54 protein-coding genes and 2 pseudogenes (2 of these 56 cut by a window edge) are annotated in these 56,272 nt (G+C 70.5%); 29 read left to right on the top strand and 27 right to left on the bottom strand.

Features of this window, described 5'->3' with window-relative positions; all coding sequences use genetic code 11:
- The 6 genes from OG521_37895 to OG521_37870 all read right to left on the bottom strand — a co-directional run.
- Positions 1-1,389, bottom strand: partial view of an MFS transporter gene (locus OG521_37895; GenBank protein WUW26230.1) — the 5' portion only. Its footprint begins 21 nt before the window's first position; 1,389 of the gene's 1,410 nt are visible here — the first part of the coding sequence; its start codon is at positions 1,387-1,389; the stop codon falls past the left edge of the window.
- 338 nt (positions 1,390-1,727) lie between these two features.
- On the bottom strand, positions 1,728-2,513 hold the full coding sequence (locus tag OG521_37890; GenBank protein ID WUW26229.1) for a hypothetical protein: 786 nt from the start codon (positions 2,511-2,513) through the stop codon (positions 1,728-1,730).
- A 77-nt stretch (positions 2,514-2,590) separates the two neighbouring features.
- A complete protein-coding gene (locus OG521_37885) occupies positions 2,591-3,238 on the bottom strand; it encodes a sigma-70 family RNA polymerase sigma factor (GenBank protein WUW26228.1) in 648 nt (215 codons plus the stop codon).
- Positions 3,239-3,399: 161 nt separating this feature from the next.
- Complete coding sequence (locus OG521_37880; protein WUW26227.1) at positions 3,400-4,665, bottom strand: armadillo/beta-catenin-like repeat-containing protein; 1,266 nt, start codon at positions 4,663-4,665, stop codon at positions 3,400-3,402.
- A gap of 82 nt (positions 4,666-4,747) precedes the next feature.
- Positions 4,748-4,885: a hypothetical protein gene (locus OG521_37875; protein WUW26226.1), complete on the bottom strand. Its 138-nt coding sequence runs from the start codon at positions 4,883-4,885 to the stop codon at positions 4,748-4,750.
- 83 nt (positions 4,886-4,968) lie between these two features.
- Positions 4,969-5,673 (bottom strand): DUF4232 domain-containing protein, encoded by a 705-nt coding sequence (locus OG521_37870; GenBank protein WUW26225.1) that lies wholly within the window; start codon positions 5,671-5,673, stop codon positions 4,969-4,971.
- A 420-nt stretch (positions 5,674-6,093) separates the two neighbouring features.
- On the opposite strand from OG521_37870, the gene OG521_37865 reads away from it, so the two are divergent.
- On the top strand, positions 6,094-6,294 hold the full coding sequence (locus tag OG521_37865) for a hypothetical protein (protein ID WUW26224.1): 201 nt from the start codon (positions 6,094-6,096) through the stop codon (positions 6,292-6,294).
- A 141-nt stretch (positions 6,295-6,435) separates the two neighbouring features.
- On the opposite strand, the gene OG521_37860 is transcribed toward OG521_37865, so the two are convergent.
- Complete coding sequence (locus OG521_37860) at positions 6,436-7,944, bottom strand: DUF4246 domain-containing protein (protein ID WUW26933.1); 1,509 nt, start codon at positions 7,942-7,944, stop codon at positions 6,436-6,438.
- Positions 7,945-8,152: 208 nt separating this feature from the next.
- Between OG521_37860 and OG521_37855 the strand changes: the two are divergent.
- Positions 8,153-8,274, top strand: a pseudogene (locus OG521_37855) (helix-turn-helix domain-containing protein).
- A 63-nt stretch (positions 8,275-8,337) separates the two neighbouring features.
- On the opposite strand, the gene OG521_37850 reads toward OG521_37855, so the two are convergent.
- Both OG521_37850 and OG521_37845 read right to left on the bottom strand, forming a co-directional pair.
- A complete protein-coding gene (locus OG521_37850; protein ID WUW26223.1) occupies positions 8,338-8,715 on the bottom strand; it encodes a nuclear transport factor 2 family protein in 378 nt (125 codons plus the stop codon).
- Between the two features lie 84 nt (positions 8,716-8,799).
- Positions 8,800-9,459, bottom strand: coding sequence for a class I SAM-dependent methyltransferase (locus OG521_37845; GenBank protein ID WUW26222.1), 660 nt, complete (start codon positions 9,457-9,459; stop codon positions 8,800-8,802).
- Positions 9,460-9,694: 235 nt separating this feature from the next.
- Here OG521_37845 and OG521_37840 point away from each other — a divergent pair, with 235 nt between their 5' ends.
- Positions 9,695-10,915 (top strand): metallophosphoesterase, encoded by a 1,221-nt coding sequence (locus OG521_37840; protein ID WUW26221.1) that lies wholly within the window; start codon positions 9,695-9,697, stop codon positions 10,913-10,915.
- A 138-nt stretch (positions 10,916-11,053) separates the two neighbouring features.
- Here OG521_37840 and OG521_37835 read toward each other — a convergent pair whose 3' ends face one another.
- The gene (locus OG521_37835; protein WUW26220.1) at positions 11,054-11,791 is read right to left on the bottom strand and encodes an alpha/beta hydrolase; all 738 of its coding nucleotides are present in this window, start codon (positions 11,789-11,791) and stop codon (positions 11,054-11,056) included.
- Between the two features lie 404 nt (positions 11,792-12,195).
- Between OG521_37835 and OG521_37830 the strand changes: the two genes are divergently transcribed.
- Entirely contained in the window at positions 12,196-12,411 is a 216-nt protein-coding gene (locus tag OG521_37830; protein WUW26219.1) for a DUF6243 family protein, read from the top strand.
- A gap of 253 nt (positions 12,412-12,664) precedes the next feature.
- Here the strand turns inward: OG521_37830 and OG521_37825 are convergent, their stop codons facing one another.
- Complete coding sequence (locus OG521_37825; protein WUW26218.1) at positions 12,665-13,555, bottom strand: LysR family transcriptional regulator; 891 nt, start codon at positions 13,553-13,555, stop codon at positions 12,665-12,667.
- A gap of 136 nt (positions 13,556-13,691) precedes the next feature.
- Here OG521_37825 and OG521_37820 point away from each other — a divergent pair, with 136 nt between their 5' ends.
- From OG521_37820 to OG521_37810, 3 genes are all read left to right on the top strand, one after another.
- Positions 13,692-14,150 (top strand): nuclear transport factor 2 family protein, encoded by a 459-nt coding sequence (locus OG521_37820; protein WUW26217.1) that lies wholly within the window; start codon positions 13,692-13,694, stop codon positions 14,148-14,150.
- A 151-nt stretch (positions 14,151-14,301) separates the two neighbouring features.
- Entirely contained in the window at positions 14,302-14,685 is a 384-nt protein-coding gene (locus tag OG521_37815) for a DoxX family protein (protein WUW26216.1), read from the top strand.
- Between the two features lie 129 nt (positions 14,686-14,814).
- Positions 14,815-17,253: a SpoIIE family protein phosphatase gene (locus OG521_37810; protein WUW26215.1), complete on the top strand. Its 2,439-nt coding sequence runs from the start codon at positions 14,815-14,817 to the stop codon at positions 17,251-17,253.
- A 96-nt stretch (positions 17,254-17,349) separates the two neighbouring features.
- On the opposite strand, the gene OG521_37805 is transcribed toward OG521_37810, so the two are convergent.
- Positions 17,350-20,205 (bottom strand): glycoside hydrolase N-terminal domain-containing protein, encoded by a 2,856-nt coding sequence (locus tag OG521_37805; protein WUW26214.1) that lies wholly within the window; start codon positions 20,203-20,205, stop codon positions 17,350-17,352.
- A 353-nt stretch (positions 20,206-20,558) separates the two neighbouring features.
- On the opposite strand from OG521_37805, the gene OG521_37800 reads away from it, so the two are divergent.
- The 8 genes from OG521_37800 (at position 20,559) to OG521_37765 (ending at position 28,706) form a co-directional block, all read left to right on the top strand.
- Positions 20,559-21,650 carry a substrate-binding domain-containing protein gene (locus OG521_37800; GenBank protein WUW26213.1) on the top strand — a complete coding sequence of 364 codons (1,092 nt, stop codon included), beginning with the start codon at positions 20,559-20,561 and terminating at the stop codon, positions 21,648-21,650.
- A gap of 37 nt (positions 21,651-21,687) precedes the next feature.
- Positions 21,688-22,776: a mandelate racemase/muconate lactonizing enzyme family protein gene (locus OG521_37795; GenBank protein WUW26212.1), complete on the top strand. Its 1,089-nt coding sequence runs from the start codon at positions 21,688-21,690 to the stop codon at positions 22,774-22,776.
- A 74-nt stretch (positions 22,777-22,850) separates the two neighbouring features.
- Positions 22,851-23,855, top strand: coding sequence for an ABC transporter permease (locus OG521_37790; GenBank protein ID WUW26932.1), 1,005 nt, complete (start codon positions 22,851-22,853; stop codon positions 23,853-23,855).
- Positions 23,852-24,928 (top strand): ABC transporter permease, encoded by a 1,077-nt coding sequence (locus OG521_37785; GenBank protein ID WUW26211.1) that lies wholly within the window; start codon positions 23,852-23,854, stop codon positions 24,926-24,928. The genes OG521_37790 and OG521_37785 overlap by 4 nt, the downstream gene beginning before the upstream one ends.
- Positions 24,925-26,469, top strand: a complete 1,545-nt coding sequence (locus OG521_37780; GenBank protein WUW26210.1) for a sugar ABC transporter ATP-binding protein — start codon at positions 24,925-24,927, stop codon at positions 26,467-26,469. The genes OG521_37785 and OG521_37780 overlap by 4 nt, the downstream gene beginning before the upstream one ends.
- Positions 26,466-26,789, top strand: a complete 324-nt coding sequence (locus tag OG521_37775) for an L-rhamnose mutarotase (protein ID WUW26209.1) — start codon at positions 26,466-26,468, stop codon at positions 26,787-26,789. Before OG521_37780 ends, OG521_37775 begins: the two co-directional genes overlap by 4 nt.
- A 72-nt stretch (positions 26,790-26,861) precedes the next feature.
- Positions 26,862-27,908: an aldo/keto reductase gene (locus OG521_37770; GenBank protein ID WUW26208.1), complete on the top strand. Its 1,047-nt coding sequence runs from the start codon at positions 26,862-26,864 to the stop codon at positions 27,906-27,908.
- A 78-nt stretch (positions 27,909-27,986) separates the two neighbouring features.
- The gene (locus OG521_37765) at positions 27,987-28,706 is read left to right on the top strand and encodes a GntR family transcriptional regulator (GenBank protein WUW26207.1); all 720 of its coding nucleotides are present in this window, start codon (positions 27,987-27,989) and stop codon (positions 28,704-28,706) included.
- Positions 28,707-28,834: 128 nt separating this feature from the next.
- Here OG521_37765 and OG521_37760 read toward each other — a convergent pair whose 3' ends face one another.
- The 4 genes from OG521_37760 to OG521_37745 form a co-directional block, all read right to left on the bottom strand.
- Positions 28,835-29,674: an alpha/beta fold hydrolase gene (locus OG521_37760; protein WUW26206.1), complete on the bottom strand. Its 840-nt coding sequence runs from the start codon at positions 29,672-29,674 to the stop codon at positions 28,835-28,837.
- Positions 29,675-29,838: 164 nt separating this feature from the next.
- Positions 29,839-30,459 carry a dihydrofolate reductase family protein gene (locus OG521_37755; GenBank protein ID WUW26205.1) on the bottom strand — a complete coding sequence of 207 codons (621 nt, stop codon included), beginning with the start codon at positions 30,457-30,459 and terminating at the stop codon, positions 29,839-29,841.
- 124 nt (positions 30,460-30,583) lie between these two features.
- Positions 30,584-31,426, bottom strand: coding sequence for a helix-turn-helix domain-containing protein (locus tag OG521_37750; GenBank protein WUW26204.1), 843 nt, complete (start codon positions 31,424-31,426; stop codon positions 30,584-30,586).
- Between the two features lie 81 nt (positions 31,427-31,507).
- Entirely contained in the window at positions 31,508-32,158 is a 651-nt protein-coding gene (locus OG521_37745; GenBank protein ID WUW26203.1) for a nitroreductase family protein, read from the bottom strand.
- Between the two features lie 84 nt (positions 32,159-32,242).
- Here OG521_37745 and OG521_37740 point away from each other — a divergent pair, with 84 nt between their 5' ends.
- Positions 32,243-32,926 (top strand): helix-turn-helix domain-containing protein, encoded by a 684-nt coding sequence (locus tag OG521_37740; protein WUW26202.1) that lies wholly within the window; start codon positions 32,243-32,245, stop codon positions 32,924-32,926.
- 50 nt (positions 32,927-32,976) lie between these two features.
- Here the strand turns inward: OG521_37740 and OG521_37735 are convergent, their stop codons facing one another.
- On the bottom strand, positions 32,977-33,810 hold the full coding sequence (locus tag OG521_37735; protein ID WUW26201.1) for an NAD(P)H-binding protein: 834 nt from the start codon (positions 33,808-33,810) through the stop codon (positions 32,977-32,979).
- A gap of 234 nt (positions 33,811-34,044) precedes the next feature.
- On the opposite strand from OG521_37735, the gene OG521_37730 reads away from it, so the two are divergent.
- Positions 34,045-35,235, top strand: a complete 1,191-nt coding sequence (locus tag OG521_37730) for an FAD-dependent oxidoreductase (protein WUW26200.1) — start codon at positions 34,045-34,047, stop codon at positions 35,233-35,235.
- Between the two features lie 10 nt (positions 35,236-35,245).
- Positions 35,246-36,184: a sigma-70 family RNA polymerase sigma factor gene (locus tag OG521_37725; protein ID WUW26199.1), complete on the top strand. Its 939-nt coding sequence runs from the start codon at positions 35,246-35,248 to the stop codon at positions 36,182-36,184.
- 90 nt (positions 36,185-36,274) lie between these two features.
- Here OG521_37725 and OG521_37720 read toward each other — a convergent pair whose 3' ends face one another.
- The 3 genes from OG521_37720 to OG521_37710 all read right to left on the bottom strand — a co-directional run bounded on the left by OG521_37720 (position 36,275) and on the right by OG521_37710 (position 39,967).
- Positions 36,275-37,645 carry a DEAD/DEAH box helicase gene (locus tag OG521_37720; protein WUW26198.1) on the bottom strand — a complete coding sequence of 457 codons (1,371 nt, stop codon included), beginning with the start codon at positions 37,643-37,645 and terminating at the stop codon, positions 36,275-36,277.
- A 206-nt stretch (positions 37,646-37,851) separates the two neighbouring features.
- Entirely contained in the window at positions 37,852-38,526 is a 675-nt protein-coding gene (locus OG521_37715; GenBank protein ID WUW26197.1) for an ABC transporter ATP-binding protein, read from the bottom strand.
- 1 nt (position 38,527) lies between these two features.
- Entirely contained in the window at positions 38,528-39,967 is a 1,440-nt protein-coding gene (locus OG521_37710) for an FtsX-like permease family protein (GenBank protein ID WUW26196.1), read from the bottom strand.
- A 175-nt stretch (positions 39,968-40,142) separates the two neighbouring features.
- Here OG521_37710 and OG521_37705 point away from each other — a divergent pair, with 175 nt between their 5' ends.
- Together OG521_37705 and OG521_37700 are read left to right on the top strand one after the other, a co-directional pair.
- Complete coding sequence (locus tag OG521_37705) at positions 40,143-40,805, top strand: response regulator transcription factor (GenBank protein WUW26195.1); 663 nt, start codon at positions 40,143-40,145, stop codon at positions 40,803-40,805.
- Entirely contained in the window at positions 40,802-42,037 is a 1,236-nt protein-coding gene (locus OG521_37700) for a HAMP domain-containing histidine kinase (GenBank protein ID WUW26194.1), read from the top strand. The genes OG521_37705 and OG521_37700 overlap by 4 nt, the downstream gene beginning before the upstream one ends.
- Positions 42,038-42,069: 32 nt before the next feature.
- Here the strand turns inward: OG521_37700 and OG521_37695 are convergent, their stop codons facing one another.
- Positions 42,070-42,654, bottom strand: coding sequence for a helix-turn-helix transcriptional regulator (locus OG521_37695; GenBank protein ID WUW26193.1), 585 nt, complete (start codon positions 42,652-42,654; stop codon positions 42,070-42,072).
- Positions 42,655-42,850: 196 nt separating this feature from the next.
- Here OG521_37695 and OG521_37690 point away from each other — a divergent pair.
- Positions 42,851-44,395, top strand: a pseudogene (locus tag OG521_37690) (MFS transporter).
- Between the two features lie 145 nt (positions 44,396-44,540).
- Positions 44,541-44,744, top strand: a complete 204-nt coding sequence (locus OG521_37685; protein ID WUW26931.1) for a tyrosine-protein phosphatase — start codon at positions 44,541-44,543, stop codon at positions 44,742-44,744.
- 88 nt (positions 44,745-44,832) lie between these two features.
- Here the strand turns inward: OG521_37685 and OG521_37680 are convergent, their stop codons facing one another.
- The gene (locus OG521_37680) at positions 44,833-45,036 is read right to left on the bottom strand and encodes a cold-shock protein (GenBank protein WUW26192.1); all 204 of its coding nucleotides are present in this window, start codon (positions 45,034-45,036) and stop codon (positions 44,833-44,835) included.
- A 294-nt stretch (positions 45,037-45,330) separates the two neighbouring features.
- On the bottom strand, positions 45,331-46,446 hold the full coding sequence (locus tag OG521_37675) for a MerR family transcriptional regulator (protein WUW26191.1): 1,116 nt from the start codon (positions 46,444-46,446) through the stop codon (positions 45,331-45,333).
- Between the two features lie 294 nt (positions 46,447-46,740).
- On the opposite strand from OG521_37675, the gene OG521_37670 reads away from it, so the two are divergent.
- The 6 genes from OG521_37670 (at position 46,741) to OG521_37645 (ending at position 53,554) form a co-directional block, all read left to right on the top strand.
- Entirely contained in the window at positions 46,741-47,376 is a 636-nt protein-coding gene (locus tag OG521_37670; GenBank protein ID WUW26190.1) for a GPP34 family phosphoprotein, read from the top strand.
- Positions 47,377-47,614: 238 nt separating this feature from the next.
- Positions 47,615-49,249, top strand: coding sequence for an ATP-binding cassette domain-containing protein (locus OG521_37665; protein WUW26189.1), 1,635 nt, complete (start codon positions 47,615-47,617; stop codon positions 49,247-49,249).
- Between the two features lie 81 nt (positions 49,250-49,330).
- The gene (locus OG521_37660; protein WUW26188.1) at positions 49,331-51,052 is read left to right on the top strand and encodes an ATP-binding cassette domain-containing protein; all 1,722 of its coding nucleotides are present in this window, start codon (positions 49,331-49,333) and stop codon (positions 51,050-51,052) included.
- Positions 51,052-51,564, top strand: coding sequence for a peptide-methionine (S)-S-oxide reductase MsrA (gene msrA / locus OG521_37655; GenBank protein WUW26187.1), 513 nt, complete (start codon positions 51,052-51,054; stop codon positions 51,562-51,564). The genes OG521_37660 and msrA overlap by 1 nt, the downstream gene beginning before the upstream one ends.
- A gap of 166 nt (positions 51,565-51,730) precedes the next feature.
- Positions 51,731-52,594, top strand: a complete 864-nt coding sequence (locus tag OG521_37650; protein ID WUW26186.1) for a prephenate dehydratase — start codon at positions 51,731-51,733, stop codon at positions 52,592-52,594.
- 165 nt (positions 52,595-52,759) lie between these two features.
- The gene (locus OG521_37645) at positions 52,760-53,554 is read left to right on the top strand and encodes an SDR family NAD(P)-dependent oxidoreductase (GenBank protein WUW26185.1); all 795 of its coding nucleotides are present in this window, start codon (positions 52,760-52,762) and stop codon (positions 53,552-53,554) included.
- 90 nt (positions 53,555-53,644) lie between these two features.
- Here OG521_37645 and OG521_37640 read toward each other — a convergent pair whose 3' ends face one another.
- Together OG521_37640 and OG521_37635 are read right to left on the bottom strand one after the other, a co-directional pair.
- On the bottom strand, positions 53,645-54,253 hold the full coding sequence (locus OG521_37640) for a TetR/AcrR family transcriptional regulator (protein WUW26184.1): 609 nt from the start codon (positions 54,251-54,253) through the stop codon (positions 53,645-53,647).
- A 117-nt stretch (positions 54,254-54,370) separates the two neighbouring features.
- Positions 54,371-54,817, bottom strand: coding sequence for a DUF1772 domain-containing protein (locus OG521_37635; GenBank protein ID WUW26183.1), 447 nt, complete (start codon positions 54,815-54,817; stop codon positions 54,371-54,373).
- A gap of 92 nt (positions 54,818-54,909) precedes the next feature.
- On the opposite strand from OG521_37635, the gene OG521_37630 reads away from it, so the two are divergent.
- Positions 54,910-55,500 (top strand): TetR/AcrR family transcriptional regulator, encoded by a 591-nt coding sequence (locus OG521_37630; protein ID WUW26182.1) that lies wholly within the window; start codon positions 54,910-54,912, stop codon positions 55,498-55,500.
- Between the two features lie 142 nt (positions 55,501-55,642).
- Here OG521_37630 and OG521_37625 read toward each other — a convergent pair whose 3' ends face one another.
- Positions 55,643-56,077 carry a VOC family protein gene (locus OG521_37625; protein WUW26181.1) on the bottom strand — a complete coding sequence of 145 codons (435 nt, stop codon included), beginning with the start codon at positions 56,075-56,077 and terminating at the stop codon, positions 55,643-55,645.
- A 90-nt stretch (positions 56,078-56,167) separates the two neighbouring features.
- Positions 56,168-56,272, bottom strand: the 3' end of a protein-coding gene (locus OG521_37620) for an MFS transporter (GenBank protein ID WUW26180.1). 1,140 nt of this gene lie beyond the right edge of the window; only the last 105 of its 1,245 coding nucleotides appear in the window; the start codon falls outside the window, past its right edge — the gene reads right to left on this strand; it ends in the stop codon at positions 56,168-56,170.

The raw sequence follows: 56,272 nt of genomic DNA, 5'->3' as shown, positions 1-56,272 counted from the left end.
CATGGTGCGGGCGACGATCAGGGACAGCGCGGTGACGGCGCCCGCGATGACGAAGCCGGTGGCGAAAGCCGATTCGGCCGGGACGTCCGAGCCGGAAGGGGTGCCTGCCGTGAGGAGCGCACCTGCGACCTGCGCACCCACGGCGTAGCCGAGCACACGCGTCACCAGGACCAGTCCGGTGGCGATGCCCGTGTCACCCCGGTCGACGGATGTCGCGGTGCCGGTCACCATCGCCGTCACGCACAGGCCGTTGGCCAGCGCGATCAGCGCCTTGCCGATGACGAGGTGCCAGACCTGGGTGTGGACGGCCGCCAGGGCCACCAGGGCGGAGGCCATGACGACCGTCCCCGCGACGACCACGGCCCGCGAGCCGAAGCGCCGCGCCCCGAGCCCGCCGATCGGCCCGGCCAGTGACGCGGCCACGGCGCCCGGCAGCAGGAAGAAGCCGATCTCGGTGGCGCCGGCCCCGAATCCGTACGTGTCGGCGGACACCGCGAACAGTTGCGGAACGAGGTAGACCGCCACCGAGGTGCCGACGCAGAGCATGAACGTCAGCACACACGACTTCCACATGGCGGGCCGTGCCAGCATGCGCGGATCGACCATCGGCGATTCCGCACGCCGCTCGACGGCGGTCCATCCGGCCACAAAGGCCACGAGCAGCACGACGAGGGCACCCAGTACGAGCGGCTGCGAGCCGATGTCCGGTGCCTTCGCGAGGACGAGCATGAGCGTGACCAGCATCCCGCTCAGGAGAGCCAGGCCGGGCCAGTCGATACGGGCGTCGTCCGAGCGGCCCGGCGGGTCGTGCGGCATCAGCCTGTTCACCAGCACGGTGGATCCGATGACCGCGAACGTCGGCAGGGCGAACATCCAGTGACGGGACAGACCTTCCGCCACGGGCCCGGCCGACAGCGTTCCCGCCATCCCGCCTCCGACGAACAGTCCGCTGACCGTCCCGATCGCCACCTTCGACTCCCCCGCGGGGAGGTGACGGCGCACCAGGATGAACGACAGGGGCAGCGCGCCCACCATCGCCCCCTGCAGAATCTGGCCGAGCAGCAGCACCGGCAGGTTCGGCGCCAGAGCGGACACCAGGCCACCGGCCGAGACCACCGCCATCAGCCGGATCAGCACCCGCCTCCCCCCGTAGCGGTCGCCGAGCTTGCCCGCGATCGGGGTGACGAGCGCGCCGGTGATGAGGAGCACGATGCTGAGCAACGCCCCTTCGGCGGGGCTCATGCCGAGCTCGCGCTGCAGAAGCGGAAGCGTCGGCGTCACCACCGACTCCAGGGCACCGGTGGCGACCGCCAGCGTGCCGAGGGCCGCGACAGCGCCCTTGCCGATGGGAATCGAGGGAGCCGTCGCGGGAGCCGGTGCGGAAGTCACGGGCGTCCCTTCCGCGATGCGCGGAAGGCGGTGCCGTACGGCCGGGGTCCCGGCATCCATCGCGTGCCGCTGCGTAGCCTCATGGTCCGCCCTCTCCCGATGCTCGTCCTGACGGGTGGAGCGTGCGGGGAGGGCTGCGCGCGGGGCGTCATACCGGGGAGCCAATGTGGAGGTGCTACCGCGGTACGGGGTGGAGGAAGGATCCCGGAGAGCGAAAGGGACGTGCCTCTACGGGAGTTGCTCGAACACGTGGGCATCGGACAGCGCGAGGACGAAGCACTGCTCGGTGCTGCCCCGGCACATCGCCGGGGCAGCACCGAGGTGCGTAGAGGGCCTGTCTACGGCTGGTCGGCGAACTGCGGGTCCGTCTTCTGGTTGTAGATCTCCTTGCCGGACGCGTTGTAGGCATGGACGTAGGCGTTGGGACCTGCGGAATGCGGCTTCGGGTGGTCGGCGGAGACGGCCGCCGCGTAGACGAACGCGCCGCCTGCCATGACCGCCGGGTACTGCTTGGGGTTGTCGTCGTAGCTGACGGTGATCTTTGCGATGCCGGATGTGTAGTGTCCGGCGCCCAGCACGAGGCCCTGCTTCTGGCCCGGGGTCGGGCCGAAGGAGTCGAAGTACCCGATCGTGCGACCGGTGCCCCACAGGCGGTTGTTGATGAACGTGGGCGGGTGGTCCTGGCTGCTGCCCTTGTCGCCCTTCGACTGGCACTGCACGTACTGACCGGCCGAGTCGACGGCGACGACCACGCCGTCCCAGTCCTTCGTGGCGACGGGGGTGCGGACCGCGACCACCGAGTGGAATCGCGAGGCGTCAGAGCCCAGGCACGAGGCCAGGATCCTGGCGGCGGTCCCGGCGTCGATCGGGGTCGTCTTCCCGCTGGTGACGGTGTACGTGTCCGGGGCGGAGCTCTCGCGAGTCTGCGCTGCCTTCGGGCTCGGCGACGAGGCGGCTCTCGTCGGGTTCCCGGCGGGACCGGCGAGATGCGGAGTGGCGTCCCCCGTTCCGCTGAGGACGGTGACGGCCGTGACGCTCATCGCGACGACGCCGGTGGCGACGGCGAGCGGTACCCCCCACCTGCGTTGCACCGAACCACGTTCGTTCTCTGAGTCGATCTTCATCAGGAGCTCCTCTCGGGTCCGCCGGTGGTTCGGCAGATCACGATCGGAAGGAGCCGCAGGAATGCCCTGATTGTGATTCATCGTGCGACCTCTTCCGCGTTGACGGGATTCCTGGAACTGAATGACGCGGGAGCCGCAGCTCTGTCGACGAGGTCGGCCCCCAGCCTCCGCCGGGCCCTGTGCAGTCTGGACTTCACGGTCCCGACCGCCACCCCCAGCGTTGCCGCGGCCGCCTGTTGATCCAGGCCCGACCACATGCACAGCTCGACGACTTCGCGTTCGTGGCGCGGCAGCCGAGCCAGCGCCCGGTGGATCTCCGACATGCGAAGCTCGTCGTCGACCCGGCCGGCGACGCGGTCCGCGTGGTCGCCGACCGGCTCGTCGTGCGAGACGAGCCGGCGCAGGAGTGCCTCGGCCCGTCTCAGCCGCCGCCAGGTGTTCGACAGCAGGCGATCGGCGATGCCCAGCAGCCACGGCAAGGCCGATTCGCGGTCCAGCACCGTCTCCGACCGCCGACGCCAGGCATGCAGGAACACGGTCGATGTGAGGTCCTCGGCCTCCGCCCAGTCGGCCGTGCGCCGGAACAGGTGGTTGTAGACGGCTTTCCCGTGGCGGTCGAATATCCGGCCGAACGCCTCACGGTCGCCGTCGACGGCCCTCGCCCAGAGCTCTCGGTCAGAAACCCCTCCGACCGGGACGGCGGGACCAGCGTCATTCAGTTCCATGCTCTGTACGTGTCCGGCAACCGGCCGAAGGTTCCCACTGAGTCAGCTCCGCTTCGACGGACCGATACATACGTCGCTTCCCCCCGAGGGAATGCTCCTTCACACGGAATGTACCGGGCTGCCGGTGACAGCCGAACAGGCGGCCGAGGGAGGAGGAGGTCCTAGATGCGCAGCGCCCCGGTGAACGGCTGGTGGCCCACACCCTCCTCCGTGATCGCCAGCCACCCGTGGCCGCTCATGGAAGTGTGCTCGCCGACCCCGGTCGGGTCGAGGGAAAGCTCGCCGGCGGCACTGTCGACGCTGGATGCCTGGGTGGCGTTCGCCGCCTGGCCGTCTTCGGGGTCGAAGTCCGGGTCCGCGCTGAGAGGTTCCTCCCAGTCCAGCGGCTCTCCCCGCCACTCCGGGTCCCCGTAGCGCCAGTAGCTGCGCCGCACCTCGCCGTCGACGGCGAGGGACCAGACCATCGAATCGCTGTGGTCGTCCTGGAAGAAGAACTGCGCCTGCCCGCAGGCGGCACTGATTCTGCCGAGCAGACCGTCGACGTCCCAGTGCATCTCCCACAGCGGTGTGTCGGCGTAGACCAGCCGCCAGCCGTCCAGTTCCGGGGTGACGAACACGCGGTACACCGCCCGCTCCGCACCCTCGGAGTCCGCCACGAGGGCAACGTCGTTCTCCATCGCGGCCAGGCCCATCGCGACGGTGCACGGCCTTCTGTCGTGCAGCCCCATGGCCGCGAAGAGACCCTCGTACGTCGCGCCGGGGACAGCCAGCCAGCGGTACTCGGGGAGGCTCTCCGGGATGTCCTGGGTCGTCTTGATCCGCACCAGCCGCTCCAGGACGTGCAGGTCCCGCTCCCCGATCTCGGCCTCGCCGCCGATGAGGGCCAGTGCGTTCAGTGCGTGTCTCCGCAGACGGGCGGGACCGTCACGGCGGACGCCCCGCAGCTCCGGGCCCGCCTGCCTGCCGATGGCGCGGACTGTCTTCTCGGCCTGGTAACGCGTGTAGCTGTCGGCGTCGGCGAGGAACGGGATGACATCCATCACGGCAGTGGCGGCGGACCCGCCGAGGTTCTGCAGACCCCACAGTGCCTGCTGCCGTATCTCCTTCATGGGATGCGACAGCGCGGCCACGTACTGCGGCAGGCACCGCTCGTCGAAACCGCGCAGCACATGCCCCAGCTCCCACCAGTCGGGCACCTTCTCCGCCCTGGCGCGTGCGGCAATGGCGGCATCGAGGGCGGCGGGGCCGATGAGGTGCAGGGCGTCCCGCAGACCCCACATCGCCTGACGGCTCACCGTGCCCAGCGCGGCGACCAGCCCGGGCGCGGCAGCAGCACCGGGCTCGGCCAGGCCGCGTACGATTCGCGCCGTCAACTCCTTGTCACCAGTCGCCAGTTCCAACTCTGCGATCAGCTCACCTTGATCCATGCAGATGACGATAGAGCAGGCCGGTGACCGAATCCCCGCCGAGTGATCCGAAGGCGAACTCCTGGCCGCACTCGGCAGGGAGTCAATGGCTGCGGTAGCGGCCGGGGGTCTCGCCGACGAGAGCGGCGAAGGCCTTGACGAAGCCGGACAGGGCCAGGGAGTAGCAGCCGAGCATCAGCCCGGCGCGGTAGGTCTCCTCGGCAAACCGGTCCCGCCGCACGTCTCGACCGTCTGGGAACCTTCGCAGGCATCACCGCATTCGCGGGTCCGGATCAGAGACGGGCGGCGTTCACATGCCCGGCGTCAGAGCTGGTTGATCGGGCGCATCGCCAGGCCCTCGGTGCCGGCCCAGCCGTTCACCCGTGCCGCGTCGTCGTAGGAGACGGACGAGAGGCCGTCGGGCAGGTCGAAGACGAGCGTTCCGTTGAGTTCGGTGCCCTCTCCGGCCACCAGGGTGGCGGTGAACCGGTCGGACTGCTCGTACTCCGCCTCCCCGCCCTCGTCATTGCCGAAGACGTACAGGCCTGCGTAGGCCTTGCCGTCCCCTTCGACGACGACGGGCTCCGTGTCCGGCTCTTCGAGCGTCTGGACGATGGCGGCGTCGTTGCCCGCCCCGAGCCGCACCTGCGGGGCCTCGTTGAGGACGCACGGCTTCTTGTTTCCGTTGGTCACCGTCAGCAGGAAGTGGCGGGGGGTCTCCCCGGCCGCGTCCTGCAGCTCGACCGCGGTGCTGAGGTCGGTGACCTTGCAGTCCTGGTACTTGGTGCCGTTGCCCCCGCTGGTTTCGCCGCTGTCCCCGGTCGTCTCGCCGGTCGAGCCACCACTACCGGATTCGGCGGTGCCGGAGTCGCCCGACGACCCGGGGCTCTTCGACGTGTTCTCTCCGGCCGAAGCGGAGGCCGACGGCCCGGCGTTGTCCTCGCCCCCGGAGGGCTGGCATGCGGTAGTCCCCAGAAGGGCCGCGACCGCGGCAGCACCCAGGAGGGCGCCGCGCAGGCCCTGACGCATGGATCCGACTCTCACTGTGTTCGAGTGCATTGTGTGTTCCCACTCCCCCGAGACCAGCCCTTGGGGCCGGTCGATGCCTCAAGCTCTACACAGCCATTCTGGTTGTCTCCCCTCAGTCGGCCACCCCGGATCCCAGTCTGTTACAGCCCTCGGACGAACTGATGCCCCGGCGTGACGATGTCGCGGCGGCACGACTCTCGCCGGCCGGCTCCCGGAGAGCGGGAGGACCGGCTGCGGATCAAGTGCTCGGGCTGTCGAACGGGAGAAGCCATGCAGGTGACTTCGGCCTGATCAACCGTGTGGCGCGGCAGGCGCGCGCACGAGCCCGCGCAAGCTGACCGGGCCAAGGGCATCCCGACGTGTCCCCGCGACACGTCGGGTCCCGATCACCCTTCGTCCACCACCTCGAAAGGCACTTCCATGCGCTCTGTCTCCTCCGTACTGACCGCGGCCGCCGCTCTCGCCATCGTCCTGGGCGGTGCGTCAGCCGCCAGCGCCGATGTGAACGTGACCGTCCCGGAGGGCAGCTCCTACACGATCGTCTTCGGCGACTGGACCCAGTTCGCCGCCGACGACGTCTTCAACGCCGGGCACGACAACACGGTCGGCTCGAACGACTGATCCTCAGCCCTCGGATCATCGACCGGCTCAGCCGTTCCGACGGGCGGAAGCCCACGAGGTCCGCCCGTCAGGAACGCACCGCTTGACGGCACGTCACAGCCCATCGAACGTTCCGGAATTGATGCACGGAATCGAAGAGGTTCAGTGCTCGCAGAGGGAGAACTCGCGTTCGTAGAGCTGTTCGTTGTGTTCGTCGACGAAGAACTTGCGTTCCTGCATGAGTTGTTCGCGATACGCCTTCGCCTGCTCAAGCGTCATGGTCGAGGTGTCGGACCACGGTTGCTGCGGTGGCACATCCGAGGTCGAGACGATCCTTTCCGACGGATCGATCAGGAAGAACGCGAGAATCTTTCGGTGTCCCGGCCGAGTCGGATCCGTGAGGCGGAATGAGTCGACACGGTGCTGCAGGATGTTCGGGAACGCGAGGCAGCGGCCCGCTGGGGTCGATACCGATCCCAGCATCTGGTTCAGCGCGTCCTCGTCCTCCAGGCCGTAGACGTCACGCAGACCGTTGTCGTCGTTCTGTTCGTAGTCCGGATCGTCGAGGGCCGCACGGAAACCCAGCCGGCTCTCGGTGATGTTCTCGCTGTCCCAGTAGTAGATTCCGGTCGAGACGATCCGCTCGTTCATCATCCCCTCGACATGCCAGGAACCGCCGTCGTACCCGGGATTCTCCGGGGTGAGATGAATCGTGGCGAGCTTGACGATGACCTGGAGACGGCGGCCGCGCAGGTCGACCCGGGCCGATTCATCGGGCAGCGCGGGCGGGGCGAAGGCCGGGGCGTCCGGGACGACCGGCCGACGGTTCTCCCACCAGTCGTCCTGGGCCGCTTCCCATACGCGGACAGCCTCCGCGTAGGCCTCGTCATCGCTGAAGGCGGACTTGTCCGGATGCACCGGCTCCGAGTCGTACCAACCGAAGGGATCGGCCTCGATCCGCAGAGGCCGCGGATGGCGGAGATCGGTGAGTACGTTCTCCAGCAGCGGGCGCATGCGCGCGAACAGGTCCGGCAGGACGGAGGCCAGTTCGCGATGGGTCTCGGGATGAACGTTGTTGACGTACGAACGGAAGACGGCGTCGCCGTCGTCACTGATGTCGACGTCCGTGGGCAGCCACTGGAACTTCTCCGAGAACTCGTACTTGGAATAGCGGTTCGTCGGGTTCCGCCAAGCACGATCAGGCGCGCCGCTCACTTCGTTCACCAGACAGAACAGTGAGGGATGAACCAGATCCAGTACCTGCCCGCCGGATCCGGGATGCCAGTCCTTCTCCGCTTCGGGGACCTGTTCCAGAACCCGAACCGCCTCGCGCAACCGGGATTCGAGTGTGCCGTCGATCAGTGTGTCCGACTGCCACACCCCGTCGACAGTGGACACCTCGACACCGGTTCTTCCGTCCCGCAGCGCGGCGTAGTGCGGAAGTTCATCGAGGACGTAACCGACCTGCGCTTCGGTGAGCCCCTGGGCGATCGCCTCCCCCGTCCATTTGGCGACGATTCCGGCGTCCTTCATCTTGTCGGCCCACCCCGGCTTCGCCCGGATGTGTGCGCTGCACCGCATCATCTGGATTTCCCGCAGTGTCCGGGGAGTCGCGAACGATATGGAACGGGACGTGTGAAAGGGGAGCGGGAAAGCAGACAGGCCAGTCAATTCTCTGGTCCTCCCAGTCGAGTGCGGTGGCCGGAAGGATACTTCAGGGGACTGACACCTCAGCCGCACACCTGGGGGGCGTGCTTGTCCCGGAGGCCTGCTGGTCCCGCTGAGCGACGGGCCGTTGTCTATCGCTGTGACCGCATAGGTTCGCCGGGTTGGTCGTCGTGGCGGTTGGATGTGCGGTGACGTCCGATCCGACCGCTGGTTCAACGAGATCGGCCTGCCCTGCCTGGACCCTCGGTGGGCGGGAGGCCGTCCCGCCTGCTCAGCGATGACGACGAGGACTTCGTCGTCCAGACGGCCACCACCCGCCCCACCAGTCTCGGCTGGGCAGACCCGGAGCCCCGAACGGGGCCGGTTCAGGAAAGGACGGCGCCTGAGGAGAACGACTCAGGAGGCGGACGGCTCGATCTCCCCCGCGAAGACGATGACCTGGTCGATGAGGCTCCGCCGCAGATGGACGACGTCCGTTCCCGCCAGGCGGGGGCCTCCGTCCGGCGTCGTGAAGACCCACTGGTACCGGGCCCACTCGTCCGGCATGTCCACCGCCGAACAGCGCACCATCGTGCCGGTCCCCGCGGGGTGGCGCCGGATGTCCAGCACGAACCGCTCGACCGCCTCGATCCCCTCACTGCGGCCCAACGGTCCCCAGAAGACCACGTCCGAGGTTAGGGCCTGGGAGAGCAGCGCAGTCACATAGCTGTCGTCCGAGGCGTTGAACGCGGAGATGAACGTGTCGATCGCGGATCGCGCGGTTTCTTCCTGCATGCACCAGTAATACCAGTCACCTCGCGGACCGCGCCCGTCCCGTGAACCGTCTCCTGACCACGGTGAACCATCCCGGTCACAGCACTAGCGGCGCGCCAGCAGCACTCCGCCGAGCCTGTTCGCGGCCGACGTGAGCGTGGGGTGGGTCTCGACGGTGAAGCCGGCCTCCTCGATCCACGCGGCGACCTGGCTCGGCCGGCGACGGCGTACGTAGGACTCCGGCCAGCGGCCCCTGCTCTCCTGCGCATCGGGGGACGCGGCCTCCCCGGTATGGAAGCCCACCAGCAGCAGACCACCGGGCCGCAGCACGCGGCGGAAGCCGGCCAGGACCGCGCCGATCGCCTCGTCGGGGACGTGAATGATCGAGTACCAGGCGACCAGGGCAGCCAACGCGCCTTCCGCAAGGCCGAGTTGTGTCATCGACCCCACCTCGAAGTGCACACCCGGATGCTCACGCCGTGCCACCTCGATCATCCGGGGCGACAGATCGATTCCGAAGGCATCCACACCGAGGTCCCTCAGGTGGGCGGTGATCCTCCCGGGCCCGCACCCCACGTCCGCGACCGGTCCGCCGCCCTGTGCCCGCACCCGCTCGGCGAACAGCGCCATGGCATCCTGCTCGGCCGGCAGTTCGGCCAGGAGGTTGCGCACCTCGTCCGCGTAGCTGGTGGCGTCGGCATCGTAGGACGCCCTGGTGTCCGTCAACCACTGCGGTGCCTCTGGGTCTTCGCGTCCGGTGCTCACGCCCGCAGGTTAGCCCGGCAGCCGGTCGCCGGGACCGGCTTGCACAGCCATCGGCGCGCCCGTCACACAGCCGCCGGCATCCGGGGCCGAGGCCTGGGGTCGCGTCCAAGCCCTTGACCTGGACCTGGGCCGGCGACGAGGTCGCCGCCTCCTCCCGGTCAGCTCCGGTTCGGGCCGTCAGGACGACCGGGTACAGTGCGCGCGCAGACAGTCCGGCTAGTTGAGGAGGGGAAGCGTGACCGACACCAGTGAGGCGCGATCCTCGGACGGTGCGGCGCAGGCGGCCGAGCAGAGTCGACTGCGGCGCCTGATGCGCTACATCCCGTTGATCGCCCCCGTCCTGCTGTGGGCCGTGCCCTGCTGGGTGCTGCTGCACGCCGGCCAGCACTGGCCGCTCCCCGTGGCGCTGGGCGGCACCGCCCTGTTCGTTCTCGGTCTGATCATCATGCCGCTCGCGATGATGCGCGGTCACGGCCGACGGCAGCAGGACTGGGCAGCGATCATCGGAGACACCCTCCTCGGGACCAGCTGGGTGCTGTTCACCTGGTCCGTGCTGCTCGGCGTCGTGCTGCGACTCGCGCTGACCGTGGCCGGCGTGGGCGACGGACAGAGCCGGGCCCGGATCGTCACATGGGCGGTCCTCGGCGTGGCCGCCGTGCTGCTCGCCTGGGGGTACGCCGAAGCCCGCCGGGTGCCGCGGGTGCGCCGGCTCGACGTGGAGCTCCCGCGACTGGGGGCCGGGCTGGACGGCACCCGCGTCGCCCTCATCACCGACACCCACTACGGTCCGCTGGACCGCGCCCGCTGGTCGGAGCGGGTCTGCGAGAAGGTCAACACCCTGGAGGCCGACCTGGTCTGCCACACCGGGGACATCGCGGACGGCACGGCCGAACGCCGCCGCGCCCAGGCCACTCCGCTCGGCACCGTGCAAGCCACCCGGGCCCGCGTCTACGTCACCGGGAACCACGAGTACTACAGCGAGGCCCAGGGCTGGGTCGACCTGATGGACGAACTGGGCTGGGAGCCACTGCGCAACCGTCACCTGCTGCTCGAACGCGGCGGCGACACCCTGGTGGTCGCCGGTGTGGACGACGTCACCGCCGAGTCCTCAGGCCTGGCCGGCCACCGCGCCCACCTCGCCGGAGCCCTGGACGGAGCCGACCCCGACCTGCCCGTCCTGCTCCTGGCCCACCAGCCCAAGTTCATCGACCGGGCAGCAGCGAGCGGCATCGACCTCCAGCTCTCGGGTCACACCCACGGCGGCCAGATCTGGCCCTTCCACCACCTTGTCCGCCTCGACCAGCCGGCCCTGGCAGGGCTCAGCCGCCACGGCGCCCGCACCCTCCTCTACACCAGCCGCGGGACCGGTTTCTGGGGTCCGCCGTTCCGCGTCTTCGCCCCCAGCGAGATCACCCTGCTCGTCCTCCGTTCCCCGCAGGGGCCTCCCGCCTCCTGACGCGGAACGTACGGCGGGGCTGCCGGCGCCGTCCGCCGGCAGGTCAGGACCGGCCCGCGGACGGCGCCGGGCCGTCGAACCGCCACGCCGTGGGCGGTTCATCCCCTACGAGTCAGCCGTGGCGCCGCTCGCCTCGCCTCACTTCAGATGTCGGGTGAAGAACTGGTCTGCGGCGTCCTCTGCGAACTGCGGGACGCCGGTGTGGCCGCCCATGTTCGCGTGCAGCGTCTTCTCCTTCGAGCCGAAGGCGTCGAACAGGTCCAGGGCCGCCTGCCGGTCGTTCCCCTCGTCGTCCCACTGCAGCAGGACGTGCAGCGGAATGGTGACCTGCCGTGCCTCGTCGAACATGGCGCGGGGCACGAAACTCCCGGCGAAGAGAACGGCGGCCTCGATGCGCGGCTCGGCCACGGCCAGCCGGGTCCCGATGGAGATCACTCCGCCCGAGTAGCCGACAGGTCCGCCGATCTCGGGCAGCGACAGGAGGCCGTCCAGTGCCGCCTGCCATTCCGGGACCGCCTTGTCGACCAGCGGGAGGACGAGGGCGTCGACGATCTCGTCGCTGACCGGCTCGCCGGCCTGAACGGCGCGGCGCAGATCGGCGCGGGCCTGTTCGATGGCGGGCCAGCGGGGCCGGTCGCCGCTTCCGGGGAGTTCGATGGTGGCAGCGGCGAAGCCCTGCGCCGCGCAGTGACGGGCCCTGGCCACCAGTCGGGCGTACATCCTGCCCAGCCCGAGGGGAGGGTGTCCCAGCAGGATCAGTGGCGCCGGTGCGGATGACGATACGGGCGTCCACAGGATGCCCGGGATCTCGCCGAGGGTGAACTCGCGCTCGATGAGGCCGTCCTCGTCGAGGCGCTGTTCAGAAGTGAAGTGCATGGTCGTGCCTTTCGGGAGTGCGCTGAACCGGCGCTCCCGGACGACCTATCGCCCGACCGTGACCCCGAAGGAGAGCACCCACGTCGATGTTGCGTTCACGGGTACCACCTCCTCGGTCTCTTGCACGGCCTCCGGGAACGTAGCAGTGGCCGGCCCCGCCCGCCAAACGGGTTTCCGGGGCCGCTGTGACGGAGATGCCGCAGTCCCGGTCAGCCGCGGGAGCAGGGAGCGGGTGGGGGTTGGGATGCGGGGCCGGCGGAACCGGGTAACCTCTTTGCCATGTTCTTCAGGACGCCGATTTACGAGTGAGAGCGTGATGGGCCCCTGCTGACGTCCTTCGACGTCGCCGCCCGTCCCCCACCGATGAATCCGTAGATCACTTCACCTCACGACCGGGAGAACCCGTGACCGACAGCAAGAACATCAACAACCCCGTGGGCATGGGCGGCGGTCAGCGCAAGAAGCTGTCGCGCGCCGAGCGGCAGAACAACGGTCCGCACCGCAACCTCGACCGCCAGCAGGCGGCCGACCGGAAGGCGGAGCTCGTACGCAAGATGCGCGAGAAGGCGGACGCGGGCGAGGGCGCCGCGGAGACGGGCGACGACACCACGCAGAGCTGACGCATCGCCGCCGTGGAACGGCACCGCACGGCAGCAGGGCCCGGACCGCATCTCGTGGTCCTGGCCCTGCTGCCGTAGTGGGCGCGGCCGGCCCCGCTGTGGCGGTCCGGGAGCCTCAGTAGGCGTACGGCAGGAGCGGCGGACCCGTCTCGGCGGCCTTCGAGGACGGCCACCACGCCGTCGAGTACCGCAGGCCGTGCAGACACCCCGGCAGGAGGCGATACGGCCGCGCCGGCCGTGATCCCGGGTGTCGTCACAGCGTGATCGGACCGAGTTCAGTGGCGGTCTGGGCCAGCGCCCGGATAGTGGGGCCGTCAGCGGTGGTGCGCCAGGTGAGGGCCCATTCGAGGGTGGGGGCGTCGTCGAGCGGCAGGAAGACGATGCCGGGGGGCTTGTTGTAGCGGGCGGCGATCTCGCCCAGCGGGTGGACGCAGCGGCCGGCGGCGACCAGAGAGAGGATCTCGTGGAACGTGCGCGCGGCCGGGCCGCGGGGAATGCGGCGGCCGAGAGGGGTGCGGGTGGGGACCATGGAGGCGACCCAGTACTCGGGGGCATCGGGGCCGAGGTCGACCACGTGGTTGTCCGCGAGGTCTTCCAGGGACGCGCTGCCGCGTCGGGCGAGCGGGTGGTCCGCGGCCACGGCCAGCACGCGGCCTCCGGTGAGCACGGTCGGCCCGACGGTGATGTCCGGTTCGGCGACGGGCAGCCACAGCACGTGCGCGTCGTGCTCTCCGGTGCGCAGAGCGGTGAACGCGTCGGTGCCGTTGATCTCGCCGAACCGGATGTCGCTGCCGGGGTAACGGGTGCGGAACGCGTCGACGAGGGGCCGCAGTTCGTGTCCGGCGTGGCCGAAGACGCCCAGCCGCAGGGTCCGGCCCGCGGCCGGTCCTGCCGCCTGGGCGCGGGCGAGTCCCGCGTGGAGGAGGTCGAGCGCCTGCTGGAGGTCTTCGCGCAGGCGCCGGCCGACGGGGGTCAGGGCCACACGGCGGCTGGTGCGGTCGAACAGGGCCACGCCGAGCCGGCGTTCCTGTCTGCTGACGGCCTGGCTGACGCGGGCCTGGGACACGTGAAGCCGCTCGGCGGTGCGGCCGAAGTGCAGTTCTTCGGCCAGGGTCAGGAAGATCTCGATGTCACGGAGCTCCATACATAACTCCCAGGTTATGAATAGGTCCACGGACTCTACATTGTTCCGCCGCCGGCCCGAGTCAATGCTGAACACATCACCCACCGGTCAGGCGGCAACCGCCTGACCGACGCGTCGACAAGGCAGGGGCCCCCCGATGAGCACTGTGCAGGCCGTGGCCGATCGCTTCGAGATCGGCGCGCTGTGCGCCGAGGTCACCGACGCGGTGATGATGCGCGACTTCGACCGCGTCGCCTCGCTGTTCACACCTGACGGCGCCATGCGATGGCCGCACATCGGCAAGGAGTTCCTCAGCCGTGAGGAGATCCGCGCGGGGATCGAGTGGGGGCAGGGACTGTGGGAGTTCTTCGTTCAGAACATCCACCCCGGCGTCATCCGGCTCGACGGCGACACGGCGACCGGGCGGGTGCACGTCCAGGAGTTCGGGCGGATGCACGACGGCAGCTCGCACCTGAACTACGCCCTCTACCACGACAGTTACCGGCGCACGCTCGACGGCTGGAGATTCAGCGAACGCGTCTACGAGGTGAGATACCTCGACTCCACCCCGCTCACGGGCTCACCGCCCCGGGAGCCGGGGCACCGGCCCGTCTGACGACATCGACGGACACCGACGGTGACCGGGTGCCCGCCCTCCGGCCGCTGCCCCGGGAGGCCCCCGACCGTGCCCTCGGCCCGTCGCCCGTTGATCCGCACCCGTTACCCGAGGCACCGCACCCAATTCTGACAGGACTGGAAGACCACTCATGAACCTCGCTCTCTGGATCGCCACCGGACTGCTGACCGCGGTCGCCCTGGCCGGCGGCATCAGCAAGACCTTCGTCCCCAAGGCGAGACTGGCCGCGCAGCACGGCGGGGAATGGACGCAGGACGTCGGCACCGGCTTCGTCAAGAGCCTCGGGGTCCTCGAAATCCTGGCCGCGATCGGCCTGATCCTGCCCGCCGTGCTCGACATCGCGCCGGTCATGGTCCCGGTGACGGCTACCTGCTGGATCGCCCTCATGATCGGCGCCATGATCACCCACGGCCGTCTCGGTCAGTCCAGACTGGTGCTGCTGAACAGCGTGTACCTCGCGCTTGCGCTCTTCATCGCGTGGGGCCGCTTCGGCCCTTGGTCCTTCGGCGGCTGACGCTCAGCCCCGACGACCCGACGGCCTGGCGGCCCGATGGGCCGGACCGCCAGGTCGTCGGGTCTGATCTCACGGGCCCACGGCGCTGACCGGGCCGGCTCCGACGTGCTTCGCCCGTCAGGCTGGCGCATGCTGGCAGAAGCAGGGAATCCACAGCAGGGAATCCACCTGTCGGCAAGGGGGCGCCCCCTCGTGGGACCGAGCAACAGCCCAGAACGCCCTGACGGCGCTCATCGGAGCCGGTCCGCTCTGGAGGGCGTCGCGACTGCGATGATGGACGAGCACGGCCGCGTCACCTGGTGGTCGCGGGCGGCGCAGGACATGCTCGGATGGACCGCCGCGGACATGGCGGGAAAGCTCGCCTCCCGCCTCCTGGCCGAGCCCGGGAGGGCCGGACGTCGCAGCGACGGCGCGGCCCGGTGCCGGGCCCGGCTGCGGCAGCGCTCGGGGCAGGTGGTCGAGGTCGACCTGCTGATCGCGGAGGCGGACGGTTCCGCCGAGCGGCTGGTGCTGATGCTGATGCCCGGCGGGCCGGACGGTACGGACCAGGACCGGGACGTGGCACGCGCGCTCCTCGCGCAGGACGGCATCGGGGTCGCTCAGTTCGACATGGGGCTGGGACTCGTACGGACGAATGCCGCGATGGAGGCCCTGCGCCCGGAGGATGCCGAGGACGACTGGTTGTGCCGGCTCACCGCCCGCGACGGCGGCGGTGCCTCCCGGGCCGCCTTCGAGCTGGTCGCGGCCACCGGAAAGGCCGTCGCCTCCCTCGTCTACGAGGTGGGCCCGCTCGGCCGTGTCACGGCGCTCGCCCTGTCGTGCTTCCGCGTCGACGACCAGTTCGGCACGCCGGTGGGCATCATGGTCGAGGTCTCCAGAGTCACGGACGCGGGTTCACCGCGCCATGCCGACACGTACCGCCAGGCCTTCGAGATCGGGGAGTCGCTCGACGTGGTCCAGGTGGCCGAGGACCTCATGGCGATTCTCGTACCGGCTCTCGGGGACTACGCGACCGTGGACTATCCCGATGACGTCCTGGAGGGCCGCGATCCGGCGCCGGGCTACCCGGGCCAGGTGGCGTCCGCCCCTCGCCGCGTGGCGGTCCGGGCCGCGGACGGGGACTGGCCGTCCCGGCTGATCCAGGTCGGCGAGCCCATCCCGCGCGTCGCGGAGACGCCCGAGATCGCCGCCAAGTCGGTCGGCGGGGTGCTCGCCGCCGACGCGGAGCTGTCCCGGCGGATCCTCGGCGGCGATCCCGCCCTGATGCGCGCCTTCCTGCCCGCGGGCATGCACGATTCGCTCGGCTGCCCGCTGTATCGCGGCGGTCGCTTCTTCGGGTACGCGGCGGTCTACCGCACGAGTACCGCCACGCCCTTCGACGAGACCGACATCAAGCTGATGCACGACCTGTGCGGCCGTACGGCGACGGCCATCGACAACGCCTTCCGGTTCGCCCGCGAACACCAGACGGCCGTGGTCCTTCAGCGCAGTCTGCTGCCCCCGGCGGCAACGAGCAGCACGGCGGCCGAGACGGCCGGCGTGTACCTGCCGGCGGGCGGGGCCGTGAGTGTCGGGGGTGACTGGTTCGACGCCTTCGACCTGTCCTCACTGCGCGTCGGTCTCGTCGTCGGTGATGTCGTGGGGCACGGCCTGGAGGCGGCCGCGACCATGGCGCGCCTGCGTACCGCCGTCCAGACGCTCGCCGACCTGGATCTGCCGCCCGAGGAGCTGCTGACCCGGCTGGACGATCTGGTGCGGCGGATGCAGCGGGAGGCGTCCGAGCCCGACAGTGTGGGCGGCTCGTGTCTGTTCGCGGTGTACGACCCGGTCAGCCGGGTGTGCCAGATGGCCTCCGCCGGGCACCCGCCTCCTGCTCTGATCACACCCGAGGGCGATGTCGGCTTCGTGCCCGTCACGCCGGGTCCGCTTCTCGGGGTCGGCGACAACCCTTTCGACGTCATGAGTGTGACGCTGCGGCCGGGGAGCACTCTCGTCATGTACACGGACGGGCTGCTCGGGCGGGATGTCGGACGCGGGTCGGAGCTGCTGAAGACCGCGCTGGCGGAACTGTCCCCGGCCGAAGGCGGTCTGGACTCCCTGGGCAGTTCCCTGCTGGCGCGGATTCCTCATGCGGAGCACCCGCCGGATGACATCACGCTCCTGCTCGCCCGTACCGACGCCGTACCCGAGGGATCGATGGCGACGTGGGAGTACCCGGCGGATCCGGCCGCCGTTCAGAACGCCCGCGCCCACGTCAACGCCCAGTTGGAGGCGTGGGGACTCGACGAGCTGCTCTTCAGTACGGAGCTCATCGTGAGCGAGCTCGTGACCAACGCCATCCGGTACGCCGGCGGCGGCCCCGTCGTCCTGCGGCTGATCCTCGACCGCGTGCTCGTGTGCGAGGTGTCGGACCCGAGCAGCACCCAGCCCCGGCTGCGTCGCGCGCTCACCACGGACGAGGGCGGACGCGGTCTCTTCCTCGTCGCCCAGCTGACCACCCGTTGGGGCAGCCGCTATACCGAGCGCGGCAAGACGATCTGGACCGAACAGCCCCTGACGGCGTTCTGAGGACGGTCGTCCTGGACCGGCTCACAGGGGCCGGGGGACGGCGACCCGCTCCCGCCACCCCGGCCCTTCGCCGCGGTCACCCGCCGCTCCGGTGGTTCACCAGCCGATACGCCGCCACTGCTGGCCCGTGCCGCCGTCGGGGGCCTGCTGTTCCACCGCCGCACCATCGGCGGTGGAACCACCGGCTATGCCGAGGGCCTTGCCGCTGCGTACACAGGTGACGGTGACGTAGCCGTCGCCCGCGTCGGCGACCTTCCACTGCTGGCTGGTGCTGTGTTCGGGCGTCCACTGGGTGATCCTGGCACCGGCGTCCGTGGTGCCGCCCCAGACGGCCCAGGTCAGGGGTGTGCTGCCGTGGGTGGTGTAGATCTCGTACCGCTCTCCCCCGACGGGTACGAACCTGAACTGCTGGTTCACGGCCCGGCTCGGGGTGTACTGGATCAGCGCGGTGCCGTTGGCGGTGGAGGCACCGGGGACGTCGACGGCCTTGCCCGTCCTGCGGTTGACCAGCTGGAAGACGGTGTGCTGGGCAGGTGGTGCGACGGACACCGATCCGTTGGCGGGAATGGTGACGTGACTGCTCCACTCCCCGAAGACGACCTCGATCGATCTGCCGGCCGTTCCCCGCAGCGTCGCTCCGGTCACCTGGCCGGCCTTCCAGTGCATGTCGAGCGTGAAGCCGCCTCGTACACCGACTCCGGTGACGGACCCGGCAGCGGCCCACGCGCCCGGGATGGCCGGAAGCAGTTCCACCTGACCGGGGCGGGACTCCACCAGCATCTGGATCATCGCGACGGACGTGCCGTAGTTGGCATCGATCTGGAAGACGGAACTGCTGCCGAAGCTGTACATGTCGAACATGTTGATCGCGCTGCCGTTGCTGAAGTTCACCGAAGGCCTCAGCACGTCCAGAACGAGTTCGTACGCCTTGTCCGCGCGCTTCAGCTTCGACCAGCAGATGGACCGCCAGGCACTGGCCCAGCCGAAGCTGGCCATGCCGCGCGCCTCCAGCAGCCTGGTCGCTCCCGTGACGAGCTCGGCGGGCGAGTGTGTGAGGTCGATACGGTCACCGGGGAAGAGGCCGATGAGCGGGGACAGATGACGGTGCGTCGTCTCCCCGAGGTTGTCGTCGCTCATCCACTCCTCCAGCCATCCGCTGGAGGCACTGACCTCGGGCAGGTACAGCCGGTCCTGGAGCCCGGAGACGGTGGCGGCGTAGGCGGCGTCCTCGGCCAGTGCGGCAGCGGCGGCCCGGTAATTCCGGAACAGCTGCCAGACCAGTTCCTGCGCGTAGGTGATGCCACGTGCGTCCTGCGGCCCGTGTTCCGGCGACCAGTCGTGGTCGTCGACGAGGACCTGCTTCGTCCCACCTGTTGCGGGGTCGGGCACGCTCACGGTGACGAGCCGCGACTCCCAGAACTCGCAGGCGCCCTTGAGCAGGGGGTAGATCTTCGCCAGGTGCGCCGCGTCCTGGGTGTACTCGTAGTGCTCGTACAGGGAGTTGCACATCCACGCGTTGCCGGCGGGGTGCCACCACCAGCCGTTTCCGCCCCAGATGTTCGTGGAGATCCCCAGGGTCCAGCCGGCCACCTTCCCGGAGGTGTTCCGGAACCGGTTGCGGGAGTCCTGGAAGAGGTCCCGGGTGGTGGCCTGCCAGCCGGGCAGCTGGGCGACGCAGTGGTCGGTGAAGGCGTCGAAGCACTCGGACAGGCCCGCACGGTCGGGGAGCCAATAGTTCATCTGGACGTTGATGTCGGTGTGGTAGTCGCTCATCCATGCCGGAGCGTTGGTGTCGAGCCACAGGCCCTGGAGGTTGGTGGGCAGGCTGCTCCGGGAACCGCAGATGGTCAGATAGCGGCCGTACTGCAGGTAGGACACCTCCAGTTCCGGGTCGGGCGCGGACCCGTCCGCCGCCCTGGCGGCCAGCCGGGCGGGCGTGGCCATCGCCCGCTGGGCGGTGGTCGACCTGCCCACGTCCACCGTCATGCGCTGCTGGAGCCGCTGGTAGTCGGCCACGTGTGTGGCCAGCAGCGCCGGCCCGCCGGCCGTCGTGGCCCGCGAGGCCTTGGTGCGGGCGACGTCCAGGGGTACGAGCGAGGGGTCCTTGTACGCGACGGACGCGTCCGCCTTGTAGTTGGTGCCGCCGGAGAGGATCAGCAGCACCTCGGTGCAGCCGCTGAACGTGACCTTCGTACCGGACGCCGAGACGGTCCCGCCCGTTCCGGCGGCCTTCACCGCGGTCGCGTACTTCAGGGCGTTCGGCAGCGCGGCCGAGAACGACGCCTCCGCGGCGCCCGCGTTCGCCGACACCGTCTCGCCACGCGTCCCGGAAAGCGTCATCGATCCCGTGTAGGAGCCACCGCCGCTCTGCGACAGCCGCACCACGATCACGTCGTCGGGGTGGCTCGCGAACACTTCGCGGCGGTACGTCACACCGGCCGCCCGGTACGAGACGGTCACCAGGCCGTTGCTCATGTCCAGCGTGCGACGGTAGCCGCTGACGGCCCCGGGCGCGTGGGCCGGGATCTCGAGAACGGCCCTGGCCAGCATTCCGAACGTACCGAAGTCGCCCGTGCCGTAGGGGAACTGCCCGTCCGACTGCAGTGCGGCGTTGGCATGGCCGGTCCACAGCGTCGCGTCCGTCAGGATCAGCGCGTCGCGGGCGGGGCCGCCGGTGGCCAGCGCCCCCAGCCTGCCGTTGCCGAGGGGCAGTCCCTCCTCGACACTGCGGGCCTCGGCACCGGGCTCGGTGTACCAGAGCGTCACCGCGTCGCTCTCGGGCACCAGCGACAGCGCATGAGGACGCGTCACCGCGGCGGCGTTCGTGGTGAACTCCGGCAGCGACGACAGTGCGACCAGCGCGGTCATCGACGCTGCCGCGCGCAGTACGCCGCGGCGGGACATACCGCCCTGGTCCTGGGCGGTGGGCTGAGCGGGTGTACGACGGGACATGGGCTGCGGCTCCTTCTGGGGCAGCGGTGCTCGAATCGTGGGGGTACGGCGGCCGCAAGGCGGCCGCCTGGGCAGAAGTGCAGTGGCACGGGGGCGTCCTGTCAATGGCTGCGACAGAATTTCCTATACGATCGTCACGGATCGATATCGGCGACACATTGCCTCCCTGGATTCGGACAGCCGAGCCCCCACACCTTCACCAACTGGTGTCAAATATGCTGATAACCCATCGAGTTGAGGCCACCGAGGCGTAGGCAGCAAACGAATCACGCCATAGGTCTTGACGCGAGGCATCAGCCGGTCAACCATCACCTCATCAAATTTCCTATTTGATTCTGAAGGTGGTGGTGGAGATGCGTCTCCCGATCAGAGCTGTGATGCCCGGCGTTCTCACCCTCGCCGTTCTCCTGGCGTCCTCCGCGTGCACGGTGAAGACCTCGGGCGAACCGTCGGACGACCGGCCCAGGGCGACCGGCAAGGCCGGTCACGGCGGCGCGGAGCTCGCCGACGGGTCGGGCACCGAGGTGGCGCTCGTCCCGGGTGGGGCCCACCCGTACTTCCAGCCGTGGAAGAAGGCCGGAGCCGCCGCCGAGAAGGCGTACGGCCTCGGCGACGTGGCGTTCGACGAAACAGCCGAATGGGACCAGCAGAAGCAGAACAACCTGCTGTCCACGCTCGCCGCGCGTGGCTACAACGCCTTCGGCGTGTTCGGGGTGTCGCCGACCGACATCAACACCACGTTCGCCGACCTGAAGTCGCAGGGGCTGACCGTGGCCTCGCTCGGCTCGTGTCCCGCCGGCGGGAAGAACGAGGCCGAGTTCTGCCTGTCGACGAACGTCGAACTCGCCGCGTACAAGGCGGCGCGGGCCGCCATCGGAGCCATGGGCGGCAAGGGCACGCTGGTTCACCTCACCGGGAACAACGTCGACGCCAACACCCAGTTGAGGATGAAGGGCGTCTCCAAGGCGGTGTCCGAGACCGGCGGCAAGGTCAGACTGCTCCAGACCATCACGGACATCGACAAGGACCTCCAGACCGCGCAGAAGGCGGTCTCGGACCTTCTCGCGGCCAAGGGCAGCAAGATCCAGGGCATCGTCGCCACCGCGTACAACCCGGCGGTGGCCGCCGCCGACGCGGTCAGGAGCGCCGGTTCGCCTGCCAAGGTCGTCGCCATCGACGACGACGCCAAGATCCTCGGCTCGATCCGGAAGGGAACGGTCACCGCCACCGTCGTGCAGAACCCGGTCGCCCAGGCGGACATCGGAGCGTGGGCACTCGCCCTGCTGCAGACCGGGCAGTGCACCGTCCGCGAGCCCGGACAGATCGTGGACTCCGGCTCCTTCGTCGTCACCGAGTCCAATGTCGACACCTACGACAACGCCCGGAAGGCCAAGACCGAGCAGCTCAGGAAGCAGTTCGCGGACCAGGTCCTCACCTGCGGCTGAAGCCGCCGCCGGCCCTCAAGAAATCGGACGTCGCACGATGAGCATCATCACGACCGCCACGGCCCTGCTGGCGGATATCGCCGTGGAGACGGACCGCACCGACGCGGTGCAGTCCTTCGTCAAGCAGGAGACCATCCTCGTCGAGATCACCTCCGCGGACGGTCTCCACGCAACCGGCTACGCCTACACCATCGGGACCGGAGGCTCCTCCGTCCTGGCCCTGCTCCAGGACCATCTCCTCCCCCTCCTCGTCGGGCAGGACGCCCGCAACGTCGAGGGGCTCTGGCAACGGCTCTTCACCACCACCCGGTCGACCACCACCGGAGCGATCACCTCCCTGGCACTCGCCGCGGTGGACACCGCGCTGTGGGACCTGCGCTGCAAGCGCGCCGGGGAACCCCTGTGGCGGCTCGCGGGCGGTCATCGCCGCGAAGTACCCGTCTACGACACCGAGGGCGGCTGGCTGCACCTGAGCCCCGACGACCTGGTCAAGTCCGCGCTCCGGGCGCAGGAGGCCGGCTGGGCGGGCGTCAAGATCAAGGTGGGCAAGCCGGACGTCGCCGAGGACGCGGAGCGGCTGCGCGCCGTACGCGAGGCCGTGGGTCCGTCGTTGCACATCATGACCGACGCCAATCAGTCGCAGACCGTCTCCTCCGCGCTCCGGCTGGCATCGGCGCTCGAACCCTACGCGCCGTACTGGCTGGAGGAGCCGCTGCCGGCCGACGACCTCGGCGGCCACGCGCAGCTGGCGCGGGCCACCAGGATCCCGATAGCCGTCGGCGAGTCCATGTACTCGGTCATGCAGTTCCGCACCTACCTGGAGAACCGGGCCGCCTCCGTCGTGCAGGTGGATGCCGCCCGCATCGGCGGGATCACTCCGTGGCTGAAGGTCGCGCACCTGGCCGAGAGCCACAACGTGATGGTCTGCCCGCACTTCCTGATGGAGCTGCACGTGAGTCTGGCCGCCGCGGTGCCCAACGGGCACTTCGTCGAGTACATCCCGCAGCTGCGTGCCGTGACCCGCACCGAACTGGCCGTGCGGGACGGCATGGCCGTCGCGCCCGACGAGCCGGGCATCGGCATCGACTGGGACATGGACGCCATCGACAACCGGAGGGTGTCGTGACTCCGCCCGTCGCTCCACCGCTCCTCGATCCGGAGACCGAGGCGCCGCGGGCCGCCGCGCGCACCCCGCACAAGCTGCCGTTCTGGGTGAACCAGCGCCTCGGCCTGCTCGTGCTCACCCTCGCCCTGTGCGCGCTGTTCGGTGTGCTGCGCCCCGCCTTCCTGGACGAACGGCTCGTGCTCTTCCCCCTGCTGCGCGACATCGCGACCCTGACCGTGGTGGCGCTCGCACAGATGGTGGCCCTGTCCGTCGGACACATGAACCTGGCCGTCGGCCGCATGGCCGCCTTCGGGGCCCTGTTCGCCGGGTTCGGATACGACCGGCTCGGCCTGCCGCTGCCGCTCGGCCTCCTGTTGTGCCTGTTCGCCGGCGCGGCCATCGGCGCCCTGACCGGCTGGATCATCGCCCGCACCGGGGTGAGTTCGTTCGTGGTGACCCTGGCCATGGACTTCGCACTGCTGGGGCTGGTGTCGCTGCTGTACTCGGCTCTCACGGAGAACGCGGCGTTCACCACCAGGCCGTCGGGCCTGGCCGAGCTCCGGTCGTACTCACTGGCCGACATCTGTGCCGGCCCGGTGTGCGGATCACCCGCCGTACCCCAGATGATCCAGTTCACCGTGCTCGCGCTGGCCGCTCTCGGCTTCCTCTACGGATGCACCCGGCTCGGCCGGGAGCTCCTGCTCACCGGCGCCAACCCGGCGGCGGCGGAGCTGTCCGGCATCCCCACGGGCCGCCGCATCGTCCTGGCCCACGCCCTGTCGGGACTGCTGGCCGCCCTGGCCGGCTTCATGGCCGCCGTCGGCACCGGAACCTTCCGCGCCTCCCTCGGTGACGACTTCATGCTGCCGTCGTTCCTGGGCGCGGTGCTCGGCGGGACGCTGCTCACCGGCGGGGTCGTCTCGGTCATCGGCGCGCTGCTGGGCACCTCCCTGGTCGGCGTCATCCGCAAGGGCCTCGACCTGCTCGGAGTGGGCCTCGAAAGCCTGAACATCTACCTCGGCTGCGTACTGCTGCTGGCCCTGTCGGCCGACCGCGTGCGCACGGTCGTGTCCTATCGCAAGGTGGTGCGCTCCACATGACCACGATCTACGAACGGGGAGCCCGGGCCGGCTCGGCCCTGCGCCGCTTCTCCCGCTCGACCACGACAACGCTGCTGGGTGTGGCGGTGGTCGGCTACGTGGCTCTGGGCGTGGCCTCGTCCGGCTCCTTCTTCGAAGGGCCCTCCGTACGCACCTTCCTGCAGTACCTGGCCACTCCGATCCTCATCGGCCTCGCCCAGATGGTCGCGTTGTGTGTGGGCCAGCTCAACCTGGCGGTCGGTGCCCTCGGCGGGTTCAGCGCCTGCCTGATGGGCGTGCTGATGGCGGACAACGGTGTCCCGGCGCCTGTCGCCGCCGCGGTGGGTGTGCTGACGGCGGCCCTCGTCGGCCTGGTGACCGGCGTGTTCATCGTGGCGACGAGGATCAACGGGTTCATCGTCACGCTCGGCACGATGACGATCCTGCTGGGCGCGCAGTACCGGCTGGCCGGCACCCGCACCGTCGACGGCTACTCCGAGACCCTCAAGGACCTCGGCAGGGCGGCCCCGTTGAACCTTCCGCTGGTGTTCCTGGTCGCGCTCGCCTCGGCCGTCCTGCTCGCCGCCTTCATGTACCGCACCGTCGCGGGACGCCGTCTCCTCGCGGCCGGCGGCAACCCGCTCGCCGCCAGGCTGTCCGGCATCTCCACCGACCGGCAGATCGTGCTCGCCCACACCGTCTCCGGCCTGCTGGTCGGCGTGGCCGCGCTGACGGCGACCGCCTCCCTGCCGGGTGTCAACCGGAGCGTCGGCGGCGACTGGCTGCTGCCGAGCTTCGCCGCACCCATCATCGGCGGCGTGGCCCTGGTCGGCGGCAGTGTCGCGGTGCTCGGCACGGTGCTGGCGGCCTTCGTGATGCGGCTGATCGATGCCGCCCGGGCCCAGTTCTCCCTCGATCCGAGCTGGGTGAACTTCCTCATCGGACTGGTCGTGCTCGGCACCGTGGTCGGTGGGCGGATGCACCAGACCCATCTGGAGAAGAAGGGCAGGGAACAGCGGCGTATCCCGGCCGCGCCGGTGGAAACCGGCCGCGGGACGGACGCCGCCCTGCCGAGCGCGGGAGGCGCACGATGAACGACGTTCTGCTGGACTGCCGGGGCATCGTCAAGGTCTTCCCCGGTGTACGCGCGCTGGACGGCGTCGGACTGCGGCTGACGGCCGGCTCGGTACATGCCCTGCTGGGTGAGAACGGTGCGGGCAAGTCCACCCTGATCAAGGTCCTGACCGGTGTGCACTCCCCCGACGGCGGCCAACTCCTGTGGCAGGAGCAGGAGGTGCACCTGCGCTCGCCGCTGGAGGCCACCCGCACCGGCATCGGTGTCGTCCACCAGGAACGCAACCTCGTCCCCGGCTTCTCGGTCGCCGAGAACATCACCCTGCAGAGCCCTCCCTCGCGCCGCGGGCTCATCGACCGTGACGCCATGACGGAGCCGGCGCTCACGTGCCTGTCCGAACTCGGCCTGGACATCGATCCTCATCGGCCCGTCCGCGAACTCTCGGTGGCACAGCAGCAGTTGGTGGAGATCGCCAAGGCGCTCCACACCGAGAGCAGGGTGCTGCTTCTCGACGAGCCGACGGCCTCGCTCTCGCCGCAGGAGGCTGAGCGGCTGTTCGAGGTGGTCCGGCGGCTGGCCGCCAGGGGCACCTGTGTCGTCTTCGTCAGCCACAAGCTCGAAGAGGTCTTCGCCATCTGCGACACCGTCACGGTGCTCCGCGACGGCCGGTCCGTACTGGAGTCGTCGCCACTGGCCGGTCACACGCACGACGACGTGGTCGGCCTGATGGTGGGCCGTGCCCACTCCGCCACGGAGATGGAACCCCGCACCGTCGACGCATCCGCGCCGCCGGTGCTCTCGCTCGACCGGCTCGCGACCGCCGACGGGCACGAGGACATCTCCCTGGACGTGCGTCCCGGCGAGATCGTCGGTCTGTACGGTCTGGTGGGAGCCGGCCGCAGTGAGCTCGTGAAGGCGGTCCTGGGCCTGGAACGGTGCACGGGTGGTGAGATCCGGGTGCATGGACAGGCTGCCCGGATCAGCTCTCCGCGGCAGGCGCTCCACCGGTACGGGATCGGATACCTCACCGAGAACCGCAAGGAGGAGGGCGTCTTCCTCGAACAGCCCATCCACCGGAACATCACGGTGACGGTCTGGAGCAAGCTGGCCGGGGCGCTGGGTTTCGTCTCGGCGCGCAAGGAGCGCGACATCGCGCAGGACCTGGTCGACCGGCTGGGAATCCGCGTCTCCGGACTCGCGCAGAACGCCGGTGAACTCTCCGGGGGCAACCAGCAGAAGGTGAGCCTGGCGAAGTGGCTCGCTGCCGACACACGTCTGCTCATCGTCGACGAGCCGACCGTCGGCGTCGACGTCCGCACCAAGCACGCCTTCCACGAGCTGCTGTGGGACCTGGCCCGCCGCGGGCTGCCCATCCTGCTCATCAGCAGCGACCTCGCAGAAATGATCACACTCGCGGACCGGGTCGTCGTGATGGCCGATCACCGGATCCGCGGGGAGGTCGCCAACGACCGGGACTACGAGAGCATGAGCGGTCAGATCATCCGCATCATCCACGACCGGGCGGACTCCGTAGTCGCTTCGAAGGCCGATGCCCGATGAAGCGCGTGGCCCAGGTGATCCGGGTCCGTCCGGAGAGGCTCGACGAGTACCGCGATCTGCACCGCCGGGTCCCGCAGCCGGTTCTGGACCGGCTGCGGGCCAGTCACATCGCGAACTACTCGATCCATCTGCTCGGCGACCGGCTCTTCGCCTACTTCGAGTACCACGGCGACGACCTGGCCGCCGACCTCGCCCTCATGGCCGCGGACGACGCGACGCAGGCGTGGTGGCGGCTGACCGATCCGTGCCAGGAGCCGGTCCCCGAAGCCGCGCCCGGGGAGCACTGGGCGTCGATGGAGCAGGTGTTCCTCATGGAGTGACCGCCCCGGACCCCACGCTCCCCCGACTCGCCCACCTCGCCCCCTCCCCCTCACCGAACCAGGACGTCAGCCATGCCCAGCGATCTCGGGAGACAGCCGCTCGGCGGCAGCAGCACGTGGACATCGCCGCTCGCCTTCGGCGCGGCGACCCTCGGCAACCTCTTCACCGAAACGACGGACGACCAGGCGGCAGCCACGGTCGAAGCAGCCTGGAACCACGGCATCCGGTCGTTCGACACGGCACCGCACTACGGTCTGGGACTGTCCGAACGCCGCCTCGGTGCCGCGCTGCGCCTCCGGCCGCGCGCCGAGTTCACCCTCTCCACCAAGGTCGGACGCCTCCTGGATACCGCGGCGGGGCTGCGCGGCTCCGACCTGGAGAACGGCTTCGCCGTCCCGTCCACGCACCGGAGGGTGTGGGACTTCACGGCCGACGGCGTGCGCCGCAGTCTGGAGGACAGCCTGGTCCGCCTCGGCCTGGACCATGTGGACATCGTGTATCTGCACGACCCGGACGACCATGCGGAACAAGCCCTCGACGAGGCGTATCCGGCCCTCGAACGACTCCGCGCGGAAGGCACGGTGAAGGCCATCGGCCTGGGCATGAACCAGCCCCGCCTACCGTCCCGCTTCGTACGCGAGACGGACATCGATGTGGTGCTGCTCGCCGGTTGCTACACGCTGCTGGATCGGAGCGGCCTCCGGGAGCTGTTGCCGCTCGCCGCCGGACGAGGTGTCTCGGTCGTGGCCGGAGGTGTCTTCAACTCGGGGCTGCTCGCCGCGCCCGGGCCTCTGGCGACCTACGGCTACCGGACGGCGGCGCCGGACATGCTGAAGCGTGCGCTGGCCCTGCAGAGGGTCTGCGAGGGACACGGGGTGCCTCTGCGGGCGGTCGCGGCACGTTTCCCCCTCGGTCACCGCGCTGTCGCGTCGGTGCTGCTCGGACTGCGCAGCGCGGAGGAGGTGGCGGACGCCGTCGGACAGTTCCGCCGCCCGCTGCCGGACGCCCTGTGGCAGGACCTGCGCGCGGAGGGTCTGCTTGCCGCGGATGTTCCGGTCCCGAACGGCACACCGGCCGTCCCTGGTGACGGCCGGTCCGACCACATGGATCACCCATGACCTCGGCGTTCACCACCGCCCCGATGCCGCTTGGCTAAACTGCGGCTGTCCCGAGAAACCCGAGCAACAGGAGAACGGATGCCACCGCAGGACCGTTCTGCAGGCAGGCTCAAGGACTCGGACGGAGAGACAGGGTCCGCGCCCCCTGCCAGGCAGGTGCTCTCCGACAGCGTCTACGAGGACATCAAGGCGAAGGTCATGGACCATGAGATCGCGCCGGGTGCCCGCGTCGGCATCGACGCCCTCTCGCGGACCCTGGGCGTGTCCCCGACACCCGTACGTGAGGCCCTGGCCCGCCTCGAAGCCGACGGCCTGGTGGTGAAGCGGTCGCTCTCGGGATACCGCGCCACCGAGTTGCTGACGCGGCAGGGCGTTGAGGAACTCTTCGAGATGCGCCTGCTGTTGGAGCCCAGGGCCACGGAACTCGCGGCGGCGAACGCCACCGAGGAGGAGCTCGACACCATCGAGCAGATCGTGGAGGAGATGCAGACGCTCCCGGGGCCGACGGGCCGGTACGCGGACTACCGCGACTTCGCCGCCCTGGACCAGCGCTTCCACGACGCCATCGCCGCCGCGTCGCACCGGCCGCTGCTCGCCGCCGCGGTCGAACGGCTCCACTCGCATCTGCACGTCTTCCGGCTCACCCACGTCGAACTCGCCGGAAATCCGACACTGGCCGAACACGAGAACATCGTGCGCGCCATACTCCGCAGACGGGCCGACCGCGCCGCGGCCGCCATGACGGAGCATCTCACCCGCAGTCTGCAACGTCAGCTGAGCCACGGGAGCGAGTCGTAGCGTCAGCTGAGCCATGGCACCAAGTCGTGGTGTCGGCCGAGCCCGCGACCGAGTCCCGGGGAAGCGGTTCGTCAGCAGTCATGGCCTGCCGGCTCCCACGCGGCCCGCGCACCGTCCACCGTCCTCGGTCAGAGCGTGAGCATCGCCTCGGCGACCTCGCCGACCGCCGCGTCGGGGATCGCGGTGGCGGCCTCTTCGAGGACGAGCAGGCGTGCCCCGGGGATCTCGCGCGCGAGCACCTCGCCGTTGCCGACGGGGAAGAACGCGTCGCGGCGGCCGTGGACGACGAGTGCGGGGACACCGATCCCGGACAGGCGCTCACGCCAGCGGGGCGTGCAGTCGAGCCTGGAGAAGACCATGCCCATCTGGTTGGCCATCTGGACCGGGGGCGCGGTGCCGGGTGTGCGGTCCCAGATGCGCGCGGCGACCGCGCGCGCGGCGGCGGGGTCGTTGCCGAGGATCTCGGCGCCGGCGGCGGCGAACTCCGCGACCGCGTCGCGGTCGGTCCAGTCGGGCATCGGGCGCGCGAACAGCCGGCGCATCGTCGCCTGGTCATGGTCGGGAAGGTCGTCGTCGGGCGGCCCGGGGGCGACCGCACGGGTGCCTACGAGGGTGAGTGCCGAGAACGCGCCCGGATGGTCCAGCACGGCCACCTGAGCGACCATCCCGCCGACGCCGGTCCCCGCGATGTGCGCGGGCCCGTCGCCGAGCGCTTCGACGAGGGCCGCCGCGTCGGTGGCGAGGTCGCGCAGGGTGTAGGCGGGCGTCTCCGGATCCGCCGTCGTGGACTCCCCGCTGTCGCGCAGGTCGTAGCGGACCACACGTCGCCCGCCGGCGGCGAGGCGCTCGCAGAGCGCGTCGGGCCAGGAGAGCATCGTGGTCCCGCCGACGAGCAGGACGAGCGGCGCGTCGTCGTCGCCGAACGACTCGACGCCCAAGGCGATTGCATGGACGTGGACAGTGGTCATCGGATCACCGGAAGTCGTCGTGGGCCGGGTGCGTCGCGGTCGATGCCGAGATTACGCTCCGCCGCACCGACGCGTGCGGAGCTGCGCCGCTGCGCGGTGGTGTCCCGGAGATCCCGGTCCGGCGCAGAGCAGGGAACGGGCCCCGGACGGGCTGCCGGCCGGCCTCAGCGACGCACCCTGAACTTCAGGTGCAGTACGCGGTCACCCTGGACGACCACGTCGGGATCCTCCAGCAGCTGCTGCCCGTCGATGCCGCCGAAGAAGCGCTTGCCCGAACCGAACACCGCCGGCACCACGTCCATCGCCACTTCGTCCACGAGGCCGGCCGCGAGGATCTGGCCGCCCACCTCACCGGCGTTGACGGCGACGACTCGGTCTCCGGCGAGTTCCTGGGCCTTGTGGATCGCGGCTTCCACGTCGCCGACGAAGTGGTACGACGCCTCGGGGTGCCAGCCCTCGGGCTTGGGCCGGTGGGAGACCACGACCACGTGGTCGCCCGCGGGCGGCCGGCCCTCCCAGCCGTTCACCAGGTCGAACAGGTGCCGGCCCATCACGATCGTGCCGATCGCCTCCCACATCGGCCGGACGTACTCCGCCGACGCGCGCGAGACCCTGAAGCCTCCTCCGCCTTCGGAGTGGTCGTACTCCTGGTCCCGGTCGCCGCTGCCTTCGGTGAGCGGGGTGTCCCCGCTGAAGTACCAGTCGTGGAGCGGCCCCACGTCGTCGTTCTTGTCGGCGATGAACCCGTCCACCGACACCACGTTGTGCATGATCACTGTGCCCACGGGGTTCTCCTCGACTCGGCGGCTCTGTTTGCCGCTGGTTGTGTCACCGCTGGTCACCGCTTGCCTCCGCATGAGCGGCTGCCTCCGATGATGCGGCCCTGCGGGCGTCCGCGCTTGTAAGAAATCAATCGGCGGGCATCGGGCCGTCGTCCGGCGGGAACTCCTGCTCGGCCGGGATCCGGCGCCGCAGCGCCAGGTACTCCGTCGGCGTGTGGCCGGTGAAGTCCTTGAACTCCTTGCTGAAGTGGGCCTGGTCGAAGTAGCCCGCCGTGAGAGCGAGTTCCGTCCAGTCGACGGGGCGCAGCACGTCCACGGACAGGATCAGACGTGCGAACCGGTAGATGCGGGCGACCTTCTTCGGCGTGACCCCGACGTGAGACTTGAACTGCGCGGCCAGGTGGTTGCCGCTCACGCCTGCGGCATCGCTCAGCGCGGCGACCGGGACCGCGCCGCAGGACGCCTCCAGCCACCCGCCCGAGTGCCGGACGAGATCGAGACCGCGTGGCGGCGTCCCGACGAACCGCGACCGCAGTTCCTCCTCCAGGACCCGCAGCGTCTCGGCGGCCGAGGTGGCCTCGCCGGCCTGGTTGCGGATCCGGTCCACCGACCGCTGCCAGACGGAGTCGACGGGCACCCATCGGTCCCGTAGCTCGGTCGCGGGCACGTCGACGAAGGGCGACATGCCCCAGGGCTTGAAGTGCACTCCGACGAGCCGTACCCGTGTGGGGTACTCGTAGAGGAATCGCCTGGTCCACAGCCCCATGAACAGTCCGTCGGTCAACGATGTCGGCGAGACCGCGGGGTCCGAGTCCCACAGGCGGGCCGGGTCGCCCAGGTTGATGAGCAGGTGCGTCGACGGCATCGGCGGAACGACCGTCCGGCGGTGGCCCGGCACCCCGGTCAGGCAGTAGATGTCGTCGATGAACCGGTCCAGCGGCGGCGCAGGCACCCGGCCGACGTACTCCATGCACTCAGTATCGCGGACGACGGTTCGGACGACCTCATGGACGACGCGCATCCGCCGCGGGCTGCACCGGCCACGGACCGGTCACCAGGCGTCCCAGTGCAGGACCTGTTCGCGCGGGATGCGCCGGGCGGGGCGGAAGTCGGTGCCGACGGTGTGGGCGACCGGGATGAAGGCGGCCTGCATCACCTCTCCGTACGGGATGCCGAGCACCTCTGCGAACTCCCGCTCCAGCGGCAGGTTCCCGGTCGTCCACACGGTTCCGAGGCCGCGCTCGCGGGCGGCCAGCATGAAGCTCCACGCGGCGGGGAGGATCGACCCCCAGGTGCCGGCCTGGTGGGTGACCGAGAGGCCCTCGGTGCGTCCCTCGACGCAGGGGATGACGTAGGCGGGCACCTCGTGCAGATGCCGGTACAGGTGCTCGACACCCGTGTACACCCGCCCCATCACGCCCGGCGCGACCTCGGCCCGGCGCACGTCCCGTGCGGGCAGCGGCTGGTGGGCCTCCGGGACGCTCAGGCCCGCCCGCCACAGGTCGGCGAGAACGGCCCGGCGGCCCGGGTCGGTGACGATGACGAAGTGCCAGCGCTGCCGGTTGCGGCCGGTGGGGGCCTGGACCGCGAGGTCGACGCACTCCTCCAGGAGGGCGCGGGGCACCGGCCGGGTCAGGTCGAGCCGGTGGCGGACGGCCCGGGTGGTGGAGAGCAGGGTGTCGGAAGCAAGACCGAGGTTCATGCGTTGAGCCTCGTACGGCCCGGACGGGCGGGGGAAGTCCGGGCTTCCACTGAGTGGAATCCGACGAAGGACAGGGGCGGGGAGTTGGGCGAGAGCGTGGCGGGACGGCTCTTCTCGGTGCTGGACGCGTTCGAGAGCGGTGGCCCGCCGGCACTGCGGCTCACCGACATCGCGGCCCGCACCGGGCTCCCGGCGCCGACGGCTCTGCGCCTGGTGCGTGAGCTGGTGTCGTGGGGCGGTCTGGAGCGGGGTGCGGACGGCAGGTACCGGCTGGGGCTCCGGCTGCGGGTGCTCGGCGCGGCGGCACCCTGCCCGCGCGGGCTCCTGGACGCGGCGCTCCCGGCACTGCGGGCACTGGCGGCCCGGACCGGCGGTCACGCGGACTTGGCGGTGGTCTCCGACCCGCCGGCCGGAGGGGTGCTGTGCCTGGTGAGCGGGGAGCGGCCGCCGATGCATGCGACGGCGTACGGGAAGGTGCTGCTCGCTGCTCCGCCGGCGGAGCTGCCCCGGCACACCCGGCACACGGTGGTCTCCCCCGGCGTCCTGGCCGGCCAGCTCGCCCGGGTCCGGGCGGCGGGTCTCGCGGTCTGCGCCGAGGAGTTCCGGCTGGGCGAGGTGTCGGTGGCCGCTCCGGTGCGGGGCCCGGTGGGAACGGTGGGCGCGCTGGGCGTCACCGTCTCCATCGGCGTACCGCTGGACCGGGTGGTGGCGGCGGTCCGGGCAGCGGCCGCGCGGGTTCGGCCTCCGGAGCAGCCACCGTCGCCATGACCGTCTCCGGCCATCACGCCTCGGGAACTCGCACGCGCACGCGCACGTGCTCAGCGGAAGGCGGCGGCGTTCTCCGACACCCACTGCCGGAACGCCCTGGCCGGGGCACCGGTGATCCGGGGCACCGTGTCACGCACCATGAGCAGTTCGTCGTTGAGGTCGCCACCGGTCAGGTCCAGCACCGCGTCAGCGGCTTCGTCGCCCAGAAAGGCCGCCATCTCGCTGTGGGCCTCCTGCCGGCTGATCTCGGCGAACGGCACCTTCCGCCCCAGAGCGGTGGCGACGGCCTCGGCCTGCTGCCGTGCAGTGATGCGCTCCGGGCCGGTCAGCGCGTACGTACGCCCCCGGTGGCCGGAGCCGGTCAGTGCGACGCGGGCCACCGATGCGATGTCCGCGGGGTGGATCGTGGGGAGACCGACGTCCGCGTAGGGCACGCGGACCGACTCGTGCGCTCGGATCGTTGCCGCCCACCACAGTGCGTTCGAGGCGAACTGTGTCGGCCGCAGGATCGTCCATGCCATGCCGCTGTCCTGCAACAGCTGCTCGACGGCCAGGTTCTCGCCGGCGGGGCCCAGGTGCGGATGGGTCTGGACGGTTATAGACGAGACCAGCACCACGTGTTCCACGCCGGCCCGCCGGGCCGCCTCGATGATCCCGGCGTCCGCCCCCACCCGTGACACGAGAAAGAGGGAGCGAACCCCCTCCAGCGCGGCTTTCAGTGAATTCGCGTCAGCCAAGTCGCCCTCAACGGCCTCCACCCCTTCCGGGAACGCGGCCCGAGCGGTGTCACGGGTGAGGGCCCGCAGCGGTCCGGCGCCGAGCGTCCGGAGCTCACGCACGAGCGCGCTTCCGATGTTCCCGGTGGCTCCGGTTACAAGGATCATGAAGTCTTCTCCAACCATCAGGCGGCGATCAACACGAGACGAAGCTATTTCCTCAACCAGACTTGAGGTCAACAGGCACCGGCCGACAGGCATCGCCAGGAACCGGCAGGGATGGTCCGGATTCAAGGTGATCAAGGCCGATTCCGGGCGTGACGGCGGTCACCCCGGCCCCTTGTCAGCAATCAGGGCGCCGTCTCGTTCAAAGGACACGCGAACGAGACAGGGAGCAACGCCATGAAGCACCGCATCGTCGTACTCGGCGCCGGTTACGCCGGGGCCTTCGCCGCCGGGAGTCTGGCCCGCCGGCTCTCCCCCGCCGACACCGAGATCACCGCGGTCAACGCCTCGCCCGACTTCGTCGAACGGATGCGGCTCCACCAGCTCGCGATCGGCCAGGACCTCACGTTCCGCAGGCTCGCTGACGTATTCGCCGGTACCGGTGTGCGGTTGCGCCTCGCGCGCGTCACCGGCATCGACCTCGAACGCGGGACCGTAGCCATGACCGGTGAGGACGGCGCCGACGAGCTCGGGTACGACACCCTTCTCTACGCTCTCGGCAGCTCCGCGGCCCATCACGGGGTGCCCGGCGTGGCCGAGTACGCCTTCGACGTCACCGGCCGGTCCTCGGCGCTGCGGCTGCGGGAGCGCATGAGCGGTCTGGGCGAGGGCGGCACCGTGCTGGTCGTCGGCGAGGGGCTGACCGGCATCGAGACGGCCACCGAGTTCGCCGAGTCCCGGCCCGATCTCAGGGTCGCACTCGCCGCCCGCGCCGAGCCGGGCGCCTGGCTCTCCCCGAAGGCCCGCCGTCACCTGCGCCGGGCCTTCGACCGGCTGGGCATCACCGTTCACGAGCACACCGGTATCGCAGCCGTCGAACCGGCACGGGTGATCGCCACGGACGGGAGGTCCATTCCGGCCGACGTGACCGTGTGGTCGGCCGGGTTCGCCGTGCACCCCATCGCGGCGGCCGCCGGTCTGGAGGTGGCGGGCACCGGCCGGATCGTGGTCGACCGCACCATGCGCTCCGTCTCGCACCCGGACGTCTACGCCGCCGGGGACAGCGCCCATGCGATCGGCGAGAACGGTAGGCCACTGCCGATGTCCTGCGCCTCGGCCGGCTTCACCACCATGCAGGCGACCGCCGCGATCATCGCGCGCCTGACGGACAGTGAGGTCCCGGCCGTCGGGCTGAAGTACTACGGAAATCACATCAGCCTCGGTCGACGGGACGCCATCTTCCAGATGGTGGACGGGGACGTCCGGTCGAAGTCCTGGTACCTGGGCGGCAGGACCGCCGCGCGGCTCAAGGCGGGCGTGCTCAAGGGGGCCGGGTGGAGCACCGCCCATCCGTCCTTCGGCCTGCCGAAGCGCAAGCAGCGCCTGGCCGCCGCGCCTGATGCGGCCGGTACGAAGGCCGCTGCATAGGGTGATCCGCATGGACGAAGCGGCTGTCGAACGGTTCGAGGCCGGCCGGGGGCGGCTGGCCTCGCTCGCGTACCGCCTGCTCGGCTCGGCCGCCGACGCCGAGGACGCCGTGCAGGACACGTTCCTGCGCTGGCAGGCCGCGGACCGCGGGCGGATCGAGGTACCGGAGGCGTGGCTGGCCACGGTCCTCACCCGTCTCTGCCTCGACCGTCTCCGCTCGGCACAGGCGCGCCACGAGCGAACGGCCGGTGCGTGGCTGCCCGAACCCCTCCTCGACGGCGACCCGATGCTCGGCCCGGCCGACACGTTCGAGCAGCGCGAATCGGTGTCCTTGGCCGTGCTCACCCTCCTGGAGCGCCTCTCGCCCTTCGAGCGGGCTGTCTACGTGCTGCGCGAGGCGTTCTCGTACGGCCACGCCGAGATCGCCGCGATCCTCGGCATCTCCGAGTCGGCGAGCCAGCAGCACCTCCACCGGGCCCGGATCCGGATCTCCGCCGAGCGCCGCCGGGGCGGCGAGACCGACCCCGCGTCCGCGCGCCGGGTCGTCGAGGAGTTCCTCGACGCCGCCGTGTCAGGGCGTACCGAACGGCTGGTGGCACTGCTCACCGACGACGTGACGGTGGTCTCGGACGGCGCCGGGCTGGCCAAGCGGCTGCTGCGGTACAGGACGCGCGAGCGGGTCGCCTCCTATGTGCGGGCCGGCTTCAGGCCCACGCCGGCGAAGCGGCGGCTGGCCGGCGGTCCGGTCGCCATGCATGTCGCGCTGGTCAACGGCTCGGTGTCCGTGCTCGCCGTGGTGAACGACCGGGTCGTGGGCGCCGTGGCGTTCGAGGTCAGCGAGGGCAAGGTCGCGTCGCTTCAGGGCATCGCCGCACTGGACCGGCTGGGGCGCCTCAACGACGCCTGGCAGCGGCACGCACCCCAGGAGCCGGTCATCGCCGCGTGGTGACCGGCTCCTGGGAGGAGGCGGCATCCGGTGACCCGGTCCGGGAGACGGAGGCCCGTCCGCCGCCTCACCGCACGCCGGGGCCGACGGCCGTCAGCGGCCCTTGCGCACCCGGGCCGCCGCGCGTGCCTCCGCCGTCTTGCGGGCGTCGGCCGTCTTGCGGGACTCCTTGGGGCGGCCGGGGCGCGTGCCCATGCCGCGGAACGGGGCGTTGCCGCTGCCCTTCCCCTCGATGGGCGGGCGCTTCGCCCCGGTGATGGCGGTCAGCTTCTCCTCGCCGGAGCGCACCTGGGTGACGGTCGGCCGGATCCGCGCGTCGGTCATGATCCGGTTCACGTCCCGCCGCTGGTTCGGGGTGACCAGCGTGACCACGTTCCCGGACTCCCCGGCGCGAGCCGTACGCCCGCCGCGGTGCAGATAGTCCTTCGCGTCGGCCGGCGGATCCACGTTGACGACGAGGTCCAGCGCCTCGATGTGAATGCCCCGTGCCGCGACGTTGGTGGCCACCAGCACGGTGATCTCGCCGTCCTTGAACTGCGCGAGCGTGTGTGTGCGCTGCGGCTGCGACTTCCCGCTGTGCAGGGCGCCGGCCCGTACGCCGCTGGCGCGCAGGTGCCGGGTGAACTGGTCCACTCCGGCCTTGGTGTCCAGGAACATCAGGACCCGGCCGTCCCGCGCGGCGATCTCGGTCGCGGTGGCGTACTTGTCGGCGGGGTGGATGTTCAGTACGTGGTGTTCCATCGTGGCGACCGAGGCCGCCACCCGGTCGAGCGAGACGACGACCGGATCGTGCAGGTGGTCCTGCACCAGCTGGTCGACGTTGCGGTCGAGCGTGGCCGAGAAGAGCAGCCGCTGCCCGTCGGGGCGGACCTGGCCCAGGATCTCCGAGACCTGCGGCAGGAATCCCAGGTCGCACATCTGGTCCGCTTCGTCCAGCACCGTGATCCGCACCTGCTGCAGTTCGCAGAACCGGCGCGACACGAGGTCGGCGAGGCGCCCCGGCGTCGCCACGACCACTTCGGCACCGGCCCGCAGCGCCGCCGCCTGCCGGTTGATCGCGAGCCCGCCGACCACCGTCGTGAGCCGCATGTTCATCGCCTGTGCGTACGGGCCGAGCGCGGCGCTCACCTGCTGCGCGAGCTCGCGGGTCGGCACCAGGACCAGGGCGAGCGGCCGTTTCGGCTCCGCCCGCATGCCTGCCGTCCGCACCAGCAGCGCGAGCCCGAAGGCAAGCGTCTTGCCGGAGCCGGTCCGCGCGCGGCCGAGGACGTCGCGTCCGGCCAGTGCGCTGGGCAGGGTCGCCGCCTGGATCGGGAAGGGCTCGGTCACGCCGAGGCCGGTCATCGTGGCCACGATTTCCGGCGGCAGCCCGAGTGCGTCGAAGGACTCGGCCGGCGGCAGGCCGGGGGCCGCCGTCTGCGGCGTTGTCGGTTCGCCCTTCGGGGCCGGCGGCTTCGCGTTCATGGGGTAACCCTTCTCGGTCCGGCGCCCCAAACACACCGGGGCCCGTACCCCTCGGTACGGGCCCCAACGGTTTTGAAGCGTGTTCCCAGTTTACCAGTGAGTGTCCGGCGCCCTCGGGTCCCGTAGGCGCGTTCGCCGACGTCACCGGCGCCGGTATCCGGCCCGGGCAGCGGCGGCACACGCCGAGAGGGCGACTCGCTGCGTGCTCACACCGTCATGAGCTTGCCGCGCTTGAGCCGGATCACCTCGTCGGAGGCGTCGGCCACCTGCCGCGAATGCGTCACCACGATCACGCACTTGCCGTCGTCGTGCGCCAGCTTCCGGAATACCTCGATGATCCCCTCGGCGGTGTCCTGGTCGAGGCTGCCGGTGGGTTCGTCGGCGAACAGGATGTCCACTTCGCAGGCGAGCGCGCGGGCGATGGCGACGCGCTGCTGCTGGCCGCCGGAGAGCTCGGGTGTCGGCCGGTGCCGGTCGCCCTCGTCCACGCCGAGCAGGCCGAGGAGTTCGGTGGCTCGCTTCTTCCTGTTGCGGCCCTTCACTCCGGTGATCTCCATGGCCGACGTGATGTTCTGGACGGCCGTCATGTACGTGAGCAGGTTCAGCGACTGGAAGACCGTGGACACGTGGCGGTTGCGGTACCGGCCGAGGCCGATGGCGGAGACGTCCTCGCCCTTGAAGCGGACGGTGCCCGTCGTGGGCGAGTCGAGGCCGCTCGCGAGCGAGAGGAGCGTGGTCTTGCCGCTGCCGGAGGGGCCTATGACGGAGTACATCCGGCCCTGTTCGAAGGAGTGGTTGACGTCCTTGAGAACGGTGCGGCGGCTGTTGCCGTACGGGTAGGTGCGGCTCAGGCCGGTGAGCCGGAGGATCGGGGTGGTCACGTCACTCGCCCTTCGTGAGGATGTCGCGCGGGTTGAGGCGGAGGATCCGGATGCCGGGGACGACCGTCGCCAGGGCCGCGATGCCGAGGCCGGTGGCTCCGATCGCGCCGATGTCGCCCGCACCGAGCTCGATGTCGATCGAGTCGATGGGCTCGGCCCCGGGGGTGTCCTCCTTGTTCGCGCCGCCGGTGGGATCGGCGAGGTCCGGCTGTGGGCCTTGGCCGGCGGCGGCGTCCTCGGCGGAGGACACCTGTCCCGCGAGCAGTTGGTCGCCGACGGCCTGGGCGATGAACTGGCTGCCTGCCGCGGCGAAGCCGGTCGCCAGGACGGCGCAGGCGACCACTTCCACCAGGTGCTGGCCCAGCAGCTTGGGCTTCTTCTCGCCGAGGGAGAGCAGGATGCCCATCTCCTTGCGGCGTTCGCGCATGTTCGAGGCGATGATCAGCGCGAGGATGACCGTGCCCGCGACGGCGACGAGCCAGACCGTGAGGGAAGCGAAGTCCGCGGTCTTGGTGATCGGGCCGACCAGGGTCCTGTACTGCTTGTCGTTGACGCTCAGCGGGAAGACCGTCAGATCGGCTCCGGCTGCCTTCGCGTCCTTCTTGAGCCGGTCCAGATCGCCGGGGTCGCGCAGGGTGAAGGTGGCGGACTTGACCACACCGCCGCCGGCGTCGAGCTTCTTGCCGTCGAGGCGGGTGGCGCCGTCCGGGGTGACGTAGATCTGGTTCGACGGCGCCTGTATCGGCGGTACGTACGTACCGGGGTCGGCCGTGCTGTTCCGGTAGATTCCGCCGACGACGAATGCGGTTTCCTTGGTGCTGAGGCGGCCGTCGGGATTCTGGATATTGGCGTTGAGTCTGATTCTGTCGCCGACCTCGAGGTGGTTGTCCTTGGCCACCCGTTCCTCGATGACGACCATGTCGCTCGCGCTGTCGGACGTTATCCCGGTGCCGGAGACGAGCTTCGAGTCGCCGTTGCGGAAGTCCTTGACCGATTCCAGGTCACGGACACCGTCGGCCTTGAAGAAGTCCACACCCCCGGTGTCCTGGCCGGTCGGCGCGGGAACCGGCTGGTGGAGCCCGACCTGGTCGGTGGGGGCCGCGACCCCGTCCTTCGTGTAGTTGCACTGCGCCACGACGGACGACTCACAGATCCTGTCGACGAGGCTGCGGGGCAGGTCGGCGTCGGCGCCGATCATCCCGGGCCGGCCGCCGTCGCCCTCCGCGCCCTTCCCCGAGGCCAGGTAGGCGTCGAGATCGAGTTGCATCGTCGCCACCGCGCCCACGCTGTTCTTGGCCGAGTCCACGGCGCGGGCCGCGGCGGACCGGATCAGGAAGCCGGACAGGACCAGGGTGCAGATGACGAAGAACAGACCGATGAGCATCACGGTTTTGCCCGGATGGCTTCGCAGCCGCCACCAGGCCCGTTTGAACAGATTCATGATTCTCACGCTAGGAGGACGGAGTTTTGAGTGGCGTTTGCGCGCGGCGTTCCCACGGGACGTCTCATACGCGGATCAAAGGCGCCGTTTGATAGGACGGAACCGGTACGTGTCGGCAGGGCGACCGCGTGCCGGGAACGGACGTCGGAGCAATGAGAAGCAGAGGTTGGCGCGCGTGCGTGTGCTGGTGGTCGAGGACGAGCGGTACATGGCACGGATCCTCGAGATCGGGCTGCGCAGGGAGGCGATCGCGGTCGATGTGGTGCACGACGGAGCGCGTGCCCTGGAGCAGCTCACGGTGTACGACTACGACGCGGTGGTCCTCGACCGGGACCTGCCCGGGGTCCACGGCGACGAGGTGTGCCGCCGGATCGTCGAGATGGGTCTGGACTGCCGCGTCCTCATGCTGACCGCGGCCTCACGCCTCGGCGACAAGGTCGAGGGCCTCGGTCTCGGAGCCGACGACTACCTGGCGAAGCCCTTCGACTTCCCGGAGCTGGTCGCCCGGCTGCGGGCGCTGTACCGCCGCAGCCCCATGGCCCACGCGCCGGTCCTCGCCTTCTCCGACGTACGGCTCGACACCCATCGCCGGCGCGTCACCCGCGCGGGCACCGAGGTACGGCTCACCCCGAAGGAACTCGCCGTCCTGGAGCTGCTGATGCGCGCCGACGGAGGGGTGCTGAGCGCCGAGTACCTCCTGGACAAGGCCTGGGACGTGAACACCGACCCCTTCACCAACGCGGTACGCCTGGTGGTGCACACCCTGCGCAAGAAGCTCGGCGAACCACAGCTGGTCCACACGTCCATCGGCGCGGGCTACTACCTGGGGACCGCATGAGACGGCCCGGACGCGGGCCGCGGACGCTGAGCATCCACACCCGGCTGTTCCTCGGCTTCGGGTCCGCCCTCGGGGTGTGCGCCGCGCTGATGGTCACGATCATCTACGTCGGCATGCGCTTCCTGCCCACGTACGACTTCAGTGAGACCGTGGTCGTCCCGGACGCCTCGTCCTGGCCCCCGTTCCCCGCCCCGACCACCGAGCCACCTGTCGCGGCCAGTCCCGCCCCGGGACTCGTGCCGGGGCGCAGGGCCGAGCACCTGGGCAGCATCTCCAGCAAGGAGGACGTCTGGAACACGGTTCTGCTGGTGTCCACCGGCGGGGTGCTCCTGGTGATGGTTCTCGGCCTCGGTGCCGGCTGGCTGCTCTCCAGACGGCTGCTCGCCCCCCTGCACACCATCAGCGAGGCCGCGGCCAAGGCGGCGGACGGCAACCTGACCGAACGCATCGACGCCCAGGGCCCCGAGGACGAACTCAGGCAGCTGGCCGACACCTTCGACACCATGCTGGCCCGCCTGGAGCAGTCCTTCACCGCACACCAGCGGTTCGCCGCGAACGCCTCCCACGAACTGCTCACTCCCCTGGCCACCACCCGGGCCGCCCTCCAGCTCGCCGCCGACGACCCCACGGGCGCGGAGCTCGCCGAACTCGCTCCGATGCTCCGGGAGACGAACGAGCGCAACATCAGCGTCGTACGGGCCCTGCTCGACCTCGCCGGAGCCGATCAGGTCGCCTTCGACCCCGCCCCGGTCGACCTCTCCGACCTCGCGGAACGGTCTGCCGCCACCCGGTCCGGGCAGGCGGCCGCGAACGGGGTCCGGCTCGACGTGGACACCGAATCCGGCTGTGCGGTCGCGGGCAACGCCACCCTGCTCAGGCAGCTGCTCCTCAACCTCCTCGACAACGCCCTCACCCACAACATCCACCGGGAGGGCCGCGTCCACCTCGCCGTGTTCCGGGACGGCGCGAAGACGGTGGTGGAGGTCGAGAACACCGGCCCGCAGCTCGTCGACACCGTGGTCGAGCGGCTCTTCGAACCCTTCTACCGGGCACACTCCCGCGTGGGCAGCGACCGTGCGGGCCACGGCCTGGGCCTGGCGATCGTCCGCTCGATCACCACCGCCCACCACGGCACGGTCACCGCGGCCGCGAACCCCGCGGGCGGGCTCACCGTGCGGGTCGAGTTCCCGGCACCGCACCGCATCACGGAGGGCCCCGCCGCCACGCCCTGAGGACTGGACCACCAGGAACTGCGGGACAGCCCTCAGTCTCCGGCTTCGCCCGGATCTCCGGCGTCGCGGTGTCCCCGGCGGGCGTCGCGGTCGAAGATGCCCATGATCTCGCAGGGGCCGCCATCGGCGCCGATCGCGTGCGGCATCATCGTCGGGAACTCCGCGGCCTGGTTGGTCTCCACCCGAACACGGCGGTGGCCCAGCATCAGGACAGCGGTGCCGGAGAGCACGACGAGCCATTCGCGGCCCGGGTGGGCGCGCATCCGCGCGGGGTTGTCCGGCGGCGGCCCGGTCATCCGCTGTCGCATGACGGTCATGCCGGGATCGCCCCTCATCGGCCAGCGCATCAGACCGTGAGCGGTGTCGATCATGGGGCTGATGACGACGTCGTCGGCGGCGTTCTCGACGAGCTGGTCGAGGGTGGTGTCCAGGGCGCGGGCGAGGGTGACGAGCTGGTCCAGCGCCAGGCGGCGCCGGCCGTTCTCGATGCGGCTCAGCGAGGACTGGCTGAGGTTGGCGCGGGTGGCCAGTTCTTCCAGGGACCAGCCCTGTGCGACGCGCAGGGCACGGATGCGTTTGCGCACGAGGCTGTCCAGCGCTCCATCTTCTTGCGTCATACGCAAGAGTGTATGCCTTTCATGCAATCCGGACTTAGCGTCGACGGCAGACGGCCTGGACCGGACCGCGCGCAACAGGACCCGCGGCGCGCGCCGCACACTGCCGCTCCTGAAACCGGCATCCGCATCGGCCTTCGCATCCCGGCGTCCGGGCAGTGCCCGACGGCCGGCCCGTCATGCCCTTCGAGAGGAATCCATGAGTACGAACCAGCCCGCACAGGTGGCCTCAGCCGTGGCCGGTGGTGAGGGCGCCGGACCGGACGCGCGCCGGCTGCGCACCATCCTGATCGCCGTCTCCATCGCTCTGATGGCCGTCATCGCCTCGGTGTCCGGGCTGAACGTCGCCCAGACACACATGGCCGTCGAGTTCGGCGCCTCGCAGAACACCGTTCTGTGGATCATCAACATCTACACGCTGGCCCTGGCCGCGCTCCTCCTGCCCCTCGGTGCGATCGGTGACCGCTTGGGCCGCAAGCCCATGCTGATCGCCGGCCTGGGCGTCTTCGGTGCGGCCAACGTCGTGGCGGGCCTCGCGCCGACCGCCGAAGTCATGATCGCGGCCCGGGTGGCCGCCGGTGCCGGCGCCGCGATGATCATGCCCATCACGCTCGCCGTCATCACCGCCACCTTCCCCGAGGAGCAGCGCGGCAAGGCGATCGGAGTGTGGACCGGCGTCGCCGGAGGCGGCGGCATCCTGGGCATGTTCCTCTCCGCGCTCCTCGTCGATGTCGCGGACTGGCGCCTGCTGTTCGTGCTGCCCGTGGCCCTGGTCGTCGTGGCCCTGGGCATGACCCTGAGGTCGGTGCCCAACTCCCGGGAGCGCTCGGCCCATCCGTTCGACATCGTCGGCGCGCTGGTCTCGACGGTCGCCGTGATCGGCCTCATCTTCGTCCTGCAGGAGGGCCCCGAGCGCGGCTGGACCGCACCCGTGACGCTGGGCAGCCTGGGCGTCGGCATCGTCGCGGGCATCGGCTTCGTGGCCTGGGAGCTGCGCCGCCGGGACGCCTCACTGCTTGACGTGCGCTTGTTCCGCGAGCGCGGCCTGCGCGGCGGCTCGCTGACACTCCTTGTCGTCTTCGGTGTCCAGGCGGGCATCGCCGTGGTCATGTTCCCGTTCTTCCAGGCGGTGCTCGGCTGGTCGGGCCTGCTGTCCACGGTGGCGATGATGCCCATGGCCGTTGCGATGATGCTGGCTTCCGGGCTGGCCCCCGGACTTGCCGCCCGCATCGGCTCCCGCCCGACCATGGCCGTGGGCATCGCCCTGGCCGGCTCGGGTCTGGCACTGATGGCGCTGTTCGTCTCCGTGGACGGCGGCTACCTGACCGTCCTGCCGGGCATGCTCGCCATGGGCATCGGCATGGGCCTGTCGATGACGCCCTCCACCGAGGCCATCACCGGCTCCCTGCCGCGCGGGAAGCAGGGCGTCGCCTCCGCACTCAATGACGTGACCCGGGAGTTCGGCACCGCGCTCGGCGTCGCCCTGCTGGGTGCGCTCCTGTCGGCGGGCTACCGCGGCGCCATCGACGACAGGCTGGACGGCGTCCCCCGGGGGGCAGCGGACTCCGCCCGCGAAGGCATCGCCAACGCGGTCGAGGCCGCGAGCGGCACCGGCGCACACGACCGGCAGATCGTCCATGCCGCCCAGCAGTCATTCGTCGACGGCTGGCAGCAGGCCATGTGGGCGGGCGTCGCGGTCATGGGGGCGCTGTTGGTCTGCATCGCGCTCCGTGGCCCGAAGAGCCCCACCCCCGCCGAAGTGGCCGAGCCCGGGGCAGAGCAGGTCCCGGGGCTCGTCCTGCTGATGAGGAAGTGTGCTGACCCAGCCGATGCCGTGTGCCACGCGTACGGTCGTCGGGCCGCAGGAGCAGAGGGAGCTCTGCCCGTCGATGGCCGAGCATGCGGGCCGTCCGGTGGCGGCGGTGCTGCGACAACTGTCCGCGGACGACGGGCCGGTGCTGGTCCACTGCGCGTCGGTCAAGGACCGGACCGGTGTCGTGGTCGCCCTCGTGCCGACGCCGTTGGGGGCGTCCGAGGCGGAGACGGTGGCGGACTTCGTGCCGGCGCGCCTCCGGGCGCTGGGCGCCGCGTAACGAGACCTCTCGGCGCTGCCCGGTGGATGAAGGGGCTGCGCCGCCGGACCGTCGGAGCGTGCTCCGACGGCCCGGGTCGCTCAGGGGGTCAGGCAGACGTGATGTTCTCTGCCTGCGGGCCCTTCTGGCCCTGCGTGATGTCGAAGGTCACGGCCTGACCCTCCTGGAGCTCACGGAAGCCGGTTGCGTTGATGTTGGAGTAGTGCGCGAAGACGTCCGGCCCGCCGCCGTCCTGCTGGATGAAACCGAAACCCTTTTCGGCGTTGAACCACTTGACGGTTCCGCTGGCCATGCCGGTGCCTCTCAGTCGATTCAAGGATCCGTACCACACGGACCCATGGATGCCCTGGCCCCACACAGCACATCGCCCGCGCCACAGCGCGGGCAACCGAGGGACCACGGCATCTGGAAAAGACGCTACATGGCGAAGCCCGCCGCCACCAGAGACCCAGGCATCGTTCCCCGGGTCCAACGCCACGAGTCACCGCAACGGCGTCCGGAAGCGGGTCGGCCGACGCCCTCGGTTCTCTGCCGAGAAGGACACGAAGACCCGGCCGCGGGCGAGTTGCCGCTCGCCCGACGGAGTTCAGGCCACGAGCAGGCGGAGGCCGAGATCGGCCGCTTCGAGGCCGCCGAGGTCGCTGTTGCGCTCGGCCCACCGGCCGGATCCGAGGTCGTCGCGGAGGTTTCGCACCGCCCGCTGCTCGGCCTCCGGACCGACCCTCGTCCACACGGACATCGCACGGCGGACCCGATCCTCCAGATACGCCTCCGGCCGGCGCCAGTACGCCTCGAACAGGCCGTCGGCGCAGTCCCACGGAATCGGCACCGGCTCCGCGCGGGCGCCGATCGCGCCGGCCATCCCGCCCAGTGGGGGAAACCCCGCGAGGACGTCGGCGAACTCGGGCAGGTAGTCGCGGGTCAGCCAGAACCGGTCCTGCCATCCGGGCTCGTCGGTGTCGAACGTGAGCACCACCACGCGACGGGCCACACGTCGCATCTCGCACAGCCCCGCTGTCGGGTCCTCCCAGTGGTGAACGGTGGAGACGGCCATCGCTGCGTCGAAGGACCGGTCCTCGAACGGCAGGTTCTCCGCGGCGGCGGCCACGCACGGCGCCGAGCCGGCAGGCCGCTGCCCTCGCATGACCGCCGACGGCTCCACCGCGGTCACTGCACGGTCGCCGGGCTCGCAGGAGCCGGTGCCCGCACCGACGTTCAGTACCGTCCGCGCGTCCCCGAGCGCGTCCCAGATCTGCGCGGCGACCCGCGGCTCGGTGCGCCGCGTCGCGGTGTACGCACCGCCGATCGCGTCGTACAACCGTGCGCCGAGCATCTCCAGTTGCTCCTCCGGTGTCACCGTCAGCCCTCTCTCCCGTGCCTTGAGCTCTCTGTCGATGGCCGCCACCATGGCGTCGGCGCGATCACGCCGCTCCACCTGCAGGCCACGCAGCCTGCGCAGGTGCGCGATCGCGTCCGCCGAGGGGTCGTCGACCAGCTCCGCGATCTCCCGCAGCCCGAAACCGAGCCGCCGGTAGCCCAGCACCTCCCTCAGCCGCTCCACATCGCCCGCCGCATAGGCCCGGTACCCGGACCCGGTCCGTGCCGACGGACGTACGAGCCCGATCTCGTCGTAGTGATGCAGCGTGCGGACGCTCACACCTGCCAGCTCGGCCACACGCCCCACGGTCCAGTGATCCTCCATGGCACCGACTGTGCGGCCTGACGCCACGTGAGGGTCAAGAGCCGGACTCACAGCAGCAGGGGACGGGGGCGCCGACCGCGCCGCATCCCGCGGACCCGCCCGCACGGGCCCCCTCCCGGGATGCCGCGCAGCAGCCCTGACGCCCGTACGGCTTCGGCGCACCCCGCACACGACGGTCGACCGGCTCCCGGCCACGCGCCGTACGCTGATACATGCGTGTTCTGTTCAGGCTCATCCGCGCCCCGGCGGCCGGACGGCCTGGTGCCGATGCCGACCTTGGGACGTGCAGCCTTCATGACCACAGCGCGGAACCTTCTCGTGATCACCATGGACATGGCCGGAGACCACCCCGTCAGATCGGGTGAGCTGTCGCTCGCCCTGGCGGGGGCCGAACTGATCGACCTGGCCGTGGACGGCGCGGTCGAGCTGCGCGAGGACCGCATCGTGCCCGGCGCGGGTCCCGCATCCTCGGACGCCACGGCGCACGAGCCCGCGGACGAGCTGTTGCAACAGGCCTCCGCGGCGCTGCGCCGGGACGAGCCGTACGAGTCGGTCGGTGACTGGCTGTGGCGCCGGGGAGAAGGGCTGTCCGGGACCTACGCCGCCGCCTTCGAGGCAGCGGGGCTGCTGACCCGGCAGCGTCGGCGCGGGCGCCCCTTCCAGTCCGGTGAACTGGTACTCGCGGAGTCGTCCGCCCGCCATCGGGCCGCGGAGCTGTGGTCCTCCGCCGAGCCGGTCCTCATGACGCTCGCGGAAGCCGTGGGCGTCCCCGACGAGCGGCCCCATGACACTCCCGAGGTGACCGACGACTCGGTGGCCCTCATCCTGGCCACCGTGAGCGACGCCCTGCTGGAACTGGAGGGCGAGCGGCAGAAGCGCGACATCGAGCAGAAGGCGTTCGACAACATCTGGCGCGGTCCCGGCGGATAACAGCCCGGAGCGAAAGCCCCCGCGCTGCTAAAGTGTGATCGACGTCGACCGCGCATCGGGCGCGACGAGGGAGTGGCAGACATGGTGGGTGACGACGACATCTCCGGGTGATACCCGGACATGACCGGCCGTTGACGGGCGCATCGAGCGCCACCGTCCGGCGTCGTCGTCCTGCCTTTCCCCCCTGTCTGCCCCGGGCAGAACTCTGTCTGCCCTCACCCGGCCCGAGGTCCCTCTCATGTCCGACGCTTCCGTCATCTGCTCGAACCTGTCCTTCGCCTGGCCGGATGACACTCCGGTCTTCCAGGACCTGTCCTTCACGATGGGCACCGGCCGTACCGGCCTCGTCGCTCCCAATGGTTCGGGCAAGAGCACGCTGCTCAAACTGATCGCCGGTGAACTCCGCCCCGGCACCGGGTCGGTGTCCGTGGGCGGGACACTGGGCTACCTCCCGCAGAGCCTCCCCCTGTCGAGCGGTCTCACGGTCGCCGAGGTCCTGGGGATCGCCGAGGTGATCCGGGCCCTGGACGCCGTCGAGTCCGGGGACGTGAGCGAGCGGCACTTCACCGTCATCGGCGACGACTGGGACATCGAGGAACGCACGCGCGCCCAGCTCGACCGCCTCGGCCTGACGGGCCTCGCCCTCGACCGGAGCCTGGCCACGCTCAGCGGCGGCCAGGTCATCTCGCTCGGCCTGGCTGCCCAGTTGCTGAAACGGCCGGACGTACTGCTGCTCGACGAGCCCACCAACAACCTCGACCTGGAAGCCCGCCACCGGCTCTACGACGTGCTGGAGGAGTTCACCGGCAGCCTGCTGCTCGTCAGCCACGACCGGGCCCTGCTCGACCGCATGGAGCGCATCGCCGAGCTCGGCGGCGGTGAACTGCGGCTGTACGGAGGTAACTTCAGCGCGTACGAGGAGTCCGTGCAGGCCGAGCAGGAAGTCGCCGAGAAGAACGTCCGCAACGCCGAGCAGGAGCTGAAGCGGGAGAAGCGGGAGCTCCAGCAGGCCCGCGAACGCGCCGAGCGGCGCGCGAGCAACGCGGCGCGCAACCTGAAGAGTGCCGGGCTGCCCCGCATCTTCGCCGGGAACATGAAGCGCGGTGCCCAGGAGTCCGCGGGCCGGGCGGGACAGATGCACGCGTCCCGGGTCAGCGAGGCGAAGTCCCGGCTCGACGAGGCGGGGCGTTCGCTGCGCGACGAGCAGCGCCTCACGCTGGACCTGCCCGAGACCGACGTGCCCGCCGGGCGCAACCTCTTCCTCGGCGAGGAGATGCAGGTCCGTCTCGGCGACCGGGCTGTCTTCGCGGACCAGGGCGTCGAGCTGTCCATCCGGGGACCCGAACGCATCGCGCTCTCCGGCCCCAACGGCGCCGGGAAGACCACGCTGCTGCGCCTGCTCACCGGTGAACTCGTCCCGGAGGGCGGTCAGATCAGGCGGGCCGGGGGACGCATCGCCTACCTCTCGCAGCGACTGGACCTGCTGGACCTGGACCGGACCGTCGCGGAGAACTTCACCGCCTTCGCCCCGGACCGGCCCGAGGCCGAGCGGATGAACCTGCTCGCCCGCTTCCTCTTCCGGGGCGCGCGGGCCCATCTGCCCGTCCGGGTGCTGTCCGGCGGCGAGCGGCTGCGCGCCACCCTGGCGTGCATCCTGTGCGCCGAACCGGCCCCGCAGCTGCTGCTCCTCGACGAGCCGACGAACAACCTCGACCTGGTCAGCGTGGGACAGCTGGAGGGCGCCCTGAACTCCTACCGGGGTGCGTTCGTCGTGGTCAGCCATGACGAACGGTTCCTCACCGAGATCGGTGTGAACCGGTGGCTGCGCCTGGCCGAAGGCACCCTCAAGGAGACGGGGGCCCCCGAGGTGTGAGCCGCCGGTGTGCCGATGTGGTCCCGCGCCCGAGGCCTCACGCCCGGCGGGCCGAACACCGAACACGTTGGATGGATTCCCATGCCCCAGCCCCCTCTCATCGCCCACGACCTCATCCGCAGCCTGGGCGGCCGCCGGGTGCTCGACGGCGTCTCGCTCACCGCATCCCCCGGCCGCCGTATCGGGCTGATCGGGGAGAACGGCGTCGGCAAGTCCACCCTGCTGCGGCTGCTCGCCGGGGCGGACGAACCCGACGCGGGAACCGTCGACCGCCCGGCCGACCTGGGCTTCCTGCAGCAGGAGGCCCCGTTCGACAGCGCGTCGACCATCGCCACGGTGCTGGACGAGGCCCTGTCCGAGGTCCGCGAGGTGCTGGCCGACCTCGAACGGCTCACCGGGGAGCTCGCGGACGCCTCGGAGAGCGATCCCGGCTACAGCGGACTGCTCGCCGACTACGCCGGCCGGCTGGAGACGGCCCAGCACCTGGAGGCCTGGGACGCCGACCGGCGCGCGGCCCTCGTACTGGAGGGCCTGGGCCTCGGAGCGTTCGAGCCGGGCCGGACGCTCGGTTCGCTGTCCGGCGGCCAGCGCGGGCGGCTGTCCCTGGCCGCGCTGCTGGTGCGTAGGCCGTCGGCGCTGCTCCTGGACGAGCCGACCAACCACCTCGACGACGACGCCGCCGCATTCGTCGAGGAACAGGTGCGCGGCCTGCCCGGAGCCGTGGTGCTGGCCAGCCACGACCGGGCGTTCCTCGACGCCGTCTGCACCGACCTGATCGACCTCGACCCCGCGGTGGACGGCCCCGTCCGCTACGGCGGCAACTACAGCGCCTACCTCGCCGAGAAGCACGCGGAGCGGGAGCGCTGGGAACAGCGCTACGCCGAGGAGCAGGAGGCCCTCGACGCGCTGCGCCATACGGCCGGTGTGACGGCGCACCGTCTGGCGCCGGACCGGGGGCGGCGGGACAACGAGAAGATGGGGTACGGCCTGCGGGCCGGGCGTGTGCAGAGCCAGATCTCACGCCGCGTGCGCAACGCCACCCGCAGGCTGGAGGAGCTGGAGCGGACCCGGGTCGGTGAGCCCCCGCGGCCGCTCCGCTTCGCCGGTCCGGCACTCTCCGCGCCCGCCGAGGAGAGCCGCGATCCGCTGGTGGCCCTCCACGGCGTGGGGGTCCCCGGCCGGCTCGCGCCGGTCGAAGTGGAGGTGTCGGCGACCGACCGGCTGCTGGTCACGGGAGGAAACGGAACCGGCAAGTCGACGCTGCTGGCCGTGCTCGCCGGACACCTCGCGGCCGGGGGCGACATCCGGCGGCGGGCCGGCCTGACGGTCGGGATGCTCTCTCAGGACACCGTGTTCGACCGGCTCGACCGTACGGTCCGGGACACGTATCAGCAGACGCTGGGCGCGGAACGGGCCGAGGCGGTCCCGCTCGGCTCACTGGGCCTGATGCACGAGACGGACCTCGGCAAACCGGTCGGCCACCTCTCGGTCGGACAGCGCCGACGGCTGGCTCTCGCCCTTCTGGTGGCGCGCCCACCGCAGCTGCTGCTGCTCGACGAGCCCACGAACCACCTGTCCCCGCGCCTGTGCGACGAACTCGAGGAAGCCATGGGCACCGGACCCGGCGCGATCGTGGTCGCGAGCCACGACCGCTGGCTGCGCGGGCGCTGGCAGGGGCGCGAGCTCCGGCTGGCCGCCGGTCCGGGCCAGGGGGCAGCGGGCACTCCCCCACCTGAGCCGGTGACGTTCCCCGCTCCGAGTGTGCAAGGCTTCTCAGGGAACGAAAGAGAAGGTGATCTGTGATGGCTGACAGTGAGAAGAAGGCCCTGCTGGCCGGTGGCTGCTTCTGGGGGATGCAGGAGCTGATCCGGACACTGCCCGGAGTGGTGAGCACGCGGGTGGGATACAGCGGCGACGACATGCCCGAGCCGACCTACCGGAACCACGGGAACCACGCCGAGGCCATCGAGATCGTCTACGATCCCGCGGTCACCGACTACCGGGCCCTCCTGGAGTACTTCTTCCAGATCCACGACCCGTCCACGAAGAACCGCCAGGGCAATGACATGGGCGCCAGCTACCGGTCCGCCATCTTCTACCTGGACGACGAGCAGCGACGAGTCGCGCAGGACACCATCGCCGATGTCGAGGCGTCCGGGCTCTGGCCGGGCCCCGTGGTCACCGAGGTCGTACCGGCGGGCACGTTCTGGGAGGCCGAACCGGACCACCAGGACTACCTCCAGCGCTACCCGGACGGCTACACCTGCCACTTCCCGCGCCCCGGCTGGCAGCTGCCGCGCCGCGCGGACGCCTGACCGCCGTACCCCGCACCTCGTGGCCCGCTCCGCACCAGGGGGCGGCGGCAGCCGCCCCCTGGTGCGGAGCGGTACGGGACGGGTCACCGATACTGCAGTACACGCGGTTCGCGGTGGAGCTTCTGCCGCCCGGCTCGCAGAGCCCAACAGTGGAAGGCTGAACACGGTGACCACCGTCGCATACCAGGGTGAACCCGGATCCAACTCGGCAACGGCAGCCCATGCCCTGTTCCCCGAAGGACATGAGCTGCCCTGCACGGGATTCGAGCAGGCCCTGGATGCCGTCACGCTCGGCACCGCCGACTTCGCCGTGATCCCCATGGACAACTCCGCGGCGGGGCGGGTGGCGGACGTCCACCATCTGCTGCCGGAATCAGGGCTGTTCATCGTCGCCGAGTACTTCCTCGCCATTCGCTTCGACCTGATGGGTGTCCCCGGCACGACCGTCGACCAGGTGGAGTGCGTACGCAGCCACGTGCATGCCCTGGGGCAGTGCCGGAAGGTGCTGCGGGAGGGCGGCTGGCGCACCCTCGTCAGCGATGACACCGCAGGGGCGGCGCGTGAGGTGGCTGAACTCGGCGACCCGCGGCACGCGGCCCTCGCCCCGCCCGCCGCGGCCGCGCTCTACGGGCTGGACGTCCTGCGGTCCGAGGTCGAGGACGACCCGGACAACACCACCCGGTTCGTCGTCCTGTCCCGGGACTCCGCCCTGGCCCCCGACACGGGCGGGCCGACGATGACGAGCCTGTTCTTCTGCGTACGGAACATCCCCAGCGCGCTCTACAAGGCGCTCGGCGGCTTCGCCAGCAACTCCGTGAACCTCACCAAGATCGAGAGCTACCAGATCGGCGCCGGACTGAACCCGAGCCGCTTCTACGTGGAGGTCGAGGGCCACCCCGACGAGCCCCATGTCGCCCTGGCCCTCCAGGAGTTGCAGTTCTTCTCGTCCGAGGTGCGCATTCTCGGCGCGTATCCGGCGCACGCACACCGACTGCGGGACGGCCGCACGTCCGGAGCCGGCACAGGCTGAGACGGCCGGCAGCACCCGACCGCTCCGACAGCGCGGCACACTTTTGGACTTGCAGGTCCATTTTTCGACGTGCAGGCTGCGATGGACCAAGCAGTCCAGATGTGGGCGGTCCACCGCTTCCCCGGTGACACCGCCCGCGCGGAGCGGTTCCGGAAGGAAGCACCCATGAATCTTCAGCTGAGCGGCCGGCGCGCACTGGTGACCGGATCGAGCAGCGGTCTCGGCGAGGCGATCGCCAGGCGGCTGGCGGCGGAAGGCGCGACCGTGGTCGTGCACGGGCGGGACGTGGCGAGGACCGAGGCGGTCGCGAAGAGCATCGTCGCGGAGGGCGGGGACGCGGCGGTGGCGATCGGCGATCTGGGGACCGACGAGGGCGCCGACGCCGTGCACGCCGCGGCCGCCGGTGCCGGCCCGGTCGACATCCTGGTGAACAACGTGGGCACGTACGACATGTCCCTCGGCTGGGCCACCGCGTCGGCGCAGCAGTGGGCCGACACGTACAACACCAATGTCCTGACCAGCGTGCGCATGATCCAGCGCCTCGTCCCGGGCATGCGGGAGCGGGGCTGGGGACGGGTCATCCAGATCAGCAGCGTGACGGGCGACAAGCCCGCCGCGTCCCAGCCCCATTACGCGGCGACGAACGGAGCACGCAACTCCCTCGCCAAGTCGCTCGCACGGGAGTTGCGGGATTCCGGTGTCACGTCGAACACCGTCGCGGCAGGCGGCATCCTCACCCCGCAGTCCCTGGAACCGTTGCTGACGCTCGGCAGGGAGCACGGATGGGGACAGACCTGGGAAGCGATCGAGCCCCGCCTGACCGCGGAGCTCGCACCGAACGACGTGGGCCGCATCGGACGCCCCGAGGAGTACGCCGACGTGCTCGCCTTCCTGGCGAGTCCGCTGTCCGCCTACATCACCGGCGCGACGCTCTCGGTGGACGGCGGATGGTACGCCTGAGGCACGGGTGGCGCCGCGGTCCGGGGACCGCGGCGCCATGGTCGGGCACGGCAGCGGAAAGAGTCGCGCGGCCGGCCGGAGAGTCCGGCATCAGGTCAGGGCGTGGGCCGTGCCCCGCAGGTCGGCGATCCCCTGATCGAGCGCGGCGCGCAGGTGGTCGGACCGGCCCGTCGACAGCAGGATCGACACCCCGCCCTGGACGCCGGCCAGGAGCGCCGCGGCCCGCAGGCCGGCGTCGATCCCACCGGGCACCAGGTCTGCCGCCTCCAGCGCCCGGATACCGGCCTCCAGGCTCTCCTGCCAGCGGGTCATCAGACCGGACACGATGGCCCGAGCCCCGGGGGTCGACCGCCCGACCTGAAGAAACAGCGAGCCGAGCGGGCACTGGTCCCCCTGGGACTCGTAGCGCTCGATCACGACGTCGCGCCACTCGTCCCACGCCTCCCACGAGTCCAGTCGGCCCAGATACGGCTGCTGGTCCTCCAGCACCCGGTCCGCCTCGAACTGGGCCACCGCGAGCAGCAGCTCGTCCTTGCCGGTCGGGAAGTAGTGGAAGAGCTGGCTCTTGCTGGTCCTGGTCCGCGCCATGACGTCCTCGAGCGTCGCCGCCGCGACGCTCTTCTCGCGAAGCACCGTCGCGGCGCCCTCGACGATCCGGCTCCGCGTGGCCCGCCCCTTCGCCGTCAGCTCGCCGGCCATGACCCACCTCCGCACACTGGACGATGGAATCCATCGTATGGGGGCGCGGGGGTCGCCCGACGAGGTCAGACGGCCGCGCGATCGCGGCCGGCGGACCTCGTCGGTGGGCCCGCGGGGTCAGACGAGACCGGCGACCAGCAGGGCGAAGGCGGCGATGAGGACGGCGACGCGGACGTAGTGGTAGCGGTCCCAGCGGTTCATCTGCTCCTTCCAGTCCGCGGGCCGGTTGTCGGGGGTCCACGCCTTGCTCCGGTTGTTGATCGGGACGAGCAGCAGGATCGACATGATCACGCTGACGATCAGCAGCACGCCGGCGGAGACGACGAGGCCGGTGCCCTCGTGGTGCCATCGGGCGATGGCCCAGATCGCGACGAGGACGAGCGAGCCGATGTACCAGAACGGCATCACGGCGCCGAGCATCCGGCCGCCGTGGGCGCGGCCGAGCTGGCCGCTGTCCTCGGGGAGGGCGTTGAAGATCCTGTTCATGACGAAGGCGACGGAGAACTCCACCCCCACCATCACGCCGACGACCACAGTGGTGAACACCTCGAGTGCGTTGAGCATGATGACTTCTCCCTGTTTTCTAGCGTTGCTAGGTGATGAGGCAACGCTAGTACTACTGCCGCTCGATTGTCTAGCGATGCTAGGATCGAATCATGTCGGTACAGGAACGCAAGCAGCGTGAACGGGCGGAACGCGAGCGCCTCATCGTGGCGACGGCCCGTGAACTCGCCGAGCAGCAGGGCTGGGACTCGGTCACCACCCGCCGGCTCGCCGAGCGCATCGAATACAGCCAGCCCGTCCTCTACAGCCACTTCCGCGGCAAACGCGAGATCATCGGCGCTGTCGCCCTGGAGGGTGCCGCCGAGATGGCCGTGGCGGTGCGTGCCGCGACCGCCGCCGCGGACGGCCCCCGCGCGCGGGTCGCCGCGCTCGCCCGTGCGTACCTCGAATTCGCCGCGGACAACCCGGCGGTCTACGACGCGCTGTTCCAGCTCGACGGCGGCCTGGCATACGCACGGGAGGACACCCCGGAGCCGCTGAAGGACGCCTTCGCCGCCCTGCTGGAGACGCTCGGCGAGGTCGCCGGGGAGGGCGCCGACCCGGGAGTGTTCACCGAGATGTTCTGGGCATCCCTGCACGGCCTGGCGACCCTGACCCGCGCAGGACGGCTCCTGCCGGAGCCGGCCGCACAGAGGGTGGAGCTGCTGGTGGACCGGCTCGCCCGGTATCCCGCCGAGGCGTGAGCGTCGATACGGGCGGGCCACCCGTCACCTGCTCCATCCGTCCGCATCGATGAGGGGGTTGGGGGCACATGCCCCCGACCCCCTCATCCTTCAAGACATGTTCGGCCCTCCGGCTGCCACCGTGAGGACACGAGCACGGCTGTCAGTCGAGACAGAACTCGTTGCCCTCGACGTCCTGCATCCCGAGGCACGACTCGTTCTCCTCATCGGCGAGCTGGAGCTGCCCGCGTACCGCGCCGAGGGGGACCAGCCGTGCGCACTCGGCTTCGAGCGCGGCAAGCCGCTCCTCGCCCACGAGTCCGGCGCCGACCCGCACATCGAGGTGCACCCGGTTCTTGACCGCCTTGCCTTCAGGGACGCGCTGGAAGTACATGCGCGGGCCGACACCCGTGGGATCCACGCAGGCGAAATCCGCACCCTGCCGCTCGGGCGGCAGCGACTGATTGAACTCGTCCCAGCCGGCGAACCCCTCCGGTGGCGGGGGTACGACGTATCCCAGTACCTCGCACCAGAAACGAGCGACGCGCTCAGGATCGGCGCAGTCGAAGGTGACTTGGAACTGCTTGATCTTTGACATCGGCCCACCGTAGTGGCGCGCCGTGGCACCGGGGAGCTCGAACGCACGAAGGAACCTCGACGGGACACCGGGTGCGAAACAGCCGGTGTGTCACCCGGTGGACTTCAGCGGGGCGGATCGTCGTGCAGCCCAGCGGGCGGTGGGCGGAAGGGCGAGTGCCGCACCGGCGAAGAGGGCGGCGAGGGCCACCCACCC

Source organism: Streptomyces sp. NBC_01463 (assembly GCA_036227345.1).
In the GTDB taxonomy this organism is placed as follows: domain Bacteria; phylum Actinomycetota; class Actinomycetes; order Streptomycetales; family Streptomycetaceae; genus Streptomyces.
Note: the sequence above shows the minus strand (reverse complement) of the source record. Positions and strands in the feature narration are given on the sequence as shown.

Excerpts from the sequence above, each read along its gene's own strand:
- OG521_37835 (WUW26220.1), bottom strand. The coding sequence starts at position 11,791 with ATGCACTTCACTTCTGAACAGCGCCTCGACGAGGACGGCCTCATCGAG.
- OG521_37640 (WUW26184.1), bottom strand. The coding sequence starts at position 54,253 with ATGGCCGGCGAGCTGACGGCGAAGGGGCGGGCCACGCGGAGCCGGATC.
- OG521_37850 (WUW26223.1), bottom strand. The coding sequence starts at position 8,715 with ATGCAGGAAGAAACCGCGCGATCCGCGATCGACACGTTCATCTCCGCG.
- OG521_37870 (WUW26225.1), bottom strand. The coding sequence starts at position 5,673 with ATGCGTCAGGGCCTGCGCGGCGCCCTCCTGGGTGCTGCCGCGGTCGCG.
- OG521_37710 (WUW26196.1), bottom strand. The coding sequence starts at position 39,967 with ATGAATCTGTTCAAACGGGCCTGGTGGCGGCTGCGAAGCCATCCGGGC.
- OG521_37745 (WUW26203.1), bottom strand. The coding sequence starts at position 32,158 with ATGAACCTCGGTCTTGCTTCCGACACCCTGCTCTCCACCACCCGGGCC.
- OG521_37800 (WUW26213.1), top strand. The coding sequence starts at position 20,559 with ATGCGTCTCCCGATCAGAGCTGTGATGCCCGGCGTTCTCACCCTCGCC.
- OG521_37805 (WUW26214.1), bottom strand. The coding sequence starts at position 20,205 with ATGTCCCGTCGTACACCCGCTCAGCCCACCGCCCAGGACCAGGGCGGT.
- OG521_37750 (WUW26204.1), bottom strand. The coding sequence starts at position 31,426 with ATGGAGTACGTCGGCCGGGTGCCTGCGCCGCCGCTGGACCGGTTCATC.
- OG521_37890 (WUW26229.1), bottom strand. The coding sequence starts at position 2,513 with ATGAAGATCGACTCAGAGAACGAACGTGGTTCGGTGCAACGCAGGTGG.
- OG521_37665 (WUW26189.1), top strand. The coding sequence starts at position 47,615 with ATGTCCGACGCTTCCGTCATCTGCTCGAACCTGTCCTTCGCCTGGCCG.
- OG521_37785 (WUW26211.1), top strand. The coding sequence starts at position 23,852 with ATGACCACGATCTACGAACGGGGAGCCCGGGCCGGCTCGGCCCTGCGC.
- OG521_37630 (WUW26182.1), top strand. The coding sequence starts at position 54,910 with ATGTCGGTACAGGAACGCAAGCAGCGTGAACGGGCGGAACGCGAGCGC.
- OG521_37635 (WUW26183.1), bottom strand. The coding sequence starts at position 54,817 with ATGCTCAACGCACTCGAGGTGTTCACCACTGTGGTCGTCGGCGTGATG.
- OG521_37625 (WUW26181.1), bottom strand. The coding sequence starts at position 56,077 with ATGTCAAAGATCAAGCAGTTCCAAGTCACCTTCGACTGCGCCGATCCT.
- OG521_37720 (WUW26198.1), bottom strand. The coding sequence starts at position 37,645 with ATGAACGCGAAGCCGCCGGCCCCGAAGGGCGAACCGACAACGCCGCAG.
- OG521_37815 (WUW26216.1), top strand. The coding sequence starts at position 14,302 with ATGAACCTCGCTCTCTGGATCGCCACCGGACTGCTGACCGCGGTCGCC.
- OG521_37735 (WUW26201.1), bottom strand. The coding sequence starts at position 33,810 with ATGATCCTTGTAACCGGAGCCACCGGGAACATCGGAAGCGCGCTCGTG.
- OG521_37700 (WUW26194.1), top strand. The coding sequence starts at position 40,802 with ATGAGACGGCCCGGACGCGGGCCGCGGACGCTGAGCATCCACACCCGG.
- OG521_37760 (WUW26206.1), bottom strand. The coding sequence starts at position 29,674 with ATGACCACTGTCCACGTCCATGCAATCGCCTTGGGCGTCGAGTCGTTC.
- OG521_37795 (WUW26212.1), top strand. The coding sequence starts at position 21,688 with ATGAGCATCATCACGACCGCCACGGCCCTGCTGGCGGATATCGCCGTG.
- OG521_37675 (WUW26191.1), bottom strand. The coding sequence starts at position 46,446 with ATGGAGGATCACTGGACCGTGGGGCGTGTGGCCGAGCTGGCAGGTGTG.
- OG521_37880 (WUW26227.1), bottom strand. The coding sequence starts at position 4,665 with ATGGATCAAGGTGAGCTGATCGCAGAGTTGGAACTGGCGACTGGTGAC.
- OG521_37670 (WUW26190.1), top strand. The coding sequence starts at position 46,741 with ATGACCACAGCGCGGAACCTTCTCGTGATCACCATGGACATGGCCGGA.
- msrA (WUW26187.1), top strand. The coding sequence starts at position 51,052 with ATGGCTGACAGTGAGAAGAAGGCCCTGCTGGCCGGTGGCTGCTTCTGG.
- OG521_37680 (WUW26192.1), bottom strand. The coding sequence starts at position 45,036 with ATGGCCAGCGGAACCGTCAAGTGGTTCAACGCCGAAAAGGGTTTCGGT.
- OG521_37660 (WUW26188.1), top strand. The coding sequence starts at position 49,331 with ATGCCCCAGCCCCCTCTCATCGCCCACGACCTCATCCGCAGCCTGGGC.
- OG521_37730 (WUW26200.1), top strand. The coding sequence starts at position 34,045 with ATGAAGCACCGCATCGTCGTACTCGGCGCCGGTTACGCCGGGGCCTTC.
- OG521_37685 (WUW26931.1), top strand. The coding sequence starts at position 44,541 with ATGGCCGAGCATGCGGGCCGTCCGGTGGCGGCGGTGCTGCGACAACTG.
- OG521_37825 (WUW26218.1), bottom strand. The coding sequence starts at position 13,555 with ATGGAGCTCCGTGACATCGAGATCTTCCTGACCCTGGCCGAAGAACTG.
- OG521_37765 (WUW26207.1), top strand. The coding sequence starts at position 27,987 with ATGCCACCGCAGGACCGTTCTGCAGGCAGGCTCAAGGACTCGGACGGA.
- OG521_37885 (WUW26228.1), bottom strand. The coding sequence starts at position 3,238 with ATGGAACTGAATGACGCTGGTCCCGCCGTCCCGGTCGGAGGGGTTTCT.
- OG521_37775 (WUW26209.1), top strand. The coding sequence starts at position 26,466 with ATGAAGCGCGTGGCCCAGGTGATCCGGGTCCGTCCGGAGAGGCTCGAC.
- OG521_37695 (WUW26193.1), bottom strand. The coding sequence starts at position 42,654 with ATGACGCAAGAAGATGGAGCGCTGGACAGCCTCGTGCGCAAACGCATC.
- OG521_37780 (WUW26210.1), top strand. The coding sequence starts at position 24,925 with ATGAACGACGTTCTGCTGGACTGCCGGGGCATCGTCAAGGTCTTCCCC.
- OG521_37770 (WUW26208.1), top strand. The coding sequence starts at position 26,862 with ATGCCCAGCGATCTCGGGAGACAGCCGCTCGGCGGCAGCAGCACGTGG.
- OG521_37810 (WUW26215.1), top strand. The coding sequence starts at position 14,815 with ATGCTGGCAGAAGCAGGGAATCCACAGCAGGGAATCCACCTGTCGGCA.
- OG521_37865 (WUW26224.1), top strand. The coding sequence starts at position 6,094 with ATGCGCTCTGTCTCCTCCGTACTGACCGCGGCCGCCGCTCTCGCCATC.
- OG521_37645 (WUW26185.1), top strand. The coding sequence starts at position 52,760 with ATGAATCTTCAGCTGAGCGGCCGGCGCGCACTGGTGACCGGATCGAGC.
- OG521_37820 (WUW26217.1), top strand. The coding sequence starts at position 13,692 with ATGAGCACTGTGCAGGCCGTGGCCGATCGCTTCGAGATCGGCGCGCTG.
- OG521_37725 (WUW26199.1), top strand. The coding sequence starts at position 35,246 with ATGGACGAAGCGGCTGTCGAACGGTTCGAGGCCGGCCGGGGGCGGCTG.